This is a genomic window from Agromyces aerolatus, assembly GCF_031432255.1.
Taxonomy (GTDB): Bacteria; Actinomycetota; Actinomycetes; order Actinomycetales; family Microbacteriaceae; genus Agromyces.
The window spans coordinates 56,043-113,713 of sequence record NZ_JAVKGQ010000007.1 but is presented as its reverse complement, the minus strand read 5'-3'; the positions used below and the strand labels follow the sequence as shown (position 1 = coordinate 113,713).

46 protein-coding genes and 1 riboswitch (2 of these 47 cut by a window edge) are annotated in these 57,671 nt (G+C 70.6%); of the genes, 20 read left to right on the top strand and 26 right to left on the bottom strand.

Going from position 1 to position 57,671, the window contains the following annotated elements; translation table 11 throughout:
* The 4 genes from RH864_RS10935 to RH864_RS10920 form a co-directional block, all read right to left on the bottom strand.
* Nucleotides 1-787 carry the 5' portion of a hypothetical protein gene (locus RH864_RS10935; protein WP_310517584.1) on the bottom strand. Its footprint begins 227 nt before the window's first position, so only the first 787 of its 1,014 coding nucleotides appear in the window; it begins with the start codon at nucleotides 785-787; the stop codon falls past the left edge of the window.
* Nucleotides 784-2,028, bottom strand: a complete 1,245-nt coding sequence (locus tag RH864_RS10930; protein WP_310517583.1) for a sensor histidine kinase — start codon at nucleotides 2,026-2,028, stop codon at nucleotides 784-786. Before RH864_RS10930 ends, RH864_RS10935 begins: the two co-directional genes overlap by 4 nt.
* A 7-nt stretch (nucleotides 2,029-2,035) precedes the next feature.
* Nucleotides 2,036-2,686, bottom strand: a complete 651-nt coding sequence (locus RH864_RS10925) for a response regulator transcription factor (protein WP_310517649.1) — start codon at nucleotides 2,684-2,686, stop codon at nucleotides 2,036-2,038.
* 93 nt (nucleotides 2,687-2,779) lie between these two features.
* Nucleotides 2,780-4,084: a class I SAM-dependent RNA methyltransferase gene (locus RH864_RS10920; protein WP_310517582.1), complete on the bottom strand. Its 1,305-nt coding sequence runs from the start codon at nucleotides 4,082-4,084 to the stop codon at nucleotides 2,780-2,782.
* A 46-nt stretch (nucleotides 4,085-4,130) separates the two neighbouring features.
* Between RH864_RS10920 and RH864_RS10915 the strand changes: the two genes are divergently transcribed.
* The 3 genes from RH864_RS10915 to RH864_RS10905 all read left to right on the top strand — a co-directional run bounded on the left by RH864_RS10915 (nucleotide 4,131) and on the right by RH864_RS10905 (nucleotide 7,350).
* Complete coding sequence (locus RH864_RS10915) at nucleotides 4,131-4,772, top strand: Maf family protein (protein ID WP_310517581.1); 642 nt, start codon at nucleotides 4,131-4,133, stop codon at nucleotides 4,770-4,772.
* Between the two features lie 92 nt (nucleotides 4,773-4,864).
* Entirely contained in the window at nucleotides 4,865-6,643 is a 1,779-nt protein-coding gene (locus tag RH864_RS10910) for an acetyl/propionyl/methylcrotonyl-CoA carboxylase subunit alpha (RefSeq protein ID WP_310517580.1), read from the top strand.
* 89 nt (nucleotides 6,644-6,732) lie between these two features.
* Entirely contained in the window at nucleotides 6,733-7,350 is a 618-nt protein-coding gene (locus RH864_RS10905; protein ID WP_310517579.1) for a hypothetical protein, read from the top strand.
* A gap of 59 nt (nucleotides 7,351-7,409) precedes the next feature.
* Here RH864_RS10905 and RH864_RS10900 read toward each other — a convergent pair whose 3' ends face one another.
* The 5 genes from RH864_RS10900 to RH864_RS10880 all read right to left on the bottom strand — a co-directional run bounded on the left by RH864_RS10900 (nucleotide 7,410) and on the right by RH864_RS10880 (nucleotide 10,415).
* Nucleotides 7,410-7,868, bottom strand: a complete 459-nt coding sequence (locus tag RH864_RS10900; RefSeq protein ID WP_310517578.1) for an Hsp20/alpha crystallin family protein — start codon at nucleotides 7,866-7,868, stop codon at nucleotides 7,410-7,412.
* 113 nt (nucleotides 7,869-7,981) lie between these two features.
* Nucleotides 7,982-8,551, bottom strand: a complete 570-nt coding sequence (locus tag RH864_RS10895) for a YdeI/OmpD-associated family protein (protein ID WP_310517577.1) — start codon at nucleotides 8,549-8,551, stop codon at nucleotides 7,982-7,984.
* Between the two features lie 83 nt (nucleotides 8,552-8,634).
* Nucleotides 8,635-9,009, bottom strand: a complete 375-nt coding sequence (locus tag RH864_RS10890) for a hypothetical protein (RefSeq protein WP_310517576.1) — start codon at nucleotides 9,007-9,009, stop codon at nucleotides 8,635-8,637.
* Nucleotides 9,006-9,467 carry a hypothetical protein gene (locus RH864_RS10885; RefSeq protein WP_310517575.1) on the bottom strand — a complete coding sequence of 154 codons (462 nt, stop codon included), beginning with the start codon at nucleotides 9,465-9,467 and terminating at the stop codon, nucleotides 9,006-9,008. The genes RH864_RS10890 and RH864_RS10885 overlap by 4 nt, the downstream gene beginning before the upstream one ends.
* 300 nt (nucleotides 9,468-9,767) lie before the next feature.
* Complete coding sequence (locus RH864_RS10880; RefSeq protein ID WP_310517574.1) at nucleotides 9,768-10,415, bottom strand: TetR family transcriptional regulator; 648 nt, start codon at nucleotides 10,413-10,415, stop codon at nucleotides 9,768-9,770.
* 106 nt (nucleotides 10,416-10,521) lie between these two features.
* Here RH864_RS10880 and RH864_RS10875 point away from each other — a divergent pair, with 106 nt between their 5' ends.
* The gene (locus RH864_RS10875) at nucleotides 10,522-12,015 is read left to right on the top strand and encodes a DHA2 family efflux MFS transporter permease subunit (protein WP_310517573.1); all 1,494 of its coding nucleotides are present in this window, start codon (nucleotides 10,522-10,524) and stop codon (nucleotides 12,013-12,015) included.
* Between the two features lie 87 nt (nucleotides 12,016-12,102).
* On the opposite strand, the gene RH864_RS10870 is transcribed toward RH864_RS10875, so the two are convergent.
* Complete coding sequence (locus tag RH864_RS10870) at nucleotides 12,103-13,608, bottom strand: APC family permease (protein WP_310517572.1); 1,506 nt, start codon at nucleotides 13,606-13,608, stop codon at nucleotides 12,103-12,105.
* Nucleotides 13,609-13,748: 140 nt separating this feature from the next.
* Nucleotides 13,749-15,185, bottom strand: coding sequence for an NAD(P)H-quinone dehydrogenase (locus RH864_RS10865; RefSeq protein WP_310517571.1), 1,437 nt, complete (start codon nucleotides 15,183-15,185; stop codon nucleotides 13,749-13,751).
* A 144-nt stretch (nucleotides 15,186-15,329) separates the two neighbouring features.
* Here RH864_RS10865 and RH864_RS10860 point away from each other — a divergent pair, with 144 nt between their 5' ends.
* Together RH864_RS10860 and RH864_RS10855 are read left to right on the top strand one after the other, a co-directional pair.
* A complete protein-coding gene (locus tag RH864_RS10860; RefSeq protein ID WP_310517570.1) occupies nucleotides 15,330-16,157 on the top strand; it encodes a purine-nucleoside phosphorylase in 828 nt (275 codons plus the stop codon).
* Between the two features lie 38 nt (nucleotides 16,158-16,195).
* Nucleotides 16,196-17,914 (top strand): phospho-sugar mutase, encoded by a 1,719-nt coding sequence (locus RH864_RS10855; protein WP_310517569.1) that lies wholly within the window; start codon nucleotides 16,196-16,198, stop codon nucleotides 17,912-17,914.
* Nucleotides 17,915-18,050: 136 nt separating this feature from the next.
* Here the strand turns inward: RH864_RS10855 and RH864_RS10850 are convergent, their stop codons facing one another.
* The 11 genes from RH864_RS10850 to RH864_RS10800 form a co-directional block, all read right to left on the bottom strand.
* Nucleotides 18,051-18,335 (bottom strand): PTS sugar transporter subunit IIB, encoded by a 285-nt coding sequence (locus RH864_RS10850; RefSeq protein WP_310517568.1) that lies wholly within the window; start codon nucleotides 18,333-18,335, stop codon nucleotides 18,051-18,053.
* On the bottom strand, nucleotides 18,332-18,793 hold the full coding sequence (locus tag RH864_RS10845; RefSeq protein ID WP_310517567.1) for a PTS sugar transporter subunit IIA: 462 nt from the start codon (nucleotides 18,791-18,793) through the stop codon (nucleotides 18,332-18,334). Before RH864_RS10845 ends, RH864_RS10850 begins: the two co-directional genes overlap by 4 nt.
* Before the next feature lie 3 nt (nucleotides 18,794-18,796).
* Nucleotides 18,797-19,915 (bottom strand): adenosine deaminase, encoded by a 1,119-nt coding sequence (locus tag RH864_RS10840; RefSeq protein ID WP_310517566.1) that lies wholly within the window; start codon nucleotides 19,913-19,915, stop codon nucleotides 18,797-18,799.
* Between the two features lie 177 nt (nucleotides 19,916-20,092).
* A complete protein-coding gene (locus RH864_RS10835; protein WP_310517565.1) occupies nucleotides 20,093-21,394 on the bottom strand; it encodes a thymidine phosphorylase in 1,302 nt (433 codons plus the stop codon).
* Nucleotides 21,391-21,825, bottom strand: a complete 435-nt coding sequence (locus RH864_RS10830) for a cytidine deaminase (protein ID WP_310517564.1) — start codon at nucleotides 21,823-21,825, stop codon at nucleotides 21,391-21,393. Before RH864_RS10830 ends, RH864_RS10835 begins: the two co-directional genes overlap by 4 nt.
* 77 nt (nucleotides 21,826-21,902) lie before the next feature.
* Nucleotides 21,903-23,201, bottom strand: coding sequence for an ABC transporter permease (locus tag RH864_RS10825; protein WP_310517563.1), 1,299 nt, complete (start codon nucleotides 23,199-23,201; stop codon nucleotides 21,903-21,905).
* Nucleotides 23,198-24,502: an ABC transporter permease gene (locus tag RH864_RS10820; protein ID WP_310517562.1), complete on the bottom strand. Its 1,305-nt coding sequence runs from the start codon at nucleotides 24,500-24,502 to the stop codon at nucleotides 23,198-23,200. Before RH864_RS10820 ends, RH864_RS10825 begins: the two co-directional genes overlap by 4 nt.
* The gene (locus RH864_RS10815) at nucleotides 24,499-26,019 is read right to left on the bottom strand and encodes an ABC transporter ATP-binding protein (RefSeq protein WP_310517561.1); all 1,521 of its coding nucleotides are present in this window, start codon (nucleotides 26,017-26,019) and stop codon (nucleotides 24,499-24,501) included. Before RH864_RS10815 ends, RH864_RS10820 begins: the two co-directional genes overlap by 4 nt.
* 181 nt (nucleotides 26,020-26,200) lie before the next feature.
* Nucleotides 26,201-27,304, bottom strand: a complete 1,104-nt coding sequence (locus RH864_RS10810; protein ID WP_310517560.1) for a BMP family lipoprotein — start codon at nucleotides 27,302-27,304, stop codon at nucleotides 26,201-26,203.
* A 144-nt stretch (nucleotides 27,305-27,448) separates the two neighbouring features.
* Nucleotides 27,449-28,525 (bottom strand): BMP family lipoprotein, encoded by a 1,077-nt coding sequence (locus RH864_RS10805; protein WP_310517559.1) that lies wholly within the window; start codon nucleotides 28,523-28,525, stop codon nucleotides 27,449-27,451.
* Between the two features lie 18 nt (nucleotides 28,526-28,543).
* Nucleotides 28,544-29,662, bottom strand: coding sequence for a mannose-1-phosphate guanylyltransferase (locus RH864_RS10800; RefSeq protein ID WP_310517558.1), 1,119 nt, complete (start codon nucleotides 29,660-29,662; stop codon nucleotides 28,544-28,546).
* 203 nt (nucleotides 29,663-29,865) lie between these two features.
* Between RH864_RS10800 and sdhC the strand changes: the two genes are divergently transcribed.
* From sdhC to RH864_RS10780, 4 genes are read left to right on the top strand one after another with little or no spacing between them, the layout of a single operon-like run.
* On the top strand, nucleotides 29,866-30,285 hold the full coding sequence (gene sdhC, locus RH864_RS10795; RefSeq protein ID WP_310517557.1) for a succinate dehydrogenase, cytochrome b556 subunit: 420 nt from the start codon (nucleotides 29,866-29,868) through the stop codon (nucleotides 30,283-30,285).
* 11 nt (nucleotides 30,286-30,296) lie between these two features.
* On the top strand, nucleotides 30,297-30,743 hold the full coding sequence (locus tag RH864_RS10790; RefSeq protein ID WP_310517556.1) for a succinate dehydrogenase hydrophobic membrane anchor subunit: 447 nt from the start codon (nucleotides 30,297-30,299) through the stop codon (nucleotides 30,741-30,743).
* 7 nt (nucleotides 30,744-30,750) lie between these two features.
* Nucleotides 30,751-32,571, top strand: coding sequence for a succinate dehydrogenase flavoprotein subunit (gene sdhA, locus RH864_RS10785; protein ID WP_310517555.1), 1,821 nt, complete (start codon nucleotides 30,751-30,753; stop codon nucleotides 32,569-32,571).
* Nucleotide 32,572: 1 nt separating this feature from the next.
* A complete protein-coding gene (locus tag RH864_RS10780; RefSeq protein ID WP_310517554.1) occupies nucleotides 32,573-33,346 on the top strand; it encodes a succinate dehydrogenase iron-sulfur subunit in 774 nt (257 codons plus the stop codon).
* Nucleotides 33,347-33,666: 320 nt separating this feature from the next.
* On the opposite strand, the gene RH864_RS10775 is transcribed toward RH864_RS10780, so the two are convergent.
* Both RH864_RS10775 and RH864_RS10770 read right to left on the bottom strand, forming a co-directional pair.
* Nucleotides 33,667-41,586: a prealbumin-like fold domain-containing protein gene (locus tag RH864_RS10775; protein ID WP_310517553.1), complete on the bottom strand. Its 7,920-nt coding sequence runs from the start codon at nucleotides 41,584-41,586 to the stop codon at nucleotides 33,667-33,669.
* Between the two features lie 253 nt (nucleotides 41,587-41,839).
* The gene (locus tag RH864_RS10770; RefSeq protein ID WP_310517552.1) at nucleotides 41,840-44,545 is read right to left on the bottom strand and encodes a hypothetical protein; all 2,706 of its coding nucleotides are present in this window, start codon (nucleotides 44,543-44,545) and stop codon (nucleotides 41,840-41,842) included.
* A gap of 353 nt (nucleotides 44,546-44,898) precedes the next feature.
* Between RH864_RS10770 and RH864_RS10765 the strand changes: the two genes are divergently transcribed.
* From RH864_RS10765 to RH864_RS10750, 4 genes are read left to right on the top strand one after another with little or no spacing between them, the layout of a single operon-like run.
* Nucleotides 44,899-46,209, top strand: coding sequence for a YihY/virulence factor BrkB family protein (locus tag RH864_RS10765; RefSeq protein WP_310517551.1), 1,311 nt, complete (start codon nucleotides 44,899-44,901; stop codon nucleotides 46,207-46,209).
* A gap of 37 nt (nucleotides 46,210-46,246) precedes the next feature.
* On the top strand, nucleotides 46,247-47,083 hold the full coding sequence (locus RH864_RS10760) for an exodeoxyribonuclease III (RefSeq protein ID WP_310517550.1): 837 nt from the start codon (nucleotides 46,247-46,249) through the stop codon (nucleotides 47,081-47,083).
* A 17-nt stretch (nucleotides 47,084-47,100) separates the two neighbouring features.
* On the top strand, nucleotides 47,101-48,114 hold the full coding sequence (gene trpS / locus RH864_RS10755) for a tryptophan--tRNA ligase (RefSeq protein WP_310517549.1): 1,014 nt from the start codon (nucleotides 47,101-47,103) through the stop codon (nucleotides 48,112-48,114).
* Nucleotides 48,086-48,880: an HAD family hydrolase gene (locus tag RH864_RS10750; protein WP_310517548.1), complete on the top strand. Its 795-nt coding sequence runs from the start codon at nucleotides 48,086-48,088 to the stop codon at nucleotides 48,878-48,880. Before trpS ends, RH864_RS10750 begins: the two co-directional genes overlap by 29 nt.
* Before the next feature lie 157 nt (nucleotides 48,881-49,037).
* On the opposite strand, the gene RH864_RS10745 is transcribed toward RH864_RS10750, so the two are convergent.
* Nucleotides 49,038-50,786 carry a glycerol-3-phosphate dehydrogenase/oxidase gene (locus RH864_RS10745; protein WP_310517547.1) on the bottom strand — a complete coding sequence of 583 codons (1,749 nt, stop codon included), beginning with the start codon at nucleotides 50,784-50,786 and terminating at the stop codon, nucleotides 49,038-49,040.
* Nucleotides 50,787-50,932: 146 nt separating this feature from the next.
* Here RH864_RS10745 and RH864_RS10740 point away from each other — a divergent pair, with 146 nt between their 5' ends.
* From RH864_RS10740 to RH864_RS10715, 6 genes are all read left to right on the top strand, one after another.
* Nucleotides 50,933-51,913: a sugar-binding transcriptional regulator gene (locus tag RH864_RS10740; RefSeq protein ID WP_310517546.1), complete on the top strand. Its 981-nt coding sequence runs from the start codon at nucleotides 50,933-50,935 to the stop codon at nucleotides 51,911-51,913.
* Between the two features lie 167 nt (nucleotides 51,914-52,080).
* Nucleotides 52,081-52,225, top strand: a riboswitch (FMN riboswitch).
* Nucleotides 52,226-52,295: 70 nt separating this feature from the next.
* Nucleotides 52,296-53,381 (top strand): bifunctional diaminohydroxyphosphoribosylaminopyrimidine deaminase/5-amino-6-(5-phosphoribosylamino)uracil reductase RibD, encoded by a 1,086-nt coding sequence (ribD, locus tag RH864_RS10735; protein ID WP_310517545.1) that lies wholly within the window; start codon nucleotides 52,296-52,298, stop codon nucleotides 53,379-53,381.
* A 1-nt stretch (nucleotide 53,382) separates the two neighbouring features.
* Nucleotides 53,383-54,048 carry a riboflavin synthase gene (locus RH864_RS10730; protein WP_310517544.1) on the top strand — a complete coding sequence of 222 codons (666 nt, stop codon included), beginning with the start codon at nucleotides 53,383-53,385 and terminating at the stop codon, nucleotides 54,046-54,048.
* Nucleotides 54,045-55,355 carry a GTP cyclohydrolase II gene (ribA, locus tag RH864_RS10725; protein WP_310517543.1) on the top strand — a complete coding sequence of 437 codons (1,311 nt, stop codon included), beginning with the start codon at nucleotides 54,045-54,047 and terminating at the stop codon, nucleotides 55,353-55,355. The genes RH864_RS10730 and ribA overlap by 4 nt, the downstream gene beginning before the upstream one ends.
* On the top strand, nucleotides 55,352-55,837 hold the full coding sequence (gene ribH / locus RH864_RS10720) for a 6,7-dimethyl-8-ribityllumazine synthase (RefSeq protein ID WP_310517542.1): 486 nt from the start codon (nucleotides 55,352-55,354) through the stop codon (nucleotides 55,835-55,837). The genes ribA and ribH overlap by 4 nt, the downstream gene beginning before the upstream one ends.
* 195 nt (nucleotides 55,838-56,032) lie before the next feature.
* Nucleotides 56,033-57,403, top strand: coding sequence for an MFS transporter (locus RH864_RS10715; RefSeq protein ID WP_310517541.1), 1,371 nt, complete (start codon nucleotides 56,033-56,035; stop codon nucleotides 57,401-57,403).
* A 91-nt stretch (nucleotides 57,404-57,494) separates the two neighbouring features.
* Here the strand turns inward: RH864_RS10715 and RH864_RS10710 are convergent, their stop codons facing one another.
* Nucleotides 57,495-57,671, bottom strand: partial view of a hypothetical protein gene (locus tag RH864_RS10710; RefSeq protein ID WP_310517540.1) — the 3' portion only. Its footprint extends 327 nt past the window's final position; the window shows 177 of its 504 coding nt (coding positions 328-504); its start codon lies beyond the right edge, outside the window — the gene reads right to left on this strand; the stop codon is at nucleotides 57,495-57,497.

The window sequence follows — 57,671 nt, the reverse complement described above, 5'->3', positions numbered from 1 at the left end:
CGCCTTCGTCGAGGAGCGTCACGACCGCGCCGCGTTCGCGCGCGCGCTGCACCTCGATCCGCACGAGGTCGGTGAGCAGCATGCGGCCGCGGATCTCGTCGCGGATGGCCGCCTCGAGCATCCGGCACTCGAGCCGTTGTTCGTCGGTGAGCACGCCGCCGCGGTCGGCGATGCGCCGCAGCATGGGCGCGGCGATCCGGTTGGTGTGCGCGAGCCGCATCCGGCCCTCGAAGACGTGGGCGTCCTGCGCGGCCTGCCACGCGGCCGCCTCACGCTCGGCCTGCGCGTAGCGCTTCGCATCGCGCGCGGCGTTCGCGAGCGCGGCGGTGAGCATGTGCGCGATCGCCACCCACACGATGCTGCCGACCACCCCGAGCCCGCCGAGTGCGGGGAAGCCCGCCCAGACCACGGTCTGCACGGCGAGCGCGGCGACGCCGACCCACGCGATCACGAGCTGCCGTCGGGCAGCCACGATGGTCATGAGCGTGCCGACCGCCGCGACGTACCAGGTCGCGTAGCCGTTGTCGGCCGAGGCGTCGAGCTGGCTCGTGACGAGCAGCGGGATGGCGATGCTCACGCCCAGGTCGAACGCGGCGAGCCAGTCGGGCATCCGGATGCGCTCGACCGGCCACAGGCTGAGCACCGTCGCCACCGCGTAGAGGCCGAGGGCGACGATGCCGGGCCACGGGTCTCGGGGGATGTCGAGCGACGAGATGCCGAGCACGACGTGGTAGGCCGAGAACATGACGGCGAGCACGAGCATCAGCCAGCGGGGGACGGTGATCATGTGTCGTCACCCGCCTCGGACGGGCGCGTCGGCGCCGACGTCGGCAGCGGGCCCGGCCAGGTCAGCACGATGGAGGTCCCGGCGCCCGGCCGGGACACGACGTGGGCCGCTCCCCCGGCGTTCGTCATGCGCTCCTCGATGGAGACCCGCAGTCCCAGCCGCTCCTGCGGCACGGTCGCGGGGTCGAATCCGGCTCCGTCGTCGACGACCTCGATGCGGCACGCCGCGCTCGAGATGCCCGCGATCCGCACCTGCCGGTCGACCTGGCGCCCGGCCACGTCGCCGTGCTGCGCACTGTTGACCATCGCCTGGGCCGCAGCCGTGTAGAGCGCCTCGACCGCCTCGACGGGCAACTCGACGCCCTCCACGTTCGTGACCCGCACGTCGAACGTGCTCAAGAGCGTTGACGTCGCGGTGTGCAACCGCCGCACGAGCGCCGTCAACGGGACTCGGTCGAGCGAGCGCGGGCCGCTGCTGCCGGCTTCGTCGAGTCGTTTCACGGCCTCCCGGGCCATGCGCGCCGCGAGCGCCTGCTCCTGCTCGGTCTCGGCGGCCGCCGCGGACAGCAGGGTCGTGAGCACCGAGTCGTGCACGAGCGCATCGATGCGCACGCGTTCGGTCTCCGTCGCGTGCTGGCGCGCCGCGATGTCGTATCGCTGGAGTGCCGCGTCCTGCGCGAGGTCGACGCCTTCGGCGGCCTGCCTGAGCATCGTGATGATGACGAGCACGACCACGCCCAGGATGAGCGCGTACACCGCGTTCAATCCGGCGAGCGCGGGCCCGACCTCGCCGCCCGCGGGCGTGAGCCGAACGACGCCGTACAGCAACGGCACGCCGATCGTGTAGGCGATCGCTCCGCCGACCGGGAAGGCGACGACCGCGGCGGTCGTCGCGACGGTGCAGAGGAAGTACAGCCACGGCTGGGCCCCGCCGAGGGCCGTCGGGTCGGCGACGAGGAACGGCCAGGCCGAGAGCGCGATGACGTACAGCACGGCGTACGCCGCGGCGACCCCGCGCACGCCGACCCTCGCGAAGCTCGCGAGGGCGACGATGACCGCGGCGCCGTACAGCACGGCCATCAGCGCGATACCCGAGCCGGCGGTGAGCGCGGCGGACTGCTCGAGCGCGGCCGGCACCGTCTGCGCGGAGAAGACCAGGCCGGCGATGCCGAGCGCTCGTGCTGAGACGGTCTCGACCTGCGCCCGGCTCACCGCCCGGCGGCGCGTCGTCGGACGCGCCACCGGCGCATCAGGTGCGGGCATCTCCGGTTTCGCCGTCGAGGCCGGGGAGGATGCCGTCTTCGACGGCGCGACGGAGCAGGTCGACCTTCGTCGGCGCGGGGCGGCCGACCTCCACGTATTTCGCGCGGATGCGGTCGAGGTACTCGCGAGCGGTCGAGTGCGCGATACCGAGCTGCAGGGCGACGAGCTTCAGCGGGAGCCCGGACGCGTACAGGTGGAGCACGTCGCGCTCGCGCCGGCCGAGCTGCGCCTTCGCGAACTCGCGGTCGGCCTCGATCGCGCTGGCCCACTCGACGTTGTTGAGCGGTTCGCCTCGCGCCACGGTCGCGATCGCCGCGATCACGGCGGACATGGGCGACGCCTTGGGGATCACGCCGGCGGCGCCGGCGGCGAGCGCCTCGCGGACGGCCGCGACGCGGTCGGCGATGCTGTGCACCAGGACCGCGCTGCCCGTGGCGAGCACCGCGCGCACGTTGTCGGTCACGACGGTGCCGTCCCCGAGCGAGAGGTCGAGCACCACGACGTCGCACGAGCGGCCGTCGAGCGCGTCGAGCAGCTCGGCGACTCCGGCCGCGTCGGTGACGACGTCGTACCCGGCTTCGCGGCAGGCCGCTCGGAGGCCCAGCCGGACCGCTTCATGATCGTCGACGATGGCCACGGTCGCGCCCTCGGGCGCATTCGCGGCCGAACCTTTCGCGACCGAAGGCTCCGCGGCTGACGTGTCCCCGGCCAAATCGTTCCCCTCCACGGTTCACAGAGTAGCGGCAAGCCGCGCGACGGCTTCGACGTGGTGCGTGCTGGGGAACAGGTCGAACGCTCTGATCGCCTCGAGCTCGTAGCCGTGCGCGCGGAACGTGCCGACGTCGCGCGCGAGTGCGACGGGGTCGCACGCCACGTAGACCAGCTGCGCGGGTCGCAGCGCGGCGAGCCGTTCGACGACCTCGCGCCCGGCCCCGGATCGCGGCGGGTCGAGGATGACGGTCGCGGCCGCGAGACGGTCGCGCGTCGCGCGGTCGGCGGATGCCTCGAGGGCGCCGAGCCACCGGTCGACCCGGCCGGTCTCGGCCCGTGCGCCGACCCAGTCCGCGAGGTTCGCTGCGGCGTGGTCCGTGGCACGGGCGTCGGCCTCGACGCTCGTGATCCGCACGGTCTCGCCGAAGCGGTCGCCGACGGCGGCGGCGAGCAGGCCCACTCCGCCGTAGAGGTCGAGGTTCGCCGCGCCGGGGTCGAACCGGTCGCCGTCGACGAGGTCGCGGACCGCGCGGCTCAGGGTCGCGGCCGCGCCGCGGTGCACCTGCCAGAAGCCGCCCCGGTCGAGCGCGAACTCGCGTCCGTCGACGATCTCGTGCACGAGGGGGCCGGCGCCGTGCTGGTCGACGACGACGGCAGGTTCCCCCGTGCCCGGCGCGATCAGGTCGATGGAGCCCGCGCCGGGCAGGCTCGAGCCGAGCGGCGCCAGCGCGCGCAGCTCCTCGACGGCGAGCGGCAGATCGGTGACCGGGACGACCCGGTGACTGCGCGCCGCGTAGGGCCCGACCCGGCCGGCGTCGTCGACGTGCAACCGCACCCGCGTGCGCCAGCCCGTACCCGACTCGGCGTCCGCGCCCGGCGCGAGCGCCTCGTCCACCGGCTCGACCACGACGTCGCGTTCGAGCTGCGCGAAGCGCTGCAGCGCCTCGGTCAGCACCTCTCGCTTGAGCTCGCGCTGACGAGACATCCGGATGTGCCCGAACTCGGCACCACCGGCGCGGTGCTCGGGGGCGCGGTCGACGGACGCCTCGGCCCAGACGTGCTCGCGCCGGTCGGGGGACGCGTCGAGCACCTCGACGGTCTCCGCCCGCCAGAAGCGGTCCTTCCTGACGTCGGTGACGCGCGCGCGGACGCGCTCGCCCGGGATCGCGTCCGAGACGAAGACCACGCGTCCGTCGTGCCGCGCGACCGCGACGCCGCCGTGAGCGATGCGGTCGACCTCGAGGTCGAGCACGGGCCCGTCGGTGACGGGCTCGGGTGAGGCCGTCCGGGTTCCGGATCGGCGTGGGCGGTGCGTGCGGGGCATCCCTCGATGCTTTCACAGTCCCGGTGGCGGCGGGCAGGATGGGCTCATGCGCCTGTACCTCGCCTCGACGTCTCCCGCTCGACTCCAGCTGCTGCGACAGGCGGGCATCGAACCGGTCACGATCTCGCCCGGTGTGGACGAGGAGGCGCTGGTCGAGGAGATCGAGACCGTGCGCGGGCCGCTGGCCGCGCACGAGCTCGTCCAGCTCCTCGCCCAGGCGAAGGCCGAGGCGGTGCTCGGCGCACGCGCCGATGGGAGGCCGATCGACGGGCTCGTGCTCGGCGGCGACTCCGCGTTCCTGCTCGGCGAGCGCATCTACGGCAAGCCGCACCGCGCGGAGGTCGCGCGAGAGCGCTGGCACGGGCAGAACGGCGCGACCGGCGAGCTGTGGTCGGGGCACTGGCTCATCGACCACCGGGGCGGGCGGGTGCGGGGCGCCGTCGGCCGGCCCGCGGTCGCCTCCGTGAGCTTCGCTCGGCTCGACGACGCCGAGATCGATGCGTACGTCGAGTCGGGCGAGCCGCTGAAGGTCGCGGGCGCGTTCACGGTCGACAGCCTCGGCGGGCCGTTCATCCGACGGGTCGAGGGCGATCCCTCGACGGTCGTGGGCCTCTCGCTGTCCACGCTTCGCGAGCTGGTCCGCGAACTGGGTGTGGCCTGGACCGATCTCTGGACGCCCACGCACTGACGCGGGATTTGTCGCCGTCCGCAAGCCGGTCCCGTCGTTTTTGTAGGGGTCGCCCAAAGGTGGGCCTGCGCCCGCGAATAGGCTTGGGGATCATGCCGCGCATCACCAAAGTCCTCATCGCCAACCGGGGTGAGATCGCCGTCCGCGTGGTCCGCGCGGCTCGCGACGCCGGAATCGCCTCCGTCGCCGTCTACGCCGACCAGGACCGCGATGCCCGCCACGCCAAGCTCGCCGACGAGGCGTACGCGCTCGACGGCGCAACGAGTGCCGAGACCTACCTCGTCATCGACAAGCTGCTCTCGGTCGCCCGCCGGTCGGGCGCCGACGCGGTGCACCCCGGCTATGGCTTCCTCGCCGAGAACCCCGAGTTCGCGCGCGCGGTGATGGCGGCGGGCCTGATCTGGATCGGACCCTCGCCCGAGGCGATCGAGCGCCTCGGCGACAAGGTCTCGGCCAGGCATGTGGCCGAGAAGGTGGGCGCGCCGCTCGCGCCCGGCACGCTCAACCCCGTGGCGGATGCCTCGGAGGTGCTCGAGTTCGTCGACGAGCATGGTCTGCCCGTGGCGATCAAGGCCGCCTTCGGCGGCGGCGGCCGCGGCCTCAAGGTCGCCCGCACCCGCGAAGAGGTGCCCGAGCTGTTCGACTCGGCGACGCGTGAGGCCGTCGCGGCCTTCGGTCGCGGCGAGTGCTTCGTCGAGAAGTACCTGGACCAGCCGCGCCACGTCGAGACGCAGTGCCTCGCCGACGAGCACGGCAACGTCGTCGTGGTGTCGACCCGCGACTGCTCGCTGCAGCGCCGGCACCAGAAGCTCGTCGAGGAGGCGCCCGCGCCGTTCCTCTCCGAGGCTCAGGTCACGGCGCTGTACGACGCGTCGAAGGCGATCCTCCGCGAGGTCGGGTACGTCGGCGCCGGCACGTGCGAGTTCCTCATCGGACAGGACGGCACGGTGTCGTTCCTCGAGGTGAACACGCGCCTCCAGGTCGAGCACCCCGTGTCGGAGGAGGTCACGGGCCTCGACCTCGTGCGCGAGCAGTTCCGGCTGGCCGAGGGCGGCGTGCTGGACTACGACGACCCCGCGGCGATCGGGCACTCGATCGAGTTCCGCATCAACGGCGAGGACCCCGGCCGCAACTTCCTTCCTGCGCCGGGTCCCGTCCACCAGCTGCGCTTCCCCGGCGGCCCCGGCGTGCGCATCGACTCGGGCGTCACCTCGGGCGACGAGATCTCGGGCGCGTTCGACTCGCTGCTCGCCAAGCTCATCGTCACGGGCAAGGACCGCGAGGAGGCGCTGGCGCGCGCGCGGCGTGCGCTCGACGAGTTCGAGGTGACGGGTCTGCCGACCGTGCTGCCGTTCCACCGCGACATCGTGCGCAACCCGGCGTTCGCACCCGAGGGCGACGCCCCGTTCTCGGTGTACACGCGCTGGATCGAGACCGAGTACGACAACCGGCTCGAGCCGTGGACCGGTGAGCCGACCGAACTCCGCGGGCCCGCGGAGCGTACGAACGTCGTCGTCGAGGTCGGCGGCCGCCGCATCGAGGTCTCGCTGCCGAAGAAGCTCATCGGCGATTCCACCGGTGCGGGCGCGGCGAAGACCGCGCGCCCCGCACCGCGGCGTCGCGGCGGCGCCCACTCGGTCGACACCGCGACGGGCGATGCCGTGACCGCGCCCATGCAGGCCACCGTCGTCAAGGTCGCGGTCGCCGAGGGCGACCGCGTGGTCAAGGGCGACCTGGTGCTCGTGCTCGAGGCCATGAAGATGGAGCAGCCGATCGTCGCGCACAAGGACGGCGTCATCGGCCTCGTGAACGCCGAGACGGGCGCCACCGTCTCGAGCGGCCACGTGCTGCTCTCGATCGCCGACGCGTAGGCTGCCACCCGCCGAGCGGGTCGAGCGGGTCGACGAGACAGCCGCAACCTCTGGCATGATCGCAGGAGCTGACGAACGGAGCGCGCATGATGACCGAGGCGGTTCCCGGGCGCTATCCGACCGATCGTCGTCCGAGCTTCCTCGCCGCGGTCGTCATCACGCTCGTGATCCTGGGCTTCGGTTTCGTCGTCTTCGGGTACACGCCCGCGGTCATCGCGACGCTGTACGTGGGCATGTTCGCGTCGTATGTCGCGATCCCGTACACGGTGATCGCCCTCGTGGTGCGCGAGCTGACCGCACGTCGCGCGCGCACCCGGGCCGAGGGAGCCGATGTGAGCGATGACGCCATCCGGTTCGGCCTGTTCCGGCAGCGTGCGTCGCTCGTGAACGCGGTCGCGATGCTCGCATTCCTGCTCGTGACGATCGCCCTGAGCCTCTCGTGGGGCGGGCAGCCGGCGGTCGGCATGGGACCGTCCGGGGGCCTCATGACCCTGGGCACGTTCGCCCTCGTGGCCGGCACGTTCGCGATCGTGGTCAATGTGCCGTCGATCTACTCGAGCCGGGTCGTCGGATCCGAGCGGCACGCGATCCGCGAGCGCATCGGCGCGTGGAAGCTCATCCTCGCCACCACGATCCTCACGACGGCCTCCTGGATCGCGTATTCGGGCTTCGCGCTCTACTTCCTCACGCTCTCGATGTGGTCCTGATCACGACGAACGCCCCTCCGGTCGGAGGGGCGTTCGCTGACTGACCCGTCGCGAGGCGGTCAGGCTTCGACGGACGGCTGCTCCTGCGGGTGCTCGTGCTGGACGAGCGTCCCGGGGGAATCGGCGCCCTCGACGGCGATCTTCCTGGGCTTCGCCTTCTCGCTGACCGGGATCGTGACGCTGAGGACGCCGTTCGAGTAGGTCGCGGAGATGCGGTCGGTGTCGACGCCCTGCCCGAGGTTCAACTGGCGCAGGTACGACGCGGCCTCGCGCTCGCGCACGATCCACTTGACGCCCTCACCGGCGGGCAGGCTCCGCTCTGCGCGGATGGTGAGCAGCTGCCCGTCGACGTCGATGTCGACCGAGCCCGGATCGATGCCGGGCAGGTCGGCGCTCAAGACGTAGTGGTCGCCGTCGCGGTACAGATCCATGGACATGCGACGCGGGCCACGCCGGGTCTCGAAGAGCGCAGACGCCATGCGGTCGAGGTCGCGGAACGGGTCGTAGGTGGTGGCCATGTGTGCTCCCTTCATCAGATGCCATCAGATGTTGAGTCACTTCGACTCAACTTGAGAACAGGATAGCAAGTTGAGTCGAACCAGCTCAAGTCCCGAGTGGAGCGATGCTCGGGTCAGAGGGTCTCGTGGTTCGCGAGCTTCTCGGTGAACTGCTGGATGCGGCGGGCCCGGGTGTCGGGGCGCTTGGCGTCGGCGATGCGGAAGAGGAACGGCCAGCGCTTCGAACGGCCGAGCGTGGCCCAGAAGGCGGATGCCTCGGGGTTCGCGTCGAGCGCGGCCTGGAAGTCGGGTTCGGGCCCGGCCGTGCTCATGCGGTAGGCCGCGTCCCAGCGGCCGTCGGCCTTCGCGCGCTCGATCTCGGCGTGCCCCTGCGGCCGCATGCGCCCGGCGTCGATGAGTCGCTGCACATGCTCCTGGTTGATCTGCGACCACGGGCTGCGAGCGCGGCGTGGCGTGAACGCCTGCGCGACGTAGTCGTCATCGTGCCGGCTGACCTGCCCGTCGATCCAGCCGAAGCACAGCGCGACGTCGAGCGCCTCGGCATACGAGATTCCCGGCGCCGAGGAGGTCTTCTTGCGGAGCACGAGCCGCACGCCACCCTCGGGCGGATCGTTCTCGAGGAACGCCTCCCAGGCCTCGGCGGAGAGCGGCCCGATCAGCGGCTTATCGGCGAACGAGACCATGCGCCCAGGCTAACCCTCGCCTCCGACACCCACGTGCTGCTGACATACTCCCCATTCGACTCCCGCCACCTGACGGACGGGCGCTAATCCGGCAGGTGAGCGGCGATAGCGCCGATGTCCGTTCGGTTGGAGCCGGAGATGATCCAGCGGCCGCTGGATTTCCCGTCGCCGATCTGCAACTTCCCGTCGCCGACCTGGAGGAACTGCGCCTCTCCGCGCTTCCGCGCCTCTTGGCTCGAAAACACCACGAACTCGAGGTCCGCGCCTTCGTCACTTCGACAGGTCACGATGGAATCGGCTGTGTCAGCCGGCGGCACTGTCCGATGGCACCCATACCCGCGATCCTCGGCCAGGCGCACGAAGCGGCCCTCCAGGTCTATGGACGAACACGCGGTGAATGCGAGGACGATCGCGACCGCGCAACCCGCGTACGCGAGGAGCGACCGCGCGGAACTCACTTCAGTAGTGCCTCGCGGATCGCGAGCACTCCGCCGTGATCGATCGAGAACCGATCCGCGCGAGCGGGATCGTAGGTGATCACGGATCGCTCGTCGCCGGAAAGGACCTCCATCTGCGCGCGGCCCTGCGCCACCGCATCCTGGTTGAACATCGCCGAGTGAGCCTGCTCCCCGCGAGCAGCGCTCAGCTCGATCGATCCGTCATCCCGAGTGGCGACTTCGACTCGCCAGCCCGCGATTTCGGCCGAGTCGATCGAGGGTTCGACGAGTACGCCCTCTCGCGGTCGGCTGACGTCGAGCGCCCTGCCGTAGCTTTTCCCGGAGCATTCGCCTGGTACACCGCCGGAGAAGAATACGTTGAAGCGACCGGCTCGAAAGGATCTGACATTGTTCACCGTCGCCTCCCCAGCCCATGCGCTCGTGCCGGCATCGCCGAAGTACACGGTGATGCGACTCATTCCGGCCGTCGACCCTCCTGAACCTCGGATGCCCGTTCGGGATTGCGAAAGTGTCGCGCCGGTTTCGATGCGCCACGCGTCGTGACATGTCGGCCCGTCATACCATGTGGCGTCAGCCGCAGTTGCTGACTGCGTGCCAGATGCGATGAGCGCGATGGCAGCGACGACAGCTGCGATGCACACTGATTTCCTTCTACGCATTCCACGGCCTCTCTCGGCTCTGAACTGAATGCGTATTACTATCTCATTAATCCGGGGGTATCGCCAGAGAACGCATCACCGGGTCCGTCCTCCGAGTGCTCAGCCGAGGAGCTCGGCCGCGTAGGCGCTGACGCCGCGGCGGAGCTCGAAGTAGATCTCGCGGACGTCGGCCGCGACATCCGCCTCAGCGCGCCGCGCCCACTCGTCGAAGGCGAGCCGGAAGGTCGTGGCGACGATCGCGACGAGCGCGCGCGCGGTGAGCGCATCGCTCTCGTCGCCGGTCGCGGCGACCGCGGCCGCCGTGAGGATGCCGATGTGCTCCTCGTCGCGCTGCAGCGCGATCGCGAGCAGTGAGGGCTCGGCGGCGATCAGGCGCCGGGTGCGGAGCACCCGGTCGCGCGCACCGTCCTCGCGCGCGAAGTCGTCGAGGAGTCGCAGCCAGCCGGTCTCGAGCGCGGTGCTCACGGGGGCGCCCGCACGAACCGCGGCGAGGGTCTCGCTCATCACGAGCTCGGCCTGCTCGTCGTCGACGAAGACGGCATGCTCCTTGGTCGGGAAGTACCTGAAGAACGTGCGGGGCGACACGCCCGCGGCGTGGGCGATGTCGTCGACCGTGGTGCCGGCGACACCGTGGCGCTCGAACAGGTCGAGGGCCGCGTCGGAGATCTCGTCGCGCGTCGCCTGCCGACGTCGCTCGCGCAGGCCGAGCGGTGCTTCGATCGGTTCGTCGGGTTCGTCGTCCGCCATGCGCGAAATTCTACAGCTCGCGCCAAGTTGGCAGAGTCTGCCATAATTGTCGACGCCGCTCGTGGGCAATGGCGCGCCCGAGACATCCGACCTCGAAGGACCCCTGGTGACCACCGCCCAAGCCGCCCCCGGCGCACACTCTCCCGCATCCTCCCCCGCCCCGCGTACCGGGCCCGTGATCGCCCTGCTCGTCGCGGCCGCGTTCGTCGTCATCCTCAACGAGACGATCATGAGCGTTGCGCTGCCGCGGCTCATGGCCGATCTCGACATCACCGCGGCGACCGCGCAGTGGCTCACGACCGGCTTCATGCTCACGATGGCCGTCGTCATCCCGCTCACCGGGTGGGCGCTCGAGCGGTTCAACATCCGGACCGTGTTCTTCACCGCGATGGGGCTCTTCGCCGTCGGCACGCTGATCGCCGCGCTCGCGCCCGGCTTCGGCATCCTCCTCGCCGGGCGCATCGTGCAGGCCGCCGGCACCGCCATCATGATGCCGCTGCTGTTCACCACCGTGCTGAACGTGGTGCCGCCGACGCATCGCGGCCGCATGATGGGCGTCATCTCGATCGTGATCGCGGTCGCCCCGGCCATCGGCCCGACCGTCTCGGGTGTCATCCTCTCCGCGCTCGACTGGCGCTGGATGTTCTGGATCGTGCTGCCCATCGCCGTGCTCGCGATCGTGCTGGGCGCGATCTGGGTCAAGAACGTCACCGTGCCGCAGCGCGTGCGGTTCGACCTCATCTCGGTCGTGTTCTCGGCGCTCGCGTTCGGCGGGCTGATCTACGGGCTGAGCAGCATCGGCGAGGCGGCGACGGGCCACGCGCCCATCCCGGTGTGGATCCCGATCGTCGTCGGGGCGCTCGCGCTCGTCGCGTTCGTCTTCCGTCAGCTCTTCCTGCAGCGCGAGGACCGTGCCCTGCTCGACCTGCGCACCTTCACCTCGCGCTCGTTCTCGCTCGCCGTCGTGCTCGTCGTCGTCGCGATGGGCGCCATGTTCGGCACTCTCGTGCTGCTGCCGATCTACCTGCAGCAGGTGCTCGGCCTGTCGACGCTCGAGACCGGCCTCATGCTGCTGCCCGGCGGCGTGCTCATGGGCGTGATCGCACCCATCGTCGGCTCGCTGTTCGACCGGTTCGGCCCCCGGCCGCTCGTCATCCCCGGCATGATCGTGGCCGCGGCCGCGCTCTGGGGCATGACCACCTTCGGCGTCGACACGCCCGTGTGGTGGATCATCGCCGTGCACCTCGCGCTCAACCTCGGGCTCGGGTTCGTGTTCACACCGCTGCTCACCTCGGCGCTCGGCTCGCTCCCGCGCCCCCTGTACCCGCACGGCAGCGCGATCGTCGGCACCGTGCAGCAGCTGGCCGGCGCGGCGGGCACGGCGCTCTTCGTGACCATGATGTCGCTCGGCCTCGCCTCGGGCCTCGAGCGCGGCGACGCCGTGGTCGAGGCGACCGCGAGCGGCATCCACTCGGCGTTCGTCACGGGCGCGATCATCGCGCTGGGCGCGGTCGTGCTCGCCTGCTTCGTGCGGCGACCCGCGGCGGATGCCTCGAACGAGACGGATGTCTCGGACGAGCAGCCGATCATGACCCACTGATCGCCGGGGTCGCCGCGGTCGCCGCGGTCGCCGCGGTCGCCGAGCTCACCGCGGTCGCCGCGCGCCTCGGCCGGGCTGCCGACGGCGTCAGAGACTGCCCTGCGGCGTGGGCAGCTCGACCTCGCTGACTCCCCCGCCGGCGAGCCGCGAGCGGCGCCGGCCGTAGAGCAGGTAGATGACCACGCCGAGCGCGAGCCAGACGAGGAACCGCACCCAGGTGAGCGTGGTGAGGTTCAGCATCAGCCAGAAGCAGAGCACCGCCGAGAGGATCGGCAGCACGGGCGACCACGGCACCCGGAAGCCGCGCTTGAGATCCGGCCGCGTGCGGCGCAGCACGACGACCCCGAGGCTCACGAGCACGAACGCCGAGAGCGTGCCGATGTTGATCATCTCTTCGAGCAGGCCGACGTCGGTGAACGCGGCGATGAGCGCGACGATGAGACCGCCGATGATCTGGATGCGGGCCGGGGTCTTCGTGCGAGTCGTCGTCTTCGAGAGCCAGCGCGGCAGCAACCCGTCACGGCTGAGCGCGAAGACGATGCGCGACAGGCCGAGCAGCAGCACCATGATCACGGTCGTGAGCCCCGCGAGCGCGCCGAGCGAGATCACCGCCGAGGCCCAGTCCTGACCGACGAGCCGGAACGCCGTCGCGAGCGACGGGGTCTCCTGTTCCGCGAGCTCACGGTAGGAGACCATGCCGGTCATGACGATCGAGACGAGCACATAGAGCGCGGTGACGATGCCGAGCCCGAGGAAGATCCCGCGCGGCAGGCGGCGCTGCGGGTCGCGGACCTCTTCGGCGCTGGTGGCGACGACGTCGAACCCGATGAAGGCGAAGAACACGAGCGATGCGGCGGCGAGCATGCCGAAGACCCCGTACTGCGCCGGTTCGGCCCCGGTCGCCCACGAGAACAGCGACTGCGTCCACGCGTCCTCGCGGCCGCCGCCGGTGGGCACCGGCTCGGGGATGAACGGGGTGAAGTTCACGGCGCGCACGAAGAAGAAGCCGACCACGATCACGAACAGCACGATGCCGACCTTGATGAGCGTGAAGACCGCCCCGACTCGCGCGGTGAGCTGGGTGCCGGCGACGAGCAGCGCGGTGAAGATCGCGACGATGAGGAACGCGGGCCAGCTCACCGTGAGCCCGCCGATCTCGAATGTGGACGGGAACGGTACCCCGAACGCCAGGAGCGCCTCGCCGAGGTAGACGCCCCAGTACTTCGCGAGCACGGCCGCGGCCGTGAACATCTCGAGAATCAGGTCCCAGCCGATGATCCACGCGAGCAGCTCGCCCATGGTGGCGTACGTGAAGGTGTAGGCGCTCCCGGCGACCGGCACGGTCGAGGCGAACTCGGCGTAGCACATGATCGCGAGCCCGCACGTGACGGCCGCGAGCACGAACGAGACGATGACCGACGGGCCCGCGAAGTTCGCGGCGGCCTGGGCCCCGACCGAGAAGATGCCCGCGCCGACCGCGACCGCGATGCCCATGAGCGCGAGATCCCAGGTCCCGAGCGAGCGCTTGAGGCTGCGCTCTTCATCGTGGGCGTCGGCGATCGACGCCTCGACCGATTTCACACGCAGGTTCATGTGAGTTCCCCCTCGAACTGCACCGGCGCTGGAGCATGCCGGTGGCCGGAGCTCGCCCCCGCGGCGCCGACCGTCCAAGCGTACGTCGTGCGGCTCCGGACGGGGCCGTTCGCGGGGAACTTGGGGAGAGAGTCGGGAGTTCAGCGAACGATGTGCATCGCGCGCGCGGCGTCGGTCAGCGACCCCGTGAGCGACGGGTAGACCGGGAACGCCTCGGCGAACTGGTCGACCGTGAGCCGGTGCTCGACTGCGAGCGCGAGCGAGAAGATCAGCTCGGACGCCTTCGGGGCGACGACGACCCCGCCGATGATCGCACCCGAGCCGCTCGAGGCGAACAGCTTCACGAACCCGTCGCGGATGCCCATCATCTTCGCGCGCGGATTCGACGAGAGCGGCAGCTTGTAGACCACGCCGGGGACCATGCCCTCCTCGATCTCCTTCTCGGTCCAGCCGACCGTGGCGATCTCGGGCTGGGTGAAGATGTTCGAGGTGATGTTGCGGTTCTCCGGCGGGTCGACGATGTCGCCCATCGCGTGGAACACCGCCGTACGGCCCTGCATCGACGCGACCGAGGCGAGCGGGAGGAACGTCGTGCAGTCGCCCGCGGCGTAGATGTTCGGCATCGAGGTCCGTGCCACCCGGTTCACCCGGATGTGCCCGCTCTCGGCGAGCTGCACCCCGGCCTCGGCGAGCCCCAGGTCGGCCGTGTTCGGCACCGCGCCGACCGCCATCAGGCAGTGGCTGCCGTGCACCTCGCGCCCGTCGGTGAGCGTCGCCACGACGCCGTCGCCCTCGCGGCGCACCGACTCGGCCCGGGACTTGTTCAGCACCTTCATGCCGTTCCGCGTGAAGACCTTCTCGATGACCGCGGCGGCATCCGCGTCCTCGCCCGGCAGCACCTGATCGCGGCTCGAGATGAGCGTGACCGCGGCGCCCAGCGCTCGGTAGGCGGACGCGAACTCGGCCCCGGTGACGCCCGAGCCCACGACGATGAGGTGCTCGGGGATCTCCTGCAGCTCGTAGAGCTGCTTCCACGTCAGGATGCGTTCGCCGTCGGGCACCGCGCTCGGGAGCACGCGCGGCGTGGCGCCCACCGAGATCACGAGCGTGTCGGCCTCGATCCGGTCGAAGTCCGTGCCGCCCTTCGCCGTGGACACGATGAGGGCGTTCGGCCCGTCGAGCCGGCCTTCGCCCTGCACGAGGTTGACGCCCGCCTCGAGCAGGTTCTGGCGCATGTCCTGCGACTGCTGCGCCGCGAGCCCCAGGAGCCGCTTGTTCACCGCGGCCAGGTTGATCGCGACCTGCGGCTTCATGGCCCTCGCGTGCTCGGCGTCACCCTTCGCATAGAACTGCACGCCGAGATCGGCGGCCTCCTTCACGGCATTGGATGCCTCCGCGGTCGCGATGAGCGATTTCGACGGGACGACGTCGGTGAGCACGGCCGAGCCGCCGACCCCTGCGCGCTCGATGAGCGTGACCTCCGCGCCCAGCTGGGCGCCCGCGAGCGCGGCCTCGTAGCCGCCGGGGCCTCCTCCGAGGACGGCGATTCTCTGGGTGCGCTCGAACTCGTAGGCCATGTTCATATTCTGTCCCAGCGTCGGAGAGGCCGCCAAACGAGGCCGAGGGCGGGCCGAACGTGCCCGAGCGCGGCACGCGTGCCGGCGAGCGCGCACACGAGCAACGGCCGCCCGAGGCATCCGCCCGCTCACTAGCATGGGGGGATGCAGGATCTGAACCCGCTCGACGACCCCGCCGCCGATCCGTTCGTCATCGCCCAGGAGGCGGCCGACCGCATCGCCGAGCTGACCGGGGTCGCCCGCCACGATGTCGCACTCACCCTCGGCTCGGGCTGGGGCAAGGCGGCCGACCTGATCGGCGAGACCACGCACACCATCCCCGCGAGCGAGGTCCCGGGCTTCTCGAAGCCCGCCCTCGAGGGACACGTCGGCACGCTGCGTTCGGTGCGGCTGCCGAACGGCACGCACGCGCTCGTCATCGGGGCGCGCACCCACTACTACGAGGGCCACGGGGTCCGCCGCGTGGTGCACTCGGTGCGCACGGCCGCCGCAGCCGGAGCCCGGATCATGATCCTCACCAACGGCGCCGGCGGCATCAAGGAGCACTGGACGCCGGGCACACCCGTGCTCATCAGCGACCATCTCAACCTCACCGCGGACTCGCCGCTCGAGGGCGCGACGTTCATCGACCTCACCGACCTCTACTCGTCGCGGCTGCGCGAGCTCGCGCGCTCGATCGAGCCGAACCTCGACGAGGGCGTCTACTGCCAGTTCCGCGGCCCGCACTACGAGACGCCGGCCGAGGTGCAGATGGCCAAGACCATCGGCGGTCACCTCGTCGGCATGTCGACCGCGCTCGAGGCGATCGCCGCGCGCGAGGCGGGCATGGAGATCCTCGGCATGTCGCTCATGACCAACCTCGCCGCGGGCATCCAGAAGACCCCGCTCAGTCACGAGGAGGTCCTGGAGGCCGGCCGGGCGGCGGAGCCCGTGATCTCGAAGCTGCTCGCCGACATCGTCGGCGCGCTCTAGCCGCGCGACACGCACCCGCTCACCTGGAGGAGGCACCGATGGCGGAGGTCCAGCTGTCCGAGGACGACGCGCAGCGTATCGCCCTGGCCGAGTCGTGGATCGCGCAGGATCCCGACCCGGAGACCCGCGACGAGCTCGCCGGGCTGATCGAGTCCGGTCGCTCCGGCGACCGCGCGGCACTCGCCGAGCTCGCCGAGCGCTTCGACCGCCGGCTCGAGTTCGGCACCGCCGGCCTGCGCGGTGAGATCGCCGCGGGCCCCAACCGCATGAACCGGGTGCTCGTGGCGCAGGCCGCCGCGGGGCTCGCGGCGTATCTCGTCGAGCACGCACGCCCGGGCGCGACGCCGTCGGTGGTCATCGGCTACGACGGGCGCAAGAACTCGGCCGTGTTCGCGCGGGACTCGGCCGAGATCATGGCGGGCGCGGGTGTGCGGGCGATCCTGCTCCCCCGCCTGCTGCCGACGCCCGTCCTCGCCTTCGCGGTACGCCACCTCGAGGCGAGCGCGGGCGTCATGGTGACGGCGAGCCACAATCCGCCGAACGACAACGGCTACAAGGTGTACCTCGGCGGCGAACACGGCGGCTCGCAGATCGTCGCGCCGGCCGACGCCGAGATCGCGGCGCATATCCAGCGCGTGGCCGACGGCACCACGGTGCCCGAGCTGCCCCGCGGCGAGTTCGAGACGGCGCCCGAGTCGATCGTCGACGACTACGTGCGCGAGACCGCACAGCTGGCCTCCCATGCGGGCGCCGCCGCGCGGCACCAGCCGAGCACGGTGTACACCGCCATGCACGGCGTCGGCTGGGAGACCTTCGCACGCGTCCTCGAGACGGCCGGCTTCGCGCCCCCCGCGCTGGTCGACGCCCAGATCGCCCCCGACCCGGCGTTCCCGACCGTGTCGTTCCCGAACCCCGAGGAGCCGGGCGCGATGGACCTGGCGTTCGCGCGGGCGCGCGAGGTCGGCGCGGAGCTGATCATCGCCAACGACCCCGACGCCGACCGGCTCGCGGTCGCCATCCCCGACCCCACGTCGGAGGTGGGCTACCGTCGCCTCACCGGCAACGAGGTCGGTCTGCTGCTCGGCTGGCGCGCCGCCGAGCTCGCCGCCGGCCCCGACGGCGGCGGCGACGGCACGCTCGCGTGCTCGATCGTCTCCTCCCCCGGCCTGCAGACCGTCGCCGAGGCGTACGGGCTCGACTTCCGCGCGACGCTGACCGGGTTCAAGTGGATCTCGCGCGCACCGGGCATCGTGTACGGGTTCGAGGAGGCGCTCGGCTATCTGGTCAACGCGCACACCGTGCGCGACAAGGACGGCATCTCGGCGGCGCTCGCGTTCCTCGATCTCGCCACCGGTCTGAAGGCCGAGGGACGCACGGTCGCCGAGCACCTCGACGCGTTCGTCGAGCGATTCGGATGCTTCGCCTCCACGCAGATCTCGATCCGGGTGACCGACCTCTCGCGCATCGCCGCGGTCATGACCCGGCTCCGCACGCACCCGCCCGCGACGCTCGGCACCTCCCGCGTCGAACGCATCGACGACCTGGCGGACGGGTTCGACGACCTGCCGCCGTCCGACGTGCTGCGGATCGTCGTCGAGGGCGGAAGCCGGGTCACGGTCCGCCCCAGTGGCACCGAGCCGAAGCTCAAGATCTACATCGACGCCGTGTCGGCGGCGGGGTCCGTGGCCGAACGCCGCTCCGCGGCATCCGCCACCGTCATCGCCCTCGAGGCCGCGCTTCGCACACTCGTCGCCTGACCGGCCCGGCGCGCCCGGCCGGCCGGCCGGCCGGCCGGACCCGGCGTAGCGACCGAGTGTTACCGAATCGGGCCGAATGTTCACGTCGAACGGCCTCACTCGGTACAGCTCGGTCACACTCGGCGACGTGTCGCGCTCAGCCGAGGCTGCGCTGCAGGTGCTGCGCGATCTCGTCGACGTCGAAGTAGTTGCCAACCTCGACGATCTCGGCGAACGTGCGGCCGAGCTCGGCGCGCACCTGCGCCGAGAGCTCGGTCGAGGTGAGCACGATCTGCGCATCGGCCGACGCGGCGGCGACATCGCCGAGGCCGCACGCGCTGACCTCGGCGTCGAGCTCGAGCCGCTCGAGCGCCCGCTCGGCGTTGGCCTTCAGGATCGCCGAGGTGCCGACGCCGACCCCGCAGACGGCGACGATCTTCATGTCGGCACCTCCTCGGCACGGGCGTCGAGCACCGCACGCACCTCGTCGGGCGACGTCGCGGCCGCGACGCGCGCGACCGCACGCGGATCGTTGAAGACGTTCGCGAGCGCGGCCACGAACGCGACGTGCTCGGCGGGCGTCGCGACCGCGACACCGAGCACGACCCGCACGGGATCGTTGTGCGGATGCCCGAACGGCACCGGCGTCTTGAGCGTCACCACGGCGAGCCCTTCCCGCCGGACATCGGGGCCCGGTCGAGCGTGCGCGAGCGCCAGGCCGGGCGCGATCACGACATAGGCGCCGAACTCCTCGATCACCGCGATCATGCGGTCGGCGTACTCGGAACGCGTCGAACCCGATCGGGTGAGGGCGCGGCCGGCGAGTCGCACCGCGGCGCGCCAGTCCGCGGCCGCGGCGCGCAGCACGACGGCTGCGTCGGGTACGGGTGGCAGGGTCATGGATCAGGCGGCGTCGAAGCCGTCTTCGATCTGCTCGGCGAGCTCTTCGCGGTCGTCGAGCGGCAGGAACGCCGCGGCGGCCGCGTTGAGCTGGAACGCCTCGAGGTCGTCGAGGTCGTACCCGAACGCGTCGGAGAGCAGCGCGAGCTCACGCGTGAGCGTCGTGCCGGACTGCAGCCGGTTGTCGGTGTTCACGGTGACCCGGAAGCCCAGCTGATACAGCAGGTCGAAGGGGTGGTCGACGAGCTCATCGCCCCACGCCGCGATGGCGCCCGTCTGCAGGTTCGACGAGGGGCTCGTCTCGAGCGCGATCTCACGGTCGCGCACCCACTGCGCGACCGGACCGAGCGACACGTAGGTGTTCTCGTCGTCTTGCCGCTCGATCACGAGGTCTTCGGCGAGACGCACACCGTGGCCGAGCCTGAGCGCCCGGCCGTCCACGAGCGCACCGCGGATCGACTCGATGCCGTCGGCCTCGCCGGCGTGCACCGTGACCGGGAAGAACTGCGTGGCGAGGTAGTCGAACGCGGTGCGGTGGCGGCTCGCAGGGAACCCGGCCTCGGCGCCCGCGATGTCGAACCCGACGACGCCGCGGTCGCGATGGCGCACCGCGAGCTCCGCGATCTCGAGTCCGCGATCGGCGTGCCGCATCGCGGTGACCAGCTGGCCGGTCCGGATGCTCCGCCCCTGGTGCCGCACGTCGTCGGCACCCTGCTCGAGGCCCGCCTGCACCGCCTCGACCGCCTCGTCGAGCGTGAGACCGCGCGTGAGGTGCTGTTCGGGCGCCCATCGGACCTCGCCGTAGATCACGCCGTCGGCCGCGAGGTCGTGCACGAACTCGCGTGCGACGCGCGTGAGGCCCTCGCGGGTCTGCATGATCGCCGTGGTCAGGTCGAACGTCTTCAGGTACTCGACGAGCGACCCCGAGTTCGACTGCACCGAGAACCATTCGGTGAGCGACTCGACGTCGGAGGCCGGCAGCTCGAGCCCTGCGGCGTCGCCGAGCTCGATCAGGGTCTGGGGTCGCACGCCGCCGTCGAGGTGGTCGTGCAACGAGACCTTGGGAAGGGCCCACAGGTCAGCGCCGTCACCCTCGAGTCGGTACACCGGATTCGTCTCCACGATCTCAACGATAGTGGCGGCACTGCCGACGAGTCTCGGCAATTTCGAAGCTGGCACGCCGTTGGTCGAGTAGTGAGCGCCAGCGAGCGTATCGAGACCCGGCGAGCCGCCCTCGAGACCGGGTCACCGGGTCTCGATAGGCGTGCTCGTTCCTCGCTCGCTCCTCGACCAGCGAGGTCACTTGCCGATGCGCTCGACGATCAGGGGGCCGCCGTCTTCGACGGTGTCGCCCTCGTCGCCGATGCGCCACGCGCCCTCGACCGAATCGAGCGCCCGCGCGAAGCGCGCCGGCTCGTCGGCGTGCAGGGTGAAGAGCGGCTGCCCGGCCGTGACCCGGTCGCCCGGCTTGGCGTGCAGATCGATGCCGGCCGCGTGCTGCACCGGGTCCTCTTTCCGCGCGCGGCCCGCGCCGAGCCGCCAGGCGGCGATGCCGAACGGCAGTGCCTCCTGCGCGACGAGCACCCCGTCACGATCGGCCGTGACGACGTGGCTCTCGCGCGGCGTCGGCAGCGAGGCATCCGGATCGCCGCCCTGCGCCCGCAGCGTGGCACGCCACACGTCCATCGCCCGGCCGTCGTCGAGCGCTGCCTCGACGTCGGCGCCGGGCTGCCCGGCGAGCGCGAGCATCTCGCGCGCGAGCGCGAGGGTGAGCTCGCGCACGTCGGCCGGCCCGCCGCCCGCGAGCACCTCGACCGACTCGCGCACCTCGTTCGCGTTGCCGATCGTGAGCCCGAGCGGCACGTTCATGTTCGTGATCAGCGCGCTCGTCGCAACCCCGGCGTCTTCGCCGAGCTCGACCATGGTGCGCGCGAGCTCGCGCGAGCGCTCGATGTCCTGGAGGAACGCGCCCGAGCCGAACTTCACGTCGAGCACGAGCGCACCCGTGCCCTCGGCGATCTTCTTCGACATGATCGACGACGCGATCAGCGGGATCGCCTCGACGGTGCCCGTGATGTCGCGCAGCGCGTAGAGCTTCTTGTCGGCCGGTGCAAGCCCTGCACCCGCGGCGCAGATGACCCCGCCCAGGTCGCGCAGCTGCGTCATGATCTCGTCGTTCGAGAGGTCGGCGCGCCAGCCGGGGATCGACTCGAGCTTGTCGAGCGTCCCGCCCGTGTGCCCGAGGCCGCGGCCCGACAGCTGCGGCACGGCGACGCCGAACACGGCGACGAGCGGCATGAGCGGCAGCGTGATCTTGTCGCCGACCCCGCCGGTGGAGTGCTTGTCGGCGGTCGGCTTGCCGAGCCCCCCGAAGTCCATGCGCTCGCCCGAGGCGATCATCGCCATCGTGAGGTCGCGGATCTCACGGCGGGCCATGCCGTTCAGAAAGATCGCCATGGTCATCGCCGACATCTGCTCGTCGGCGACGTACCCGCGCGTGTACGCGTCGACCAGCCACTGGATCTCGGGGGTGCTGAGCTCGCGCCCGTCGCGCTTCGCGCGGATCAGGTCGACGGCGTCGAAGGCCTCCACGGCGGTCATGCCGGCTCCCCTTCGATGTTCGCACCGCGATACGCGGCGAGGGTTCGCGGGCCGAACGCGTCGGGCAGCACCTCGTCGATGGTCTTGATGCCCGAGACCGTGTCGAGCAGCATGCCCTCGGCCGAGTGCTCGTACAGCAGCTGCCGGCACCGCCCGCACGGCATGAGCGTCTCGCCGTGGCCGTCGACGCACGCGAACGCGACCAGCTTGCCGCCCCCGGACATGATCAGCGCGGACACGAGCGAGCACTCGGCACACAGCGTGACCCCGTACGACGCGTTCTCGACGTTGGCGCCCGTGACGACGCGCCCGTCGTCGGCGATCGCCGCCGCGCCGACCGGGTACTGGGAGTACGGCACGTACGCCTTCGCCATCGCCTCGCTCGCGAGCTCGCGCAGGTGCGCCCAGTCGATGGTCGCCGATTCGGTCATCATGTTCCCTCGGTCTCGCGTCGGTCGGTCGGTTTCCGGATGCCTCGCCCGCACGCCGGGCTCAGGACTTGCCAGGTTCAGGACTTGATATAGGGCTTGCCCGCCGCGGCCGGGCCACGCACCTTGCCGACGAGTCCCGCGACGGCGAAGATCGTGATCACATACGGGAGCATGAGCAGGAACTCGCTGGGCACGGGCGAGCCGATGACGCCGAGGGTGTTCTGCAGGTTCGACGCGAAGCCGAACAGCAGCGCGGCGAGCGTGGCCTTGATCGGGTCCCACTGACCGAAGATCACCGCGGCGAGGGCGATGAAGCCCGCTCCGGCGGTCATCTCCTTGTTGAACGCGCCGACCGAGCCGAGCGTGAAGAACGCTCCGCCGAGGCCCGCGATCGCGCCCGCGAGCGAGACGTTCCAGAAGCGGGTGCGTGGCACGTTGATGCCCACCGTGTCCGCGGCCTGCGGGTGTTCACCCACCGAGCGGAGCCGGAGTCCCCACTTGGTGTGGAACAGTCCGATATAGACCGCGATCACGGCGATGTACATGAGGTACACGATGATCGTCTGCCGGAAGAACGTGGGCCCGATGATCGGGATGTCCGACAGGAGCGGGATGTTGATGCGCTCGAATCGGGGTGGCGAGTTCAGCGCGGCGGCATTGGGCGCGAGCACCTGCGAGAACAGGAAGCTCGTGAAGCCCACGACGAGCACGTTCAGCACGACACCCACGATGACCTGGTCGACGAAGTACTTGATCGAGAACGCGGCGAGCACGAACGACACGAGCACGCCCGCGACGGCCGCGGCGAGCAGGCCGAGGTAGGGGTTGCCCGTCGCGGACGCGACGATCGCGGAGGTGAAGGCACCGGCGAGCAGCTGACCCTCGATCGCGATGTTGATCACGCCGACGCGCTCGGAGATGACCCCGGAGAGCGAGCCGAAGATCAGCGGGACCGAGAGGCTGAGCGCACCCGCGAGCAGGCCCGCGAGCGGGATCACGTTCGTCGACGCGCCCGCCGCGGCCCACGTGAGGAACCCGATCACGAACACGACCGCGAAGACCGCCATGAGCCAGATCGGCACCTTGCGGCGTGCGCGGACCATGAACGCCGAGGCGACGGTGATCGCCGCGAGCAGGGCCAGGACCACCCAGGCCGTCACGGTCGCGTTCAGCACGACCTCCGGCAGCTGCAGGGCGTCGCCGGCCGCGGAGATGCGGAACGTCGCCTCGCCGCCGTGCGGCGCGAGCAGGAACAGCAGCGCCGCGAGCACGGTGACGATGCCGAACGCGATCGGCGCCTTCCAGCTCACGACGACGGTCTTCGCGAGCGTCGGCTCCTGCGGTGCGACCGCCTGGTGCTGAGGTGCGATGGTCATCTGGCCGCCACCTCCTTCGTCACGATCGGTCGAGGTCGCTTGGGACCGGCGCCGGGGGCCGGGAGCCGGAAGATCGCGCGCACGAGCGGCGGCGCGGCGATGAACAGCACGATCAGCGACTGCACGACGAGCACGATGTCGATCGGCACACCCTCGGCGGCCTGCATGCTGAACCCGCCGGCCTTGAACGCCCCGAACAGGATGCCCGCCGCGAGCACGCCCCACGGCGTCGACCGGCCGAGCAGCGCGACCGTGATCGCGTCGAAGCCGATGCCCGCGTCGATGCCCGATGAGAACCCGGTCGTGACCGTGCCGAGCACCTGGCTGACGCCCGCGAGCCCGACGAGCGCACCCGAGATGAGCATCGCGTAGACGTACATCGACTTCACGTTGATGCCCGCGACCCGTGCGGCGTTCGGGTTCTCGCCCACGGCGCGGAACTGGAAGCCCAGCGCCGACCGGTCGAGGATCCACCACACCAGCACGACCGCGGCGATCGAGAGCACGAACCCGAAGTGCAGGTTGTACTGCGGCCCGAGCAGGTCGAAGAAGACCGCGGTGTCCTTCATGGGCGGGGTCTTCGGGTTGTTGGACCCGGGCGCCTGCAGCAGGCCCGGCGTGCGGAGCATCCAGGTCACGAGGTAGAGCGCCACATAGTTGAGCATGATCGTGACGATCACCTCGTGCGCGCCCGTGCGCGCCTTCAGCAGACCCGCGATGCCGGCCCAGAGCGCACCCGCGAGCATGCCCACCAGCAGCGCGACCACCATGTGCAGCACGGGGGGAAGGTCGAACGAGAACGCGACCCAGCCGGCTCCCGCCGCCGCCATGAGCATCTGACCGCGGCCACCGATGTTGAACATGCCGACGCGGAAGGCGAGCGCGACGCCGAGGCCCGCCGCGATCAGCGGCGTCGCGAACGTCAGCGTCTCGGTCAACGGGCGGATGCCACTCGCGAAGTCAGGCCGTCGGAAGTTGTACACCGCGCCTTGGAAGAACGCCGAGTACGCTCCGGCGACCGAGTCCCAGATCGCCACGAACGTGTCGCCGGGACGGGCGAAGAAGTACACCGAGGTCTCTTGCACCCGCTCGTCGGTGAACGCGATCATGACCGCTCCGACGACGAGGGCCAGCAGCACGGCGAGCACCGAGATGATCGCATTGCCGGTCGCGATCTCGCGGAATGCGCGATGCCAGCGGCCCTCGGGCTCGGGCTCGGGTTGCGGCTTCGCCGCGGGCGACTCGGGCGGAACCTGCGAGCCGGTCTCGAGCGCGACGTCGGGATCGTTGGGGCTGCTCACGCGGCGGCTCCTTCGTGATCGGGCGACTCGCCGGCCATCATGAGGCCGAGCGTGTCACGGGACGTGTCGCCCGGAACGATGCCCACGACCCGGCCGCGGTACATGACCATGATCCGGTCGGCGAGCGCGGTGACCTCGTCGAGCTCGGTCGACACCACCAGGACTGGGACACCGGCGTCGCGGGACTCGACGATGCGCTTGTGGATGAACTCGATCGAGCCGACGTCGACGCCGCGCGTCGGTTGCGCCGCCACCAGGAGGCGCAGGTCGCGGCTGAGCTCGCGCGCGAGCACGACCTTCTGCTGGTTGCCGCCCGAGAGGCGGCCCACCTTGGTCTCGATGGACGGGGTGCGCACGTCGTACTCGGCCACCTTCTCGCGCGCGAAGTCGGCCAGCGCGCCGCGCTGCACGTTGCCGCCCTTCACGAACGGCGCGCCGTCGGCACGGTCGAGCATGAGGTTCTCGGAGATCGTGAACTCGGCGACGAGGCCGTCCTCCTTCCGGTCTTCGGGCACGAAGCCGACCCCGGCGTTCAGGATCTTGCGGACGCTCCCGCCGTTGAGCTGCTGACCGTCGAGCCGGACCGAGCCGGTCACCCGCTCCTGCAGACCCACGAGCGCCTCGGTGAGCTCGGTCTGCCCGTTGCCCTGCACACCCGCGATCGCGAGGATCTCGCCGCGACGCACCTCGAACGAGACGTCGTTCACGACGAGCTGACCGATCGGGTCGATCACGGTGAGCCCGTCGACGACGAGCGCCGGCTCACCGAGCTTCGGCGCGTCCTTCTGCACCGTGAGCTCGACGGCGCGGCCGACCATGAGCGAGGCGAGCTCGGCGTTCGAGGCGGTCGGCGACGCCTCGCCCACGACCTTGCCGAGCCGGATCACGGTGATGCGGTCGGCGACCTCGCGGACCTCGCGCAGTTTGTGCGTGATGAACACGATCGAGGTGCCGCTGGCCTTCAGCTGGCGCATGATGGCCATGAGCTCGTCGGTCTCCTGCGGCGTGAGCACCGCGGTGGGCTCGTCGAACACGAGCACCTTCGCGTCGCGGGACAGCGCCTTGATGATCTCGACGCGCTGCTGCACACCCACCGGCAGGTCGTCGACCAGGGCGTCGGGGTCGACGTCGAACCCGAACCGGTCGGAGATCTCGCGCACGCGCGCCCGCGCGGCCTGGAGATCGAGCCGTCCGCCGAACTTGGTCTCCTCGTGACCGAGCATGACGTTCTCGGCGACCGTGAAGACCGGGATCAGCATGAAGTGCTGGTGCACCATGCCGATGCCGGCACGCATCGCGTCGCCGGGGCCGGCGAAGTGCTGGACCTCGTCGTCCAGCAGGATCTCGCCGGAGTCGGCCTGATACAGGCCGTAGAGCACGTTCATGAGCGTGGACTTGCCCGCGCCGTTCTCGCCGAGCAGACAGTGGATCTCGCCGGCCTCGACAGTGAGGTCGATGTGATCGTTGGCCACGAGCGTCCCGAACGATTTCGTGATGCCTCGGAGCTCGAGTTTCATGTCACCGATCCTAGTGTTGGGCCTGCGAATGCAGGAGAGCGTGCGCAAATGTCGGCGGTCTCGGGTCGCGGTGCGCAGATGTTGCGAATGTCGCGCATCCGCGCCTTCCGGAAATGCCAGGCGGGGAGGCCGGCACTCGCCGGCCTCCCCGCCCTGTCAGCTGTCAGCTGTGCACTCCGCCTTAGCCGGCGAGGTACGACTTGACCTCGATGTCGCCGGCGATGATCATGTCGCGCAGCTCCTGGATCTTCGCGTCGAGCTCGGCCGGGACGCGGTCGGCCCAGTCGTGGTAGTCGGCGAGGCCGACGCCCTCGTTCTCGAGCGTGCCGACGAACGGCGTGGTGTCGAAGTTGCCCTCGCCGGCCTCGACGATCGCCTCGTGGACACCCACGTCGATGCCCTTGGTGATCGAGGTGAGCAGCAGGTCGGCGACCGACGGGTCGGTCTCGAACACGTCGGCGTCGACGCCGAGCAGTGCGATGTCACGGCCCGAGTCGCGGATGGCGACGGCGGCCGACTGGTAGATCGGCCCGCCGACGGGCAGCAGCACGTCGACGTTCTGGTCGATGATGCCCTGCGCGACCTGACGCGCACCGTCGTTGGCCTCGAACCCGCCGGTGAACGAGCCGTCCTCGGCCGCGCTGTCCCAGCCGATGACCTTGACGTCCGTGCCGTTCTCTTCGTTGTAGTGCGCGACGCCCTGCGCGAACCCGTCCATGAAGATGGTGACGGTCGGGATGTTCATGCCGCCGAAGGTGCCGACGGAACCGGTCTGCGAGACGCCGGCCGAGAGGTAGCCCGCGAGGAACGCGGCCTGGGCGGTGTCGAAGATGATCGGCTTGATGTTGTCCGCGTCGGTGGTGCCGTCGAAGTCCTGGTCCACCGGGTCGTCGATCGAGACGTAGTCGATGTCGGGGTTCGCGGTGGCCGACTCGAGCGCCGCGGGTGCGAGCAGGAAGCCGACCGTGACGATGGCGTTGCAGCCCTGGTCGACGAGGCTCGTCAGGTTCGCGCTGTAGTCGGTCTCAGCGGCCGATTCGACCTTGATCGGCTCGACGCCGAGCTCGTCCGCGGCCGCGTCGAGGCCCTCGGCGCCGAGCTGGTTGAAGGACTTGTCGTCGAACCCGCCAGCGTCGGAGACCATGCAGGGCAGGAAGTCGGACGCCGCCTCGGTGCTGCCGCCGTCGCCCGAGTCCTCGGGCGCAGATGCACACCCGGCCAGCAGCGCCGCGGTGCCGAGCAGGGCGAACCCGCCGAGCACGGCCTTCTTCGTCGTGATCCTCACTGTGTCCTCCAAAGACTGCACCCCGACCGTCTTCGGGGGTGGTGCACTCACGTTACCCAATGTGACGCGCGGCTCCGGGGCCCCGGAAGCGCGCGACATCCAATGGTTATCAAGAAGCGACATTCTGCTCATATGAGCAGAAGGTCAGGGCGCGCTCGGCGACTCCACGACGAGCTCACCCGCGATGATCTGCTGACGAAGGGCCTCGATCTCGGCGTCGAGCTCGGGCGCGACGAGCTCCGCGCGATCGTGGTACGGCGCGATCTCGACGCCGCCGTTCTCGAGCGTGCCGATGTAGGGCTCGTTCGTGAAGGCGTCGTCGACCACGTCGCCCACGATCTCGACCATGGCCTGCTGGGTGTTCTTCAGCACGCTCGTGAGCAGCACGGGCCGATACTCGGCGGGAAGCGTCTCGTAGCCGTCACTGTCGACCCAGATCACCGACACGCCCTCGCGCTCGACCGCCGCCGCGGCGGCGCCTTCGCCGACCTGGCCCGCAACCGGCAGGATGACATCGGCGCCCTGATCGATGAACCCCTCGGCGAGGACCTTGCCCTTGTTGATGTCCTCGAAGTCGCCGGTGAACGAGCCGTCCTGCGCCGCCTTGTCCCAGCCGAGTGCCCGGACCGCGCTGCCGTGCGCCGCGTTGTACGCCGCGACGCCATCGACGAACCCGTCCATGAACAGCGTGACCGGCGGCTGGTTGCCGCCCCCGAACGTGGCGACGACCCCGGTCGTGCTCACGCCCGCCGCGAGATAGCCCGCGAGGAAGGCGGCCTGCGCCGTGTCGAAGACGACCGGCTTGATGTTCTCGCCCTCGACCGTCTCGTCGACGATCGCGAACGCGACGTCGGGATTGGCCTCGGCCTGCTCGCTCGTCGCCTCGGCGAGCTCCCAGCCGACCGTGACGATGAGCCGGCAGCCCGAGTCGACGGCCTGCTGCACGTTGGGCGCGAGGTCGGTCTCCCCCGTCGACACCAACGCCTCGGACTCGACGCCGAGCTCCTCCTCGGCGAGCTGCAACCCCTCCCAGCTGGACTGGTTGAACGAGCGGTCCTCGAGCCCGCCGGAGTTCGTCACCATGCGGGCGCAGACCTCGCTGCCGGTGGCCTCGCCGCCGGACTCGGGTGCGCTCGCGCACCCGGCCAGAAGGACGGATGCAGCGGCCACGGCCCCGAAGACCGCGCTGCGTGTGCGAGAAGCGTGTCGTGTCCGAGACATCCGCCGGCTCCTTACTCTCTAGAGGACGTCGCTCGACCCGCCCAGCCGAAGGGCGTCGACGACGGCCTTCACACGCTGGGCATGCTCGCTCGTGGTCACGAGCAGCGCATCGGGGGTGTCGACGACGACGATGTCGTGCACGCCGATCAGGCTGATGACGCGCTTGGCGCGGCTCACGACGATGCCGCTCGAGGCGTCGGCGAGCACGCGCGCGTTCTCGCCGAGGATCGCGAGCTCGCCCGAACGGCCCGCCGTGTTCAGCTTGGCCAGGGACGCGAAGTCGCCGACGTCGTCCCACTGGAAGTGCCCTCGGACGACCGCGAGGCGGCCGGCCGCCGCAGCCGGTTCGGCGACGGCGTAGTCGATCGCGATCTTCTCGAGCGTCGGCCAGACGCGGTCGACCGCGGGCCCACGGGTCGCGGGGTCGTCCCATGCCTCGGCGAGCTCGATGAGCCCCGCGTGCAGCTCGGGTCGGGTGCGCGCGATCTCCTCGAGCAGCCGGTCGGCTCGCGCGATGAACATGCCGGCGTTCCAGAGGTGACGTCCGCTCGCGAGGTAGCGCTTCGCGGTGTCGAGGTCGGGCTTCTCGACGAAGCTCGCCACCGACTCGACGTGCTCGGCACCGTGCACGTCGAGCTCGGGGCCGCACTCGATGTACCCGAATCCCACGGCGGGCTCGGTCGGGGTGATGCCGATCGTCACGATCAGCCCGTCGGCGGCGGCCGCGACGGCGTCGGTGACCGCCTGGCGGAAGAGCGCGTCGCCCGAGATGACGTGGTCGGCCGCGAACGATCCGATGATGACGCCGGGCTCGCGACGTTCGAGGATCGCCGCTGCGAGCCCGATGGCCGCCGTCGAGTCGCGCGGCTCGCTCTCGAGCACGATGTTGTGGTCGCGCAGTTCGGGCAGTTGGGCCTCGACCGCGGCGCGGTGCGCGCGCCCGGTGACCACCATGACGCGCTGCTCGCCCGAAAGAGGCGCCAGGCGATCCCACGTGTCCTTGAGCAGCGTCTGCCCGGAGCCGGTGAGGTCGTGCAGGAACTTCGGCGCATCGGCACGCGAGAGCGGCCAGAGTCGCGAACCCACGCCCCCCGCGGGGATCACGCTGTAGAACCGCTCGAGAGGTGCATCCTGCATCAGGCCAGCGTATCCGCGAGGGGCGCGCCGCGCACCGCGCCGCGCGCGTGGTACCCGTCGCCGCGGCGAGTATCTCGACGTCGAGAGAGTTAGGGCGGCCTAAGGGGCGAGCGCCCACCCGCCGGGCTAGACTCGCATGCGGGTCGTCGTGCCCGCCTGCCCGTGCGTTCGCCGCGGGTTCACACAGCCATGGAGGGGTGTTCATGCCAGAGACGCAGGCAGGAACCCTGACCACACCTCAGCCGGTCAACGAACGACCGGGCGGCACGCTCTACCGCGGCCGCGAGGGCATGTGGTCGTGGGTGCTGCACCGGATCACCGGGGTCGCGATCTTCTTCTTCCTCCTCGTGCACATCCTCGACACCGCGCTGGTGCGGGTGAGCCCCGAGGCGTACAACGCGGTCATCCACACCTACCAGACGCCCATCATGGGCCTCGGCGAGGTCGCGCTCGTGGGCGCCATCGTGTTCCACGCGTTCAACGGCCTGCGGATCATCCTCGTGGACTTCTGGGCCTGGGCGACCCGGCACCAGAAGCTGCTGTTCTGGATCGTGATCGCCCTCTGGGTCATCGCGATGATCGGCTTCACGCCGCGTCACCTCATCAACGTCTTCAGCCACTAAGGGAGCGACGAGTGTCTGTCATCGAAGCGCCTCGCACCCCGGTCCGGCCCGCAGCCAAGCGCGGGCCGAACCTGGAGAAGTGGGGCTGGATCTACATGCGCGTCTCCGGGGTGGTGCTGATCGCCCTGATCTTCACCCACCTCTTCGTCAACCTGCTGGTCGGCGAGGGCGTGAGCGCGATCAACTTCGGCTTCGTCGCCGGCAAGTGGGCCGACCCGTTCTGGCAGTGGTGGGACGTCGCGATGCTCTGGCTCGCGCTCATCCACGGCGCGAACGGCATGCGCACGATCGTGAACGACTACACCAACCCCGGCACGGTCCAGAAGATCCTCAAGGGTGCGCTGCTCGGCTCGGCCGTGGTGCTCATCGTGCTCGGCACGCTCGTCGTCTTCACGTTCGACCCGTGCCCGGCCGGCTCCCCCGCCGACCTGCTGCCCTCGTTCTGTTCCGCTCGCTAGGAGATCTGTGACCACGGAGAAGCACGTCGAGACGAAGGTCGTCGACGGAGTCCACTATCACCAGTACGACATCGTCATCGTCGGCGCCGGCGGCGCGGGCATGCGCGCCGCGATCGAGGCCGGCCCCGGCGCGAAGACCGCGGTGATCTCCAAGCTGTACCCGACGCGCTCGCACACGGGCGCCGCGCAGGGCGGCATGGCCGCCGCCCTCGCGAACGTCGAGGAGGACAGCTGGGAGTGGCACACGTTCGACACGGTCAAGGGCGGCGACTACCTCGTCGACCAGGACGCGGCCGAGATCCTCGCGAAAGAGGCCATCGACGCGGTCATCGACCTCGAGAACATGGGTCTGCCGTTCAACCGCACGCCCGAGGGCAAGATCGACCAGCGCCGCTTCGGCGGCCACACGCGCGACCACGGCAAGGCGCCGGTCCGTCGCGCGTGCTACGCGGCCGACCGCACGGGCCACATGATCCTGCAGACCCTGTTCCAGAACTGCGTCAAGCTCGGCATCGAGTTCTACAACGAGTACTACGCGCTCGACCTCGTCATGTCCGACGTGGTCGGCGAGGACGGCACCGTCACCAAGAAGCCGTCGGGCGTCGTGGCCTACGAGCTCGCGACCGGCGAGCTGCACGTCTTCCAGGCGAAGGCCGTGATCTTCGCGACGGGCGGTTTCGGCAAGATCTACAAGACGACGTCGAACGCGCACACGCTCACGGGCGACGGCGTCGGCATCATCTGGCGCAAGGGCCTGCCGCTCGAGGACATGGAGTTCTTCCAGTTCCACCCGACCGGGCTCGCGGGGCTCGGCATCCTCCTCACCGAGGGCGCGCGCGGTGAGGGCGCGATCCTCCGCAACGCGTCGGGCGAGCGGTTCATGGAGCGCTACGCGCCGACCATCAAAGACCTCGCGCCGCGTGACATCGTCGCGCGCTGCATGGTGCAAGAGGTGGCGGAGGGGCGCGGTGCGGGCCCGCACAAGGACTACGTGCTGCTCGACTGCACGCACCTCGGCGCCGAGGTCCTCGAGACCAAGCTCCCCGACATCACCGAGTTCGCGCGCACATACCTCGGCGTCGACCCGGTCTACGAGCCCGTTCCGGTCATGCCGACCGCGCACTACGCCATGGGCGGCATCCCGACGAACGTGAACGCCGAGGTGCTCTCCGACAACACCACGGTCGTGCCGGGTCTGTACGCGGCCGGCGAGTGCGCGTGCGTGTCGGTGCACGGCTCGAACCGTCTCGGCACGAACTCGCTGCTCGACATCAACGTCTTCGGCAAGCGCGCAGGCCGCAATGCGGTCGAGTACGTCAAGACGGCGGAGTTCACGCCGCTTCCGGATGACCCGGCCGCCGACATCCGCACCATGCTGTCGCAGCTGCGGGAGGCCACCGGCACCGAGCGGATCGCCGCGATCCGCAAGGAGCTCCAGGACGAGATGGACAAGGGCGCGCAGGTGTTCCGCACCGACGAGTCGCTGGCCCACGTCACGAAGGTGATCGCCGGACTCCGCGAGCGCTACAAGCAGATCTCAGTGCAAGACAAGGGCAAGCGGTTCAACACCGACCTGCTCGAGGCCGTCGAGCTCGGGTTCCTGCTCGACCTCGCCGAGGTCGTCGTCTACTCCGCGCGCAACCGCGAGGAGAGCCGCGGCGGCCACATGCGCGACGACTTCCCGAAGCGCGACGACGAGAAGTACATGCAGCACACGATGGCCTACCTCACGGGCGACCCGCATTCGTCCGAGGCATCCGACCACATCCAGCTCGACTGGAAGCCGGTCACCGTGACGCGCTACCAGCCCATGGAGAGGAAGTACTGACGTGAGCACCGCCACGCTGGAGCAGCCGCAGGCCCCCGAGGCCCCGGCCGAGGCCCCCATCCAGTCCTTCACGGTCACGTTCCTGATCCGCCGGTTCGACCCCGACGTGGACACCGAGCCGCGCTGGCAGGACTTCGACGTCGAGATGTACCCGACCGATCGCGTGCTCGACGCCCTGCACAAGATCAAGTGGGAACAGGACGGCTCGCTGACGTTCCGCCGGTCGTGCGCGCACGGCATCTGCGGCTCCGACGCGATGCGCATCAACGGCCGCAACCGGCTCGCGTGCAAGACCCTGATCAAGGACCTCGACATCTCGAAGCCGATCTACGTCGAGGCGATCAAGGGCCTGCCGCTCGAGAAGGATCTGGTCGTCGACATGGAGCCGTTCTTCGCGAGCTACCGCGAGGTGCAGCCCTTCCTGCAGGCGAAGACCGAGGCCGAGCCCGGCAAGGAGCGCGTGCAGTCGGTCGCCGAGCGTGCGATCTTCGACGACACGACCAAGTGCATCCTGTGCGCGGCGTGCACGTCGAGCTGCCCGGTCTTCTGGACCGACGGCCAATACTTCGGCCCCGCCGCAATCGTGAACGCGCACCGGTTCATCTTCGACTCGCGCGACGATGAGGCGAAGGTCCGTCTCGACATCCTGAACGACAAGGAGGGCGTGTGGCGCTGCCGCACGACCTTCAACTGCACCGAGGCGTGCCCGCGCGGCATCGAGGTCACGAAGGCGATCGCCGAGGTCAAGCAGGCCGTCATGCGCGGTCGGCCGTAACCACTCTGGCACTCCTCGAACCGGCCGTCCGCTCCTCTGAGCGGGCGGCCGGTTCGGGTTGCACCGCCGCACGCCGCCCGCCGCCGCGCGCCGCACGCCGCACGCCGCACGCCGCGCGCCACACGCCGCACGCCGCACGCCGCGCGAACCTGTACGCGGGCGCCGACCGGTCGCTGGTGGCGGGTGCTCGCCGCGAACACCCACCATCCGCGACCGTTCGAGCGGGTGAATGGATGCCTCGGGCGGGCGTGCGGGCAAGGGACAGGCCCCGGCGCTTCGGGAAACGTCGGGGCCTGTCGGGCGAAGAACCTCAGGGGGGATCAGCCCTCCGCCGCGTTCCGGCGGCGTCGCAGGTGCAGCGCCAGCAGGAACATCACGCCGGCGAACACGAGTCCGCCGCCCATGATCGCAATCCAGCCGCCGTCGAAGCCCGTCGACGGGAGCTTGCCGGACGGAGCGGGATTGCAGCCGATCGTGGCCGGGGGGTATGCCTCGATCGAGTCGGTGCTCGGGTTCATGCGAACCTCGACGATCGCGTCGCCGCGCAGGTCGTAGAACGGCGCCTGCGGGGTCAGGATCCACTGGCCCGTGGGCAGCTGGAGCCACCCGGGCCAGGCGATGCCGTTGCCGGCGTCGTCCAGGACCGCACCCGGCCAGAGCGACGAGCCGGTGATGGCCTCACCGTTCACCGCGGTGCCGGGCGGCACGATCGAGTCCACGCGCGCCGCACCGTCGGCGAGGATCGCCGCACGGTCGCTCGCGGGGATCGACGGGTCGCGCTGCTCGTACGCGGCCTTCGTCCACCAGATCAGCACGATCGCCGGGGTCTCGACGCCCTCGATGTTGTGGGGCGTGACGTTCCAGTCGATGTACGGCGCGTTCGCGCGACACATCGGCTGGAGGGCGATCTGGACCGACTTCACGGGCGTCACCTCGGTCGAGGTGTTGTCCTCGGGCGTCGACTCCACGCCGTCGCTCGTGACCGTGGCCGTGTTCTCGATGTCGAGGATCATCGCCGTCGGGTCGCCGCCCGCACGGGGCAGGTCGGCCGCGGTCTTCACCCGGAGGGTGAACACGGCTTCCTCGCCCACGGCGAACGAACCGGACTTCGTGAAGGTGAGCGTGCCGCCGAAGCCGGCGTCGCTCTCACCCTCGAGCGAGACCGTCCAGCCCTCGACCTCGGGCAGCGTCACGACCGCGATCGTGCCGGGCAGCTCATCCGTGACGACCACGCCGGTCGCCGCGGGCGTGCCCTCGACCGAGTTGTTCCGCACCGTGAAGGTGTAGTCGTACTCGGCGTTCTCGTCGGTCGGCACGGCCGGCTGGCCGTCGAACTCGCCGCCGTCGACCTTCTCGATCGCGAGATCGACCGGCTGGGCGGTGTTCGTGATCCGGCAGGTGATCTCGCCGCCCGCGACGACCGTCGCGGCCGTGACCGGGTCGGTGCCTGCGTCGCAGGTCCACTCCCCCGCGGCGTAGAACGTCAGCAGCGGGTTGTCGGCCGGTTCGGTGAGCGCCTCGGCCAGCGTGTACTCGCCGACCGGGACGAGAGCGGTCGCGCCGTCCTCGGAGCCCGGCGTGACGAACTCGTCGGCCGTGCCCGTGGCGGACAGCGTCCAGTCGGGGGCGGTGCCGACCGTCTTCCCGTCGAGGTCGAGTCCGTCGAACGGCGTGTTGTCGACGTGCTTGACCAGGGTCAGCCGGCCCATCGGGATCTCGGCGCAGGCCTCGACCTCGGTGTCCACCGTGCCGCTGGTCAGCACGCCACCGTTCAGGAACCCGCCGGGGCCGCCCTCGGGGTCGCAGAGCAGGTCGCCGGTGGCGACCTCCTGGGTGACCGAGGCGATGACCGTCACCGTGTAGGTGTGCGTGGTCTCGATCGGGATCAGGACGTCGTCCGCGAGGACGGTGTCCGAACCTCGGCCGGTCCACGAGGACGGGTCGACGTCCGGGGCATCCGTCGTCGCGCTCGAGCTGACCACCTCGACACCCGCCGGGTACTCGAGCGTGTCGGCCAGGTCGTAGTACAGATCGTGTGCCGACCCGTTCTCGACCGTCAGGCGGTACTCGACCTTCCAGGTCCCGTCGGCCTGCAGCTCGGGCGAGCCGACGACCGTCTTCGCGATGTCGGGCATGCCGGGCGTCGCGCACGCGGTGTCGGAGATCGGCTCCTCGCCGTCCACCGTCGCGGTGGCGACGTTGCGGAAGCCACCCGACTGGTAGCCCTCGCCACCGGTCTCGCACAGCGTGGTGTCGCCGCTCCAGGCCGACCCGGTCACGGTCGCGTTGACCGTCACCGTGTAGACGTGGGGTGCGGATCCGCCGTCGATGACCTCGTCGGTCGCGAGCGTCGCGGTGTCGCCCGAGAACCCGCCCGAACGGCCTTCGCCGGACCAGGAGGCCTCGTTGACGTCGATGCCCTCGCCGAAGTACTCGAGCGTGTCCTCGAGGTCGTACTCGATCTCGATGACGGGGCTGTCGTTGGCCACCGAGACCTCGTAGACGAGGTCCCAGGTGCCGTCGGCGAGCTGGCCGACCGAGACGGTGCGCTTGTCGATCGACAGGTTCGCCTCGCACTCGACCGGGTTCACGATGGTGAACTCGTTGACCGACGAATCGAGTGCGACGCTGCCGAGACCGGTCGGCGAGCCGAACACGCAGCCCGAGGGCAGCTGTTCGACCACGTCCTCGCCGAGCACGAGCTCGTCGCCGGCCGCGTACGGCGCGTACGTCGCGCCCCACACCTTGACCTCGCCGTCGATCGTGAGGGTCGCGGCGTCCCGCAGGAACGCGGGGGCCTCGAGCACCGGGTACTCGGTGCCGTTCAGCACCCAGACCTTGTCGACCGTGACGCTCACCGGAACCTCGGCGCACGCCTCGGCCGGGTACTCGTCGGCGCCCGACGAGACGGATGCCCCGTTGAAGAGGCCGCTGCCCGGCTCACCCGTGCACGCGAATCCGGACACGTCGTCGGTGTCGGCGACGCTGAAGCGCACCGTGACGACGTACTCGTCGGTGGCGCCGCCCGCGAGCGTGCGGTCCTCGGCGAGCCTCGTGGCGCCCTGGCCGTTCCAGCCGTCGATCGTCGAGCCGCCGCGGGTCGCGGTCGCCTGCTCGATCGTCACGCCGTCGCCGTAGTCGAGCGTGTCGTCGAGGTCGTAGACGAGCGCCTGGCCGGGGCTCGTGTTCGTGACGGTCACCCGATAGCTGATCGTCCAGTCGTCACCGTCCTGCATCGGGCCGGTGAGCACCGTCTTCGCGATCTCGGGCGTCGCCGGCTGCGAGCAGGCCTCGGCCGTCTGGTCGGCGGCCTTGCCGGAGCTCAGCACCACCCGGTTCAGGAACCCGGTGCCCTCGCCGACCGGCTGACCGGTGGCGCACACGAGGTCGCTCGGGTCATCCTGGAAGGCGCCCTCGGCGACCGTGGCCACGACCGTCACGACGTACTCGTGCGTCTTCGTCGCCCCGATCGTGCGGTCGTTCGCGAGCTCGGCAGTGCCCGACTCGAGGTCGAACTCGCCGGTCGTCTCGCCGCTCCAGTCGGCCGACACCACGGTGATCGGGCCGCCGAAGTCGAGCGTGTCGGTGAGCGAGTAGGTCGTCGTGAAGTCGGCGTTGCCGGTCACCACGACCAGGTACTCGATCTCCCAGCTGCCGTCGGCCTGCTGCGTCGTCGAGGTCACGCTCTTCGCCACGCTCGGCACGCCGCCGTCCGTGATCGGACCGCACGCGTCGTCGCTCACGCGATCGCTGCCGGCGGTGAGCACGGCGGTGTTGAAGAAGCCGTTGCCGGGCTCGCCCGTGCACGCCGCGTTCGCGACGCCGGCCGGGACCCGCACCTCGAACACGACGGTGTAGACGTCTTCCGCACCGCCGGCGATCGCGCGCTGCGCGTCGCCCGGCACGATCACGCCGTCACCGAACGGCCCGCTGACGACGGTCGTGTCGTCGAGGCTCACCGTCCAGCCGAGCACCTCGGCGTCGGCCGCGAAGGCCGTCGTGTCGGCGAGCGCGTAGTACGCGTCGCGAGCGCCCGCCGCGGTGTTGTCGACCGTGATCGTGTACGTGACGTCCCAGGTGCCGTCGCTCGAGTCCTGCGTCGCGGTGACGAAGTCCTTCGCGATCGCCGGGCGCGTCGGTGCGGCGCACGCGGCGTCGTCGGTCTCGGTGCCACCGCTGATCAGCGTCGCCACGTTGTTGAACGCGCCGTCGGCGGTCGAACCGTCGGCCGGGCAGGCGCCCGCGGGCGTGCTGCCCACGACCCCTTCGGCGACCGTGACGTTCCGGACGGTCACCTCGTACGAGACGGTGGCGTCGGCGCCGATGGGCTGGTCGGCCGCGACGAGCGTGTCGCCGGCGCCGTTCCACTCCGCACGCGCTCCGGGACCGGTCACGGTCGCGTCGGCGGCGTCGTAGCCGATGCCCGCGCCGAAGGCGGTGGCATCCCGCAGCGTGTACACGCCGGGCACCTCGCCCTCGTTGACGACGTCGATGCCGTAGACGATCGTCCACCGGCCGTCGGCCTGCTGGCTCGCGCTCGACACGGTCTTCTCGTGCGTCACGACCGGCAGTTCGATCGTCACGCACGCGTCGTCCGTGCGCTCCTGGCCGCTCGAGACGATCCGGCCGACGTTGCGGATGCCGCCCTCGTCGGTCGTGCACTCGAGCGCCTCGGCGTCGGCGCCGGCGGTCACCTGCACCCGAACCACCACGTCGTAGCTGAACGTGGTGTTCGCCGGGAGGGCGACGCCGGTGAGCTCCGCGGGAGCGGGTGCGACCGGCGTGATCGACGGCGTGCCGACGACGGTGACGCCCGCGGGCACGGCCGGCGTGTCGGTCAGGTCGAAGTAGACCTGCTTCGACGACGCGTTCGCGACCGTGATCGTGTAGGCGGCGTCCCACTGCCCGGGCTGGCCGTCGACCGGGGTCGCACCGACGGCCGTCTTGGTGACGGTCGGCAGGGCCGGATCGGCGCACGCGGTGCGGTCGGTGGTGCCGTTGAGGGTCGCGACGTTCGAGAACGCGGTCGACGAGCCGGGCTCGCCGCACTCGAGGCTCGCCTCACCGGCGCCCGGCTTGAGCGACGTGTTCACCGTGATGGTGAACGTGTGCGTGGTGCTCGCCGCGATCGCGGTGCCCGCGGCCGCGAGGGTCGTCGCGTCGACGCCGTTCCACGCCGTCGTGTCGATCCCGGCGTCGTTCGTCGCGGCGGCACTGCCGGCCGTGATCACGACGTCGGGGCCGAAGCGGAACGCGTCGGTCAGCGAGTAGCTGCCCGCGATCGCGCCGCTGGCGTTGGTCACCTTCACCTCGTACGCGACGTTCCAGGTGCCGTCGGCCTGCGCCTCGGCACTCGTGACCGTCTTCGTGTGGGTCACCTGGGCCGGCTTGGCCGTGTTGGTGATCGAGCACGTCACGTGCTGGCCGAGCTTGATCGGCGTGAGCGTGGTGGCCGTGCCGTTCGAGCCCTGCACGAGGATGCTGCTGTCACAGGTCCACGAGCCGTTGGTGAACTCGTCGCCGTACTGGGCTGCGACCTCGGAGAGGTCGAACGTCTCGCCGGCGAGGACGTTCACGGGGCCGGCGACACCCGGGCCGGTGACGACCGAGCCCGTGCTGCCGTTCGCGGTGAGCGTCCAGTTGGTGGCGGGCACGTCCGATCCGACGACCGTCTTGACGAGCGTCAGGGTCGGGGCGAGGTCGCGGTTCGTGAACGTACAGGTCGCCGACTGCTGACCGGTGAGCGTCACCGTGGCGGTGTCGCCGTTGTAGGTCGCACCGGTGCACTCGACGCCGACGAGCTCGTAGCCCTCGCGCTGGGTCTCGCTGAGCACATACGAGCCAGGCGCGACGCGCTTGGTCTCACCCGAGTTGAAGGCGGTCGCGTTCGCGCGCAGGTTGCCGTTCCAGTCGGATGCCACGGCGGTGCCGCCGTGCGTGTTCTCGACCTTCTTCACGAGCTTCAGGTTCGCGTCGCAGGTCACGGTGTTCGTGACGGTGTACTCGTTCGCACCTCCGGCGAGCGCGTTCACGACGCCGGCCGCGGTGATGTCGCCACCGGCGACCTTCGAGAAGGTCGAGCCCGTGAGCGTGCACAGGTTCGGGACGACGACGTTCTTCTCACCAAGGGTGACCTTCTGGCCCTGGGCGTAGCCGCCGACGACCGTGTCCCATGCGATCGCCGACGAGCCCGTGGGCGTCACCGTCGGGTCGGCCTGGAAGCCGGATGGGAACTGGTTCAGCGGCGAGGCGACGCCGTTCACGACCCACTGCTTGTTCAGCTCGACCGTCGAGGGCGCCTGCACGTTGGTGACGGTGCACTCGAGCTTGTCGCCGGGCTCGACGCCCGGGACCGTGAACGTCGTGCCGTCGATCGAGGCCGGCATGTTCGCGCCGTTGCTCGTGCAGACGACGCTCTCGAGCGACCAGCCCGGCTTCGCCGTCTCGGTGAAGCTCAGGTTCGTGCTGTGCGCGCGGTCGGAGAACTGCAGGTTCCAGTTCGCGACACCCTGCGCGTTGGTCGCCTGTGCACCAGGGGTCAGCGTGCCGGCGCTCGGGGTCGCGGGGGTGAAGGTCCAGTTCGCCCCGGCCGACGTGTTGCCGTTCAGCGCCTTCTCGACCTTCTTGACCGTCACGGGCACGTTGCAGGTGACGGACTTGGCGAAGTCGGCGAGCAGGGGCTCGAGCTCCTCCCAGTCGGTGTTGAAGTAGTCGGCGTCATTCAGGGTGTCCCCGGGCACATAGCCGTCGGGTCCGGAGATCGCGCTCAGGTTCGAGGGCGCGAGGCCCGAGCCGATGCCGACCGTGATGACGCGCTTGCCCTGGTTCTTGATGGCGTTGGCCGAGAAGACGGCCTGCTCGAGCTCACGGAAGTACGTGCTGCTTCCGGGACCGGTCGGCCCGGTCCCCGAGAAGGTCGGGTTGCCGTCGGTCAGCACGACCACGAGATCGTACTGGCTGGCGTTCTTGGAGACCTCCCAGAGGCCACGGTCCCAGTTCGTGCCGTTCGAGTCGTAGTTCCAGTCGTAGAACGAGTCGATGTAGCCATCGATGCGGTTCTTCAGCGTGGTCGAGTTCGAACCCGAGTCCACCGCGAGCGCGCTCGGGTAGTTCGAGGTCGTGTCTCGCGGCGAGGTATTGCCGAACGAGAAGAGCGCGACCGACGAGCTCGTGCCCGCGAGGGCATCGACGAATCCCTTGCCCGCATCGCCGAGCGTCTCGGCGGCACCGGCGTTCTTGACCGAACCCGAGAGGTCGAAGAGCAGCGCGACGCGCACACCGGCGGTGCACTGCTGGGGCAGCTCGGGGTTCTTGAGCTTGTTCGCGATCATGCCGCTCGAGGTGTACGCGCTGCCTTCGGCGGCCTGTTGGGTCGGCATGTTGATCGTGTTCCCGCCCTGCAGCTGCGGGGTGAGATACGCGTAGGCGCGCTCGGTGCCCGCATTGCCGGCGCCGCCGGTGCGGAAGGTCGACACGATGTCGTAGTTCTGGGCCGCGATCGATCCGGCGACGGGAGCGATCTCCTGCACCCAGAAGCGCTCGTTGCGGTTCGCGCCGTTCGAGTTCGTGTTCGGGACCGAGAAGTAACAGATGCCGTCGTCACCCGCGACGATGGTGCACTGCGCCCAGGGCTCGTTGATCACGGCGCCGGGGCTGCCGCTGGTCCCACTCCCGCTGTTGCGCAGCAGCTGGAACCGCGCGCCCTCGGCGTAGGTGTACGCGACGTCGTTCGCACCCGAAGCGGTACGCACGTCGCGCTTGGAGACCTTGATGATCGTGGTCGAGTTGGTCGGCGTCTTCGCGACCGTCTGCCCGTCTCCGTTGACGCTGAAGGGCGTCATCAGCGCGGCGGGCGGACCCGTCGAGTCGGGGTTCGCCGGGACATCCGTCACCGGCTCCTCGGTCGCGGGCGCCTCGGGCGCCGGAGCATCCGTTGCGGGAACCTCGGCCTCGGGAGCCGGCGTCTCGGTCGCGGGCGTCTCAGTGGCGGGTGCCTCGCTCTCGGGCACCTCCGGAGTCGTCGTCGCCTCGGGCGACGAGGTCGACGGCGGCGTGCTCGGGGCAACGGGCGCGGCGACGGCGACCGACGGCACACCGACGGTCAGCAGTGCGCCGATCGTCAGCGCCGCAAGCGCGGAGCCGAGCCGGCCGATGCGGAGCAGGCCGCGGCGGCCGGGAGGGGTCGAGAGGGCAGAGGTGAGCGCGCGCGAACGATCGCGCCGCCGTTTCGGGTTCGGCAACGTCTCGGAATCTTTCGGGTAAGTGGTGCTCGGGGTAGGGCTGGGCAGGCTTCGCGGTTCCGGCACATTGGGGTAACGCCGGACGGGTATCCACGAATCCCTGGCAGTCAAGCAGGTGGAGTCAGTCCTCCGTAAGGGGGACACGACCCCAAAACGGGGGCCATTTCTTCGGTTGCGACCCGATCCGCGTGGAGACAGCCGAGGGGACGGCGGCCGATCGCCGCCGTCCCCAGGCCTCACTGGGTGGTACTACTCACTCAGACGCTCCCCCGCGGCGTCGCCGGATCGCGAGCGCGGAGGCGAGACCGCCGACGAGGAGCAGCGCGCCTCCGGCCCACAGCAGCGGAGCACCGTCGAAGCCGCTCTTCGCGAGCCCACGGCCACCGGCTGATGCCGGGGTCACCGGGGTGACCGGCTTCTGCGGGATCGTGACCGTCACGGAGTCCTCGGCGCACTGGGTCACGTCGGGCACGTCATCGCCCGTCGACTCACCCCAGCACACCTCGCCCGTGTTCACGACGCTCGTCGCGGTCGCACCCTCGTTGAGATGCACCGAGAGCGTGACCGGCGGGGCGGTCGGCAGGTTCGGCCCGAGCACCCCGAGCAGATCGCAGCGCAGCGTGCCGCCATAGCCGGCGCTGTTCTGGCCGGTCACCGTGCAGTTCTCCCAGCGCGGGAACGCCGGCTCGGGAGCGGTCGCGATCGAGTCGACGCGCAGGTCCGACGGGATCTCGTCGACCAGCTCGACCGGCTCGGCCGCTCCGGTGCCCACGGACGACACCTGCAGCATGTACGAGAAGTTCGTCCCGGGAGCCGCGTTCGTCACGCTCGACGTCTTGTCGATGACGAGCTCGGCGGGACGCTCGATCTCACAGCTCGGCATAGCCATGGGGTACAGCGCGAGCACGGTCTGCGACGGGTTCACCGAGAACGTGATGCTCGCCGGATTCTCCATGTCGCGCCAGGGATAGGTCGGCACGGTCTCGTCGAGGATGAGGTCGAGGAACCGCTCTCCGGGCACCGGCGGATTCGTCAGGTCCTGCTCGGTGAGCGGCCGCCAACCGGGCCACTGGTACGGGATGCCGTTCTCGTCGACCGCTGCGCCTGGCCAGAGGAGTCGCCCGGTGAGCGCGTCGAGCTGGATCGGCTCCGTGGTGAGTGTGCCGTCACCCGAGGTCCAGGTCACGGTCACAGGGCCGGCGGGCACCGACGGCGTCGCCTGGATGTCGAAGTACAGCCACGGCACGTCGTTCACGCAGCGCACGTACGCACCGGCGTCGATGCGCTTGACCGGGATCTCGTCATCGTCGCACCAGGGCGCCGAGACCCACCCGGGCACGCCCACGCATGCTTCGTTCGGAAGCGGGGACTCGTCGAGCGGCGGCAGCACGGGCGCCGGGTCGTCGGACCCGACCGCGGGCGGCGTCTGCACCGGATCCGACTCGAGCATCCGCACCGGGATGAAGACGGTCACGACGTCACCGGTGTCGAACGCCCCGTCGAACGTGGCGTAGAACTCGGGGTCCGTCACCTCGGAGACCTGCGTCCAGCCTGCGGCCGGCTCGAAGGTCGCCGGTCCGGTCTGCTCGAGCTGGTCGTCGATGAGGTCGCCGAGTGACAGGCCCGTCACGGGCATGCCGACGTTGGTGATCGTGACCTGCCACGAGAACTCGTCGCCGGCCTCGACCGCGTCACCGCTCCCTGGCGGCAGCTGGTGGGTCTTCACGACCTCGAGCTCGACGTTCGGCTTCGCGGTGTTCGTGATCTCGCACGTGACGCTGCGGCCGGACTTGAGCCTCACGGCTCCGTCAGTGACGGGGGTGTAGCCACAGGTCCAATCGGAGGCCTCGTACCAGTCGGGCACGAGCGGGTTGGTCGAGACCGGCGAGCGGATCTCGCTGAGGTTCCAGAGGCCGGCCGAGACGATGATGCTCACGCCGTCTTCGTTGCCGGTCGCCTCGACCCGCTGCGGGTTCAGGCCGATGGTCTCGGCGAGGAGCAGCCAGTCGGCGGCCTCGGCGGGATCGACGGCAAGCCCTTCGATCGGTGTGTTGTCGACGTGCTTCACCAGGGTCAGCTCGGCGACGTCCGGCGTGACGCAGTCGCTGGCCGTACGCCAGCCGCCCGCGAACTCGAGGACCACGCTGTTGCGGAATCCGCCCGACCACTTCTCGTGCTTCTGGCACTTGTACGTGCCGTCGTCGAACGACGCCTGGGTCACGGTGGCGAACACTCGGACCGTGTACTCGTGGGTCGATCGCGCCGGGATCTGCACGCGGTCGGCGAGCTGGGCCTCGAGGTCGTCGGGGAGGTCCGTCCACTCGCCGTCCGTGTTGTTGGGGCCGGTCCACTCCGCCGCCTCGAACCTGATGCCGTCGCCGAACCGGTCGAGCGAATCGGTGAGGCTGTACTTGGTGGCGTACCGGCCGTCGTTCTCGACCGTGACCGCGTACTCGACCCGCCAGCCGGCATCGCCGAGCGGGACCAGGTCGGTGACCTCCTTGGAGACCGTCAGGCCGTCGTGCGATGCCTCGGCCTCGTCATCATCGTGCGACCCGCCGGATCGCGCCGCGTCTCCCGACGGTGCCGTGCCGGCCGGAACGTCGGCGGGCTCAGCCGGGTCGGCCTCGCCCGCGGGCGGCGCCTCAGCGGGCGGGGCCTCAGCGGGCGGGGCCTCAGCGGGCGGGACCTCAGCGGGAGGAGTCTCGGCCGGCACCTCGGCCGGCGGGGTCTCGGTCTGCGGCGTCTCAGGTGCGGGCTCGGCCGGTGGTTCCGCGGCCGCACCCGGCTCGTCGGCCGCCGTCACGACACCCGCCTCAGGCTCGGTCGGGGTGTCGGGCGCCGGGCCGGCCTCGGTGGCCTGCGCCTGTGCGGCGGCGGCCGGATCGAGGGGCACCTCCTCGGCCGTCGCCTGCATCGGCAGGCCCAGCACGAGCAGCGAGCCGGCGGTCGCCGCCACCAGCGCGGTGGCGAGGCCGGTTCGGCGACGGCGCCGGGTCGGGGTGGTCGGATCTGAGTCGGAATTGGTCCGTGTACGGAGGAACATCGTCGAACTTTCTGCGATCGGGATGGACACACCGGCACTCTCAGGGGCATTGCGGGTGCACAGCACGCACGAGTCAACTCCGTGTCACGGAAACCCGACAGATCCTCACTGCCACCAGTACGGGGGGCACGCGCTCACGGCAAGTCGCGCATGACCTGGGATTCTTGGCGACACGTCCCCCGAAGTGGGGGTACACGTTTCTGAGCCCGCCTCAGATCCTCGATCGAGCCTCCGACTCGGCCGGCCTCCGTCGATAGGGTGACGGTGTGGGCGATCGTGCACCTGGCAACGGCCGAGGCGAGCAGTCGGGCGATCCCGGCGACGGCCAGCGCGCCACGCCGGTCGACCGGGTCCGCGATCAGCTCGGCGACGCGGGCCGCGACGCCAAGGAGCGGATCGACGACCTCCGCGAGCGGTTCGACCCGCAGATCCAGCGCGTGACCACCCTCACCGAGCGCACGCTCGCGTTCTTCCCCGTGCGCGTCTGGCGGCGATTCCTCGCGCAGAACGGCTTCATCCTCTCGGCCGGCATGAGCTATCAGGCGCTGTTCGCGGTGTTCGCGGCCGTCTACGTGATCTTCGCGGTCGCGGGCATCTGGCTGACCGGCAACGAAGACGCGATGAAGGCGTTCGTCGCGCTCGTGAACACGTACGCGCCCGGACTCATCGGTTCGGACGGCGTGATCAGCGAGCAGGAGCTGCAGGGGGTCGCGACCGCCTCGACGAGCCTGTTCGGGCTGACCGGCGCGGTCGCCCTCGGCGGCCTGATCTGGACCGCGATCAGCTGGATCACCTATGCACGCATGGCCGTGCGGTCGATGTTCGGCCTGCCCAAGGACATGCGCAACTACGTGCTGCTGAAGACCCGCGACTTCCTCGCGGGCTTCGCGTTCGGCGCGGTGCTCCTCCTCGCCGCCGTGCTCTCGATCGCGACCACGTCGTTCCTCGACTGGCTGGTCGGCGTGCTCGGCTGGAGCATCGACTCGGCCTGGACGAGCGCGGCGGTCCAGTTCGGCGCGCTTCTCGTGGTGTTCGTCATCGACACCCTCGCGCTCGCCGTCATGTTCCGTTTTCTCTCGAACGCGGCGCTGGCGTGGCGACGCATGTGGGTCGGCTCGCTCCTCGGATCGTTGGGCCTGTCGGTGCTGCAGATCTTCGGTGGCCTGCTGCTCTCGGGCGCCGGCAAGAACCCCTTGCTCGCGACGTTCGCCGTCTTCATCGGTCTGCTCCTGTGGTTCCGGTTGACGAGCATCGTGATCCTCGTCGCCGCCGCCTGGATCGCGGTCGAGGCGGCGGACGCCAACGAATCGCTGCGGAAGCTCACGCCCGAGCAGCGCGAGGCCGAGCGCCGCCGGCGCGAGCAGGAGGCGCTGCTGGTCGCGGCGAAGGTCCGGGTGCGGATGTCTCGCGAGGAGCTCGACGCCGCGAACTGGGTGATGCGTCCGCTCGCCAAGCGCCGCCTGACGCAGGCCGAGGCCGAGCTCGAACGGCTCGAGGCCGAGCAGACGAAGCGGCCCGGTGCATCGCGTCCGACCTCGCGGTCGGCCGCGAACGGGCGCAAGCCCGGCCGCGACTGACGCGAGCATGTCGGCGGGCTCCCCTAGGATCGAATCCATGCCAGCCAAGCCCCTCCGCATCGCCACCGCCAATGTGAACGGGGTCCGCGCGGCCTTCCGGCGCGGCATGGGCGACTGGCTCGCGACGCGCGACATCGACATCCTCGCCCTGCAAGAGGTCCGTGCGTCGACCGACGATCTCACCGCGCTTCTCGGCGACGAGTGGGACGTGCTGCACGACCCCGCGACCGCCAAGGGCCGGGCCGGCGTCGCGATCGCGAGCCGCAACGCGGCGCACATCCACCGCGTCGAGCTCGGCGCCACCGACTTCGACACCGCGGGGCGCTGGCTCGAGGCCGACTACGAGGTCGGCGACCGGATCGTCACGGTGGTGAGCGCGTACGTGCATTCCGGTGAGGCCGACACCCCGAAGCAGGTCGACAAGTACCGCTTCCTCGACGCGTTCGAGGCGCGTCTGCCCCAGCTCGCCGAGCACAGCGAGCTCGCGGTCGTCATGGGCGACCTGAACGTCGGGCACCGCACGCTCGACATCAAGAACTGGAAGGGCAATGTCAAGCGCGCGGGCTTCCTCCCCGAAGAGCGCGCCTATTTCGACCGGTTCGTGGGTGCCGAAGGCGACGATCGCGCCAACGCCGGCGCCGGGCTCGGCTGGGTCGACATCGGCCGTCGTGCTGCGGGTGACGTGCCGGGCCCGTACACGTGGTGGTCGTGGCGGGGCAAGGCGTTCGACAACGACGCGGGCTGGCGCATCGACTACCAGCTCGCGACGCAGGCCCTCGCCGACACGGTGGTGTCGTATCAGGTCGACCGCGCAGCGGCGTACGACGAGCGATGGTCCGACCACGCACCCGTCGTCGTCGATTACGCCATCTGACCCCAAGGACCTCACTCATGACCACGAATCGCCCCGTCGTCTTCTCGGGCATGCAGCCCTCGAGCGACTCGCTCCACCTCGGCAACTATCTCGGCGCCCTCGTCAACTGGGTCGCGCTCCAAGACGAGGTCGACCCCGTCTACTGCGTCGTCGACCTGCACGCCATCACGGTCGCGCAGGAGCCGGCCGCGCTGCGGGAGAGCACGCGCCGCACGGCCGCGCAGTACCTCGCCGCGGGCATCGACCCCGAACGGTCGACGTTGTTCGTGCAGTCGCACGTGCCGGCGCACGCCGAGCTCGCGTGGGTGCTCGGCACCATGACGGGCTTCGGCGAGGCGAGCCGGATGACCCAGTTCAAGGACAAGTCGCAGCGGTTCGGCGCCGAGGCGACGACCGTGGGCCTGTTCACCTACCCCGTGCTCATGGCGGCGGACATCCTGCTGTACGACACGAACCTCGTGCCCGTCGGTGACGATCAGCGCCAGCACCTCGAGCTCACGCGTGACCTCGCGGGCCGGTTCAACTCCCGGTTCGGCGACACGTTCCGCATTCCGGAGGCGTTCATTCCGAAAGAGGCGGCACGCATCTACGACCTGCAGGACCCGACCGCGAAGATGTCGAAGTCGGCGAACTCCGACGCGGGGCTCGTGCGCCTGCTCGACGACCCGAAGGTGACCGCGAAGAAGTTCCGCAGCGCGGTGACCGACGCGGAGCGCGAGATCCGATACGACCTGCAGGCGAAGCCGGGCATCTCGAACCTGCTCGACATCTACGCGACGGTGTCCGGCCGGAGCATCCCCGAGCTCGAGGCCCAGTACGCCGGCCGCGGCTACGGCGACCTGAAGAAGGACCTCGCCGACGCCGTGGTCGAGCGGCTCGCGCCGATCCGGGAGCGGACGCTCGAGCTCATGGAAGATCCGGCCGAGCTCGACCGCATCCTCGCGTTCGGCGCCGAGAAGGCCGCCGAACGGGCGGAACGCAAGCTCGCCGAGGTGTACGAGCGTGTCGGCTTCGTCCGCCGCGGGCGCTGAGCGTCCGGGCCTCGACGTGCAGGTGGAACCGACCCCGGTTGTGCTGTTCGACCTCGACGACACCCTCATGGCCCACCGCGAGGCGGTCGAGGCGGGCATCGTGCAGCACATGCGTGCGCTCGCATACGAGGGCGACGAGGCCGCGGCGCGGCGATTGTGGCACGCCCTCGAAGAGGAGCACTATCACGCGTACCTCGCGGGCGAGCTGACGTTCGAGGGCCAGCGGCGGGCCCGCGCGATCGCGTTCGCCGCGGCGTACAGCGTCGCGCTGGCCGATGACGATGCGGGCGAATGGTTCGCCCGGTACTTCGAGCACTATCGGGCGTCGTGGGCCCTGCACCCCGACGCACTGCCGGTGCTCGACGAGCTCGGGCGTCTGCTCCCCGGAGTCCGGTTCGGCATCATCACGAACGGCGAGCTCGACTTCCAGACCGCGAAGCTCGTGCAGCTCGAGCTGCCCGGTCGCTTCGCGCACGTGATCGCCTCGGGCGCCGTCGGCGCGGCGAAGCCCGATGCCGCGATCTTCCGGCACGCGCTCGACGTGTTCGCCGCCGATGCCCCGGTCCGAACGGCCGCCTACATCGGCGACCGCCTCCGGACCGACGCCATCGGCGCCGCGCACGCCGGCCTGATCGGCGTCTGGCTGAACCGCCGCGGCGACACGCCCTCGCCCGAAGACGACGCCGACGCCGAGGCCGCCGGCGTCCTCGAGATCACGAGCCTCGCCCAGCTCCCCGCGCTCCTCGCCCCTTCGCTGGTCGAGTAGCGAAGCGTATCGAGACCCGATTCTCGCGCGCCGACACCGGCCCCCTCCGCTGGTCGAGTAGCGAAGCGTATCGAGACCCGGTGATTACGCGCCGACGCAGGCGTACGGGTCTCGATACGGCGCTGGCGCGCCTACTCGACCAACGGTGGGCGAACGATCAGGCGGCGATGGATGCCTCGGCGAGACGCATGCCATGCCGCTCCGACAGCACGCGCACCGTCAAGGCGATCTCGGCCGCGCGGCGCGCGCCGTCCCAGCCGAGCTCGTCGCCGGCGATCTCCGCGAGCTCGTCGAGGAGCGGCATCGTCACGTCGCCCGTGAAGGCGAGGCTCGTCCGCCGCTGCACCACGTCGAGCAGGTGCGCGACGTGCTCGTGCCGCACGAGCCAGGCGACCTCACCGCGCGTGTACCCGTCGTGGTGCGTCAGCACCGCGTCATCCATGCCTTCGAGGTCCGCGATGATCGCCTCGGCCCGCGTGCCGTACCGTTCGAGCAGCGTCTCGGCGCGTTGGCGGCCGACCTCGTCGCCGTGCGCGACGACCCAGACGCGGCGCGCGTCCTCGGTCATCGGGTACCCGGCACCGCCGCCGATCGCGAGCCCGGCCGTCGAGCGCACGCGCTCGCGGCCGAGCAGCCCGAGCACGTCGTTCGCGAGGTGTTCGGCGAGCGCACGGAACGTGGTCCACTTGCCGCCGACGAGGCTCAGCAGCGTGGTGCCCGGCCGCTCCGGGACATCCGCCCGCTCGATGCGGTAGTCGCGCGAGACGAAGCCGGGTTGCGTGTCGTCGTGCCGCGGCAGCGGCCGCACGCCCGAGAACCGGTAGACGATCTGCGAGCGGTCGACCGCGATGTCCGGGAACACGTGCGTGATGAGGTCGAAGAAGTAGTCCACCTCGTCTTCAGTGCAGATCGCGGGCTCGCGCATGTCGTGCTCGAGGTCGGTCGTGCCGACCATGACCCGCCCCTTGAGCGGGTAGATGAGCACGATGCGGCCGTCCTCGTGCTCGAAGAATATCTCGCGACCGTCGGTCGCGGCGAGCAGCTCGGGGTGGTCGAGCACGATGTGCGAGCCCTTCGTGCCGCCCATGTACCGGGTCGGCCGGCCGAGCTCGGCGTTCGTGAGGTCGGTCCACGGGCCCGACGTATTGACCACGACGTCGGCGGCGAGGTCGAACTCGACCCCGGTCTCGCGGTCGCGCACGCGCACGCCGTCGGCGCCGAGCCCGACCGCCTCGACGGAGTTCACGGCGCGTGCGTGCGGCCCCGCCGCGAGTCCGTCGTGCAGCACGTCGAGCGCGAGGCGCTCGGGATCGTGCATGCTCGCGTCGAAGTACGTCGCGGTGTATTTCACGCCGCGGTTCAGTGCGGGCAGCTCGGCGCGCGAGCGCTTCGCGCCGAGGAAGCGATGCCGCGGCACGCTGCCGCCGTCGCGCGAGAACGCGTCGTAGATCGTGAGGCCGGTCTTGATGAGCAGTGCGCCGCGCTCGCTGGGCTTGCCCGACGTGTGCGTGAGGAAGCGCAGGGGCGCGGAGAACAGCCCGGAGAAGGTCGAGAAGATCGGCACGGTCGTGCGCAGCGGCTTCACGTAGTGCGGCGCGATCTTGATGAGCGCGTTACGCTCGGTGACGGACTCCTGCACGAGCCGGAACTCGCCGTTCTCGAGGTAGCGCACGCCGCCGTGGATCATGTGCGACGACGCGGCGGATGCCCCGGAGACGAAGTCGTTCCGTTCGACGAGCACGACGGGCACGCCCTGGAGCGCGAGGTCCCGGAAGGTCGCGATGCCGTTGATGCCGCCGCCGATGATGACGACGGACGCCGTGGGCTCGGCGCGGAGCGCGGCCACCGCGGGACGTTCGGCGGCGGGTGCGAGGCCGTCGCCGGCGAGGGGCATCGTGGAGGACATGGATCGTCCTTTCGCGTGAGACTGTGCCGGGTTCACGGCGCGGTTGCGACGACGGCCCCGGATGTGGATGAATACATCGTGAACCGCGCCGAACACTCTTTCAAGCCAGCTGCACATACGTGCAGACGCACCTCGGGGATGCCGCCATGACCGACCGTCAGTCCGACCGCGATGCACTCAGCCCGAAGACGCGAGAGGCGCTCCGCGCCGCCCAGCTCTACTACATGCAGGACCTCACGATGGATGCGATCGCGAAGGAGCTCGGCACCTCGCGCTCGTCGATCTCGCGGCTCCTGAGCCACGCACGCGACAGCGGGCTGGTCGAGATCACCATCCACTCGCCTCTCGACTCCCCCGGGCGGCTCGAGCACGACCTGCTGCAGGCCCACGGCATCACGGCGCACGTCGTGCCCGTCCCCGACCATGTCACCGATGTCGACCGGCTCGAGCGCGTCGCGCTCACCGCTGCACGGATTCTCGGCCGCTTCGTCGACTCCAACCAGGTGATCGGCGTCGCGTGGGGGTCGACGATGGGTGCGCTGAGCCGGCACCTCGTGCCCAAGCCCACGCACAACACCGAGATCGTGCAGCTGAACGGCGCGGGGAACGTCCGCACGACGGGCATCGTCTATGCGAGCGAGATCCTGCGCCGGTTCGGCGACGCGTTCGGTGCGCACGTGCAGCAGTTCCCCGTGCCGGCGTTCTTCGACGACGCGGCCACGAAGGAGGCGTTCTGGCGTGAGCGCAGCACGCGGCGGCTGCTCGCGCTGCAGGCCCGGCTCGACCTCGCGGTGTTCGGCCTCGGCTCGCCCTTCGCCGAGGTGCCGAGCCACGTGTACCAGGGCGGGTATCTGGAGCGGGCCGACTACGAGTCGCTCAGCCGCGACGGCGTGGTCGGCGACGTCGCGACCGTGTTCTACCGGGCCGACGGCAGCACCGATGGCATCGCGCTGAACGCGCGCGCGACGGGCCCGGCGTTCCGCGTCCTGCGGCGGGCCCCTCGTCGCGTCTGCGTCGTCTCCGGCCCGGCGAAGCTCGCGAGTCTGCGCGGCGCACTCGCCGCGAAGCTCATCACCGACCTCATCGTCGACGAGACCACGGCGCGCGCCCTCGTCGACGCCGCCTGACCTGCGCCGCTGCATCCACATCGAACGGTCGCAGATGGCGGGTGCGGCGCGGCAGCACCCGCCATCTGCGACTTCTCGGCTAATTTGGCCTCGTCCGCCCGGTCTGGCGACGCCCCGTGACGGGAATAACGCACACATCCATACGTTGGCCTAGAATCGAACACGACAAACGTGCTCCGGGGTCGGTGAAAATCCGAGCCGGCGGTAACAGTCCGCGAGCCGGGAAGGCGCGACCGCAGGTCGCGAACGAACGGTTGAGCCGGTGGAATTCCGGCACCGACGGTGAAAGTCCGGATGGGAGGCGGCACGTGTCGGCGCTGCTCGTCAGCGCCGAGTCCGGCGCAGCCGGAACCATCCCCGGAGCCTGAAGACAGGATTCGGGATGATCGCGAGCACCGCGCGTACGGCCACGGCGCCGACGGCCGAGGGCGACGCGATGCTCCGCGCGCTCGAGCTGGCCACTCTCGGCCCGGCCCACGGCGTGAACCCCCGGGTCGGATGCCTCGTGCTCGCGCCCGACGGACGCGTGCTCGCCGAGGGCTGGCACCGCGGGGCGGGCACCGCGCACGCCGAGGTCGATGCGCTCGGCAAGCTTGCGCCCGGCCAGGCGGCGGGTGCGACGGCCGTCGTCACGCTCGAGCCCTGCAACCACACGGGTCGGACCGGCCCCTGCTCCGAGGCGCTGATCGAGGCCGGGGTCGCACGCGTGGTCTACGCGGTCGCCGACCCGGGCGCGCGGTCGTCGGGCGGAGCCGAGCGTCTGCGCGCCGCGGGCGTCGAGGTGGTCGCGGGCGTGCTCGCCGACGAGGTCGAGGCGTTCCTCGCGGACTGGCTGTTCGCGGCTCGGCACGGCCGCCCGCGGGTGACCGTCAAGTGGGCGTCCACGCTCGACGGCCGTGCCGCAGCGGCCGACGGCAGCTCGCAGTGGATCACCGGCCCCGCGGCGCGCTCCGACGTGCACCGCCGGCGTGCCGGAGCCGACGCGATCGCGGTCGGCACGGGCACGCTGCTCGCCGACGATCCGGCCCTCACCGCGCGCGACGGCGACGGTGCCCTGCTCGCACATCAGCCGGTGCCGGTCGTGTTCGGGCGCCGGGCGGTGCCGGCCGAGGCGCGGCTGTCGAGACATCCGCAGCCCGTGATCCAGCTCGAGGGGCGCGAGCTCGGCGCCGATCTCGCGACGCTCCACACCCGAGGCATCCGCTCGCTCTTCGTCGAGGGCGGCCCGACGCTCGCGAGCGCGTTCCTCGCGGCCGGGCTCGCCGACGAGCTGCTCGTGTATCTCGCGCCCGCCCTGCTCGGCGGGCCGCGCCTCGCGATCGGCGACCTCGGGGTGCCGAGCATCGGCGAGGCGCTCCGATTCGACTTCGCCGCCATCGAGCGGCTGGGCGACGACCTGCTGGTCGTCGCCAACCCGGTCGCAGCGCGCGCCGCGCGCGACACGGCCGACCCCACGGAAGGGAACTGACATGTTCACCGGAATCATCGAGGAGCGCGGACTCATCACGCGCGTCGAGCGCAGCACCGATGCCGCGCGGCTCACCGTGCGCGGGCCGCTCGCCGTCGAGGGCGCACGCCACGGCGACTCGATCGCCGTCTCGGGCGTGTGCCTCACGGTCGTCGACTTCGACGCCGAGTCGTTCACGGCCGACGTCATGGCCCAGACGCTCGCGATGTCGACGCTCGACGACGCCCGCGAGGGGCTCGCGGTCAACCTCGAGCGCGCGGCCCGCGTGGGCGACCGGCTCGGCGGGCACATCGTGCAGGGGCACATCGACGGCACCGCGCGCGTGCTCGAGATCCGGCCGGGCGAGGCTTGGCGCGTCCTGCGCTTCTCGCTCGACGAGGCGCATGCCCCGCTCGTCGTCGACAAGGGCTCGATCGCGGTCGACGGCGTGTCGCTCACCGTGAGCGCGATCGGCGACGACGTCGACGGATCCTGGTTCGAGGTGTCGCTCATCCCGGAGACGCTCACGGCGACGACGCTCGGCGAGCGCGTGGTCGGCGACGCGGTCAACATCGAGACCGACATCCTCGCGAGGCACGTCGAGCGGATGCTCCGACTGGAGGGTCGTCGCTCGTTGCCGTCGTCCGTCGCCGAACCGGCCGTCACCGCGATCGGAGGTGCCGCATGAGTCTCGCCAGCATGCCCGAGGTGCTCGACGCGCTGCGCGCGGGCAAACCCGTGATCGTGGCCGACGACGAGGCCCGCGAGAACGAGGGTGACGCGATCATGGCCGCCCAGTTCGCGACGCAGGAGTGGATCGCGTGGATGGTGCGCCACACGAGTGGCTACCTCTGCGCACCCATGCCGAACTCGCTCGCCGACCGGCTCGAGCTGCCGATCATGGTCGAGCGCAGCGAGGACGTTCGCGGCACCGCGTACACGATCTCGGTCGACGCGGCCGACCGTGTCTCGACCGGGATCTCGGCCGCCGACCGCGCGCACACGCTGCGCGTGCTCGCCGACCCGGCGTCGACGCCCGACCGGCTCATCCGCCCGGGCCACATCCTGCCGCTGCGCGCGGTCGACGGCGGTGTGCTCGAACGCACCGGCCACACCGAGGCCGCGGTCGACCTCATGCGGCTCGCGGGCCTCGCCCCGGTGGGCGTGATCGGCGAGGTCGTCGCCGATGACGGCGAGATGATGCGCCTGCCCGGGCTGATCGAGCTCGGCGAGCGCGACGGCCTGCCGGTCACGACCGTCGCCGCCCTCGTCGACTGGATCCGGGAGCACGGCGGGTCGCGCGAGGCCCCGGGTGGGGCGGCGGACGCCGCTCCCGCGATCGACGAGTCCTCCCCCGTGCGCTTCGAGGTGGAGACCAGCCTGCCGACCGAGCATGGTGCGTTCCGGGTCAGGGCGTACCACGACCGGCAGACCGGCGCCGACCACGTCGCGATCATCGCCGGAACCCCCGAGGCCGACCCCGAGGGCGCGGTCGTGCGTGTGCACTCCGAGTGCCTGACGGGTGAGGCGTTCGGCTCGCTGAAGTGCGAGTGCGGGCCGCAGCTGGACACCGCGCTCGAGCAGATCCAGCGCACGGGCGGTGTCGTCGTCTACCTCCGCGGGCACGAGGGCCGCGGCATCGGCCTGATCAACAAGCTGCGCGCCTACCGGCTGCAGGAGGGCGGGCTCGACACGCTCGACGCGAACCTCGCGCTCGGCCTGCCGATCGACAGCCGCGACTACAGTGCCGCGAGTGCGATCCTCATGGATCTCGGCGTGCGCCGGGTGCGGCTGCTGACGAACAACCCCGAGAAGGTCGCGCAGCTCGAGGCCCGCGGCATCGAGGTGACCGAACGCCTGCCCCTCGTCGTCGGCGTCGGCGCCGGCAACCAGGGCTACCTTGAGACCAAGCGTCGGCGCATGGGCCACGCGATCGATGACGGCCAGCTGGCGGATGCCTCGGCCGCAACCCTGCTGGAAGGACACGCCTCATGAGCGGCAAGGGCTCGCCCAAACTCGACGACCACGGCCTCGACATCGACGGGACCGGGCTCGAGGTGGTGATCGTCGCCGGCAGCTGGCACGACGAGATCACCGACGGCCTCATCGCCGGGGCGACCGCCACGCTCGACGCGGCGGGCGCATCGCACCGGCTCGTGCGGGTGCCGGGCAGCTTCGAGCTGCCGGTGGTCGCGAAGGCGGCGCTCGAGGCCGGAGCCGACGCAGTCGTGGCGCTCGGTGTGATCATCCGCGGCGGCACGCCCCACTTCGAGTACGTGTCGTCGGCGGCGACCGACGGGCTCACGCGGGTCGCGCTCGACACGGGCAAGCCCGTCGGGTTCGGGGTCCTGACGCTCGACGACGAGCAGCAGGGCCTCGACCGTGCCGGACTGCCGGGCTCGAAGGAGGACAAGGGCCGCGAGGCGGCCGAGGCCGCGGTGGCCACCGCACGCGCGTTGCGCGCGCTGCGCGCGTAGCATCCGTCTGCGGATCACCGTTCGTCGCAGCATCCGTACCGTTCGTCGCGCTCGGCTCGCCCGCCGGGCGCGACGCGCGTATGGTGATGCGGTTGCCACAAGCGACGATTCCTTCGCTCCGCCGCCCGGACCACGCCTGACCGACGTTCCCCGCCGCGGGCACGTCCCACCAGCACCACGGAGTCATTGCAGGCGATGTCCTCACCCACCACCGCGGCCTCGGCCGCACACACCGGTACCACCCCGGCCAACCCGCGCAGCCGGGTCATCCTGGCCAGCCTCATCGGCACGACGATCGAGTTCTACGACTTCTACGTCTACGCCACGGCGGCGGTCCTCGTCTTCCCGCACCTCTTCTTCCCCACCGGTGACGCGACCACCGCGCTGCTGTCGTCGTTCGCCGTGTTCGGCGCCGCGATGGTCGCCCGCCCGCTCGGCGCGGTCATCTTCGGCCACCTCGGCGACAAGCACGGCCGCAAGGCCACCCTCGTCGGCGCGCTGCTCACCATGGGCATCGCGACGTTCCTCATCGGTGTGCTGCCGACGTATCAGCTCGTCGGCTGGTTCGCGCCGCTGCTGCTCGTGCTCCTGCGCATCGGCCAGGGCTTCGCGCTCGGCGGAGAGTGGTCGGGCGCGGCGCTCGTCGCGACCGAGAACGCCCCGAAGGACAAGCGCGCCTGGTACGGCACGTTCCCGCAGCTCGGCGCGCCGATCGGCTTCATCATCGCCAACGGGCTCTTCCTGATCATCGCGGCGCTGCTGCCGTCGGACGACCCGTCGATGCCGTCCCAGGCCTTCCTCGACTGGGGCTGGCGCATCCCGTTCCTGTTCTCGATCGTCATGGTCGCCGTGGGCCTGTGGGTGCGCCTGCGGCTCGTGGAGTCGACCGCGTTCTCGAAGGCGACCAAGCAGGGCAAGATCCAGCGCCTGCCGCTCGCGACCGTGTTCAAGGGCTACTGGAAGCAGCTCATCCTCGGCACGTTCTTCATGCTCGCGACCTACGTGCTCTTCTACCTCATGACGACGTTCTCGCTGTCCTACGGCCGCGCGCCGATCGAGGCCGCCGCGGGCGCGCTGCCGGGCCTCGGGTACTCGTACAACACGTTCGTGCTCATGCTCATCGGCGGCGTCGTGTTCTTCGGCATCTTCACGCTGCTGTCGGGCCCGTGGGCCGACCGCTGGGGCCGCCGCCGCACGCTCATCTGGGTCACGCTGGGCATCATCGTGTTCGGCCTCGTCTGGGTGCCGATGCTCGGCGCCGGCTTCTGGGGCGTCATGGCGTGGCTCATCGTGGGCTTCGCGCTCATGGGCATGACGTTCGGCCCGATGGGCGCGCTGCTGCCCGAGCTGTTCCCGACGAACGTGCGCTACACGGGCTCGGGCATCTCGTACAACGTGTCGTCGATCCTGGGCGCCGCGGTCGCGCCGTTCATCGCGGTCGCGCTGTGGCAGGCCGGCGGCGGCAGCCCGTTCTGGGTCGGCATCTATCTGTCGGTCATGGCCGTGCTCACGCTCATCGCGCTCCTCGTCTCCAAGGAGACGAAGGACGTCGACATGGACGCCTGACGCGCCTGCGTTCCTCGCGATGAGCGGGGCGGATGCCTCGGCATCCGCCCCGCTCGTGCGTTGGGCCACTCACTCGATCGGCGGTGTACGCTCAGCCTCGGACACGAGGGATGTCCGTGAGGCCGACGATGATCTCAGGTGACGGTGAGAGGTACCTGGCGTATCCGACCACGGTCACGACGCTTTCGTGCGTGTGCTGCGCCCCGACGATATCTCGGACGGCGACCGTCCCTGGCTGTCGACCGGCTTCCCCTAACGCTTCAGCGAT

What these genes read in the sequence shown, in the direction of transcription:
- RH864_RS10835 (WP_310517565.1), bottom strand. Translation starts at nt 21,394, where the DNA reads ATGACCGCCGTGGAGGCCTTCGACGCCGTCGACCTGATCCGCGCGAAG.
- RH864_RS10815 (WP_310517561.1), bottom strand. Translation starts at nt 26,019, where the DNA reads ATGAAACTCGAGCTCCGAGGCATCACGAAATCGTTCGGGACGCTCGTG.
- RH864_RS10865 (WP_310517571.1), bottom strand. Translation starts at nt 15,185, where the DNA reads ATGGCCTACGAGTTCGAGCGCACCCAGAGAATCGCCGTCCTCGGAGGA.
- RH864_RS10860 (WP_310517570.1), top strand. Translation starts at nt 15,330, where the DNA reads ATGCAGGATCTGAACCCGCTCGACGACCCCGCCGCCGATCCGTTCGTC.
- RH864_RS10850 (WP_310517568.1), bottom strand. Translation starts at nt 18,335, where the DNA reads ATGAAGATCGTCGCCGTCTGCGGGGTCGGCGTCGGCACCTCGGCGATC.
- sdhC (WP_310517557.1), top strand. Translation starts at nt 29,866, where the DNA reads ATGCCAGAGACGCAGGCAGGAACCCTGACCACACCTCAGCCGGTCAAC.
- ribH (WP_310517542.1), top strand. Translation starts at nt 55,352, where the DNA reads ATGAGCGGCAAGGGCTCGCCCAAACTCGACGACCACGGCCTCGACATC.
- ribA (WP_310517543.1), top strand. Translation starts at nt 54,045, where the DNA reads ATGAGTCTCGCCAGCATGCCCGAGGTGCTCGACGCGCTGCGCGCGGGC.
- RH864_RS10915 (WP_310517581.1), top strand. Translation starts at nt 4,131, where the DNA reads ATGCGCCTGTACCTCGCCTCGACGTCTCCCGCTCGACTCCAGCTGCTG.
- RH864_RS10805 (WP_310517559.1), bottom strand. Translation starts at nt 28,525, where the DNA reads ATGTCTCGGACACGACACGCTTCTCGCACACGCAGCGCGGTCTTCGGG.
- RH864_RS10855 (WP_310517569.1), top strand. Translation starts at nt 16,196, where the DNA reads ATGGCGGAGGTCCAGCTGTCCGAGGACGACGCGCAGCGTATCGCCCTG.
- RH864_RS10885 (WP_310517575.1), bottom strand. Translation starts at nt 9,467, where the DNA reads ATGAGTCGCATCACCGTGTACTTCGGCGATGCCGGCACGAGCGCATGG.
- RH864_RS10920 (WP_310517582.1), bottom strand. Translation starts at nt 4,084, where the DNA reads ATGCCCCGCACGCACCGCCCACGCCGATCCGGAACCCGGACGGCCTCA.
- RH864_RS10905 (WP_310517579.1), top strand. Translation starts at nt 6,733, where the DNA reads ATGACCGAGGCGGTTCCCGGGCGCTATCCGACCGATCGTCGTCCGAGC.
- RH864_RS10825 (WP_310517563.1), bottom strand. Translation starts at nt 23,201, where the DNA reads ATGACCATCGCACCTCAGCACCAGGCGGTCGCACCGCAGGAGCCGACG.
- ribD (WP_310517545.1), top strand. Translation starts at nt 52,296, where the DNA reads ATGATCGCGAGCACCGCGCGTACGGCCACGGCGCCGACGGCCGAGGGC.
- RH864_RS10760 (WP_310517550.1), top strand. Translation starts at nt 46,247, where the DNA reads ATGCCAGCCAAGCCCCTCCGCATCGCCACCGCCAATGTGAACGGGGTC.
- RH864_RS10895 (WP_310517577.1), bottom strand. Translation starts at nt 8,551, where the DNA reads ATGGTCTCGTTCGCCGATAAGCCGCTGATCGGGCCGCTCTCCGCCGAG.
- RH864_RS10745 (WP_310517547.1), bottom strand. Translation starts at nt 50,786, where the DNA reads ATGTCCTCCACGATGCCCCTCGCCGGCGACGGCCTCGCACCCGCCGCC.
- RH864_RS10900 (WP_310517578.1), bottom strand. Translation starts at nt 7,868, where the DNA reads ATGGCCACCACCTACGACCCGTTCCGCGACCTCGACCGCATGGCGTCT.
- RH864_RS10740 (WP_310517546.1), top strand. Translation starts at nt 50,933, where the DNA reads ATGACCGACCGTCAGTCCGACCGCGATGCACTCAGCCCGAAGACGCGA.
- RH864_RS10800 (WP_310517558.1), bottom strand. Translation starts at nt 29,662, where the DNA reads ATGCAGGATGCACCTCTCGAGCGGTTCTACAGCGTGATCCCCGCGGGG.
- RH864_RS10730 (WP_310517544.1), top strand. Translation starts at nt 53,383, where the DNA reads ATGTTCACCGGAATCATCGAGGAGCGCGGACTCATCACGCGCGTCGAG.
- RH864_RS10910 (WP_310517580.1), top strand. Translation starts at nt 4,865, where the DNA reads ATGCCGCGCATCACCAAAGTCCTCATCGCCAACCGGGGTGAGATCGCC.
- RH864_RS10870 (WP_310517572.1), bottom strand. Translation starts at nt 13,608, where the DNA reads ATGAACCTGCGTGTGAAATCGGTCGAGGCGTCGATCGCCGACGCCCAC.
- RH864_RS10880 (WP_310517574.1), bottom strand. Translation starts at nt 10,415, where the DNA reads ATGGCGGACGACGAACCCGACGAACCGATCGAAGCACCGCTCGGCCTG.
- RH864_RS10845 (WP_310517567.1), bottom strand. Translation starts at nt 18,793, where the DNA reads ATGACCCTGCCACCCGTACCCGACGCAGCCGTCGTGCTGCGCGCCGCG.
- RH864_RS10830 (WP_310517564.1), bottom strand. Translation starts at nt 21,825, where the DNA reads ATGACCGAATCGGCGACCATCGACTGGGCGCACCTGCGCGAGCTCGCG.
- RH864_RS10715 (WP_310517541.1), top strand. Translation starts at nt 56,033, where the DNA reads ATGTCCTCACCCACCACCGCGGCCTCGGCCGCACACACCGGTACCACC.
- trpS (WP_310517549.1), top strand. Translation starts at nt 47,101, where the DNA reads ATGACCACGAATCGCCCCGTCGTCTTCTCGGGCATGCAGCCCTCGAGC.